Genomic DNA, 57357 nt, shown 5'->3' with positions numbered 1-57357 from the left:
GTCGGGTGAGTCCGCGGCTCCGACCATCGCGGCGCGGTCCATCGATCGACCGACGCCGCCTATGGCCGCGTCGCCGACCGCGGCACAGATCCTTCCGCCCGAGACACGTCGGCCGGGCCTGGGCGCGCCGCTCGCACCCTCCTCGGTGCAGCGCCTCGCCGAATCGAGCTCCGCGGCCGTCGCGCACGAGGCCGGCGTCGACCTGGGCGGAACAGGGGGACCGGCGGTTGCCCTCGAGCGATCGGCCGAGGCGGCGCATCCGCACGATCCGGGTGATGCCTTCGGGGACGGCTCCGGCTCCGAGCCCGCCGCACTCCCATCCGACGATGCGGGGGCCGAAGGGGCGCCACCCGCGCGCGACGGCGTGAGCGCGGAGGCGCCGATCCTCGCCGATCGAGACGTCGTCACGGAGGGCCCGGCACCAACGGCGTCGGCCGACTCGCCCGGCCCGGCTCCGGGTGAGGACCTGACGATCGCCACGGGTCCGCGGGCGGCCGACCCGGTCGCTCCGACGCTCGGCGCGCCATCGGAGGCGCCGGCCTTCGCCCGGACCACCGGGATTCCGGGATCCGCGGCGGCAGGCAGCTCGGGCGCGGACCGCGGCGGCGCTGCGTTCGTGCAGCGCCGGACGCCGCTCGATGCGGCCGCCGTCGAAGCGCCGTCGACGACCCTCGCGATGACCTCGCTCACTCCGGCCCGGCGCATCGTGCCGTCGCTGGCCGCCTCGACGCCCTCTGCGGGTGGAGGCGTCGGCTCGACGCCCCGCGTCGTCGCGGCGCGCGTGATCGCGCCGGACGCCGGACCGTCGGCGCCGGTGCAGCGCGACCCGGCGACCGGAACTGCACCGGGCGCTGCTCGGGCGAATCGCATGCCGGGCGGACCCGATGGCCTCGGCTCGACCCATCACCTGGATTCGGGTGGATCCGCCCATGCGGGCTCGTCCGTGCCGCTCCCGGCGACCGGGGCGATCGGACCCGCTCACGCCGAGGCATCCGCCGCCTGGACATCGGCAGCCGAGGCCACGGTTCAGCGATCCGCCGCAGGCGCCGGCCGCCGTTCCACGGACTCCGCACCCGCATCGTCAGCGCCTCGCGGGCCGCTCGCGGTGCAGCGCTTCGGCCTGCCCTCGATGCCCTCGATGCCGTCAGTGCCGTCGATGCCGAGCGCGGGAGACCTGCCCGATCTCTCGACGCTGCGCCGCCGCCTCCCCGGAATGCCCGACATGCCCGACCTCGCCGATGCCGCGGGTGACGCGAGGTCGCGCGCGGAGGAGGCCGCGTCCGGCGCGATCGCCTCGGCCCGCGAGGCGGTCCCGAGCGCCTCCGAACTCCGCGAGCGCGCAGAGCAGGCGGCCGGCGAGGCCGGCGGCGCCGCCGCGGCCGCGCTCGGCGGTGCAGCAACGGCAGCCGGCGCCGCACTCGGCGGAGGAGCGACGGGGCCGGGCGAGGTGGAACAGCTCGTGCGGCGGCTGTACGGCCCGCTGGTCCGGCGCATCAAGGCCGAGCTCCTGCTCGATCGCGAGCGGCGGGGCATCCGCATCGATGGGATCTGAACGCCGACGCGGCCGAACCGCCGACGCGACCTGAACGAAGGAGGCGACATGCTCACCGACACCGAGATCGCCGTCGGCGTGCACTACCTCGTGCACCTCGACGAGCACGACCTGGGCGAATTCTCGACCTGCGACGGCCTGGGCGTCGAGGTCGTGCTCGAGACGCGCGAGGAGGGCGGCGCCAACGGCTTCGTTTGGCAGTTCCCCACGCGCCTGAAGTACCCGAACATCAAGCTCTCGCGGCCCGTCAGCAAGGACACGGCCGACGACGTCGTGAACTGGGTCGTCTCGGCGGTGAGCGCGCCGTCGCGCGGCACGGGGCGCATCGAGATCCGCAGCGCCGACAACAAGCCGGTCGCCGCCTACGACCTGCACGACGTGATCCCCGTGCGGTGGACGGGACCGGCGCTGAACCCCGACCAGCCGAAGGTGCTCACCGAGACCCTCGAGATCGCCCACAACGGCTTCGTCCGAACGGGCACCACCTACTGAAGGCGCCGACATGCCGATCACGACGACCGCATCCGACACGACGAACCTCGTGCACGCCGCCATCGACGTGCACGAGCCGGGCCAGAAGCCCGGCAAGCTCGGCGCGAAGATCACGACCATCGACTTCCAGCTCAACCCGAAGGAGCTGACGGTCACGAAGTCGGCGAAGTGGGAGAGCAAGAGCCAGAAGAAGTCGGCATCGGCCCCGCCGACGACGTACCAGGGGCCCGACCCCCAGAAGATGAGCGTCGAGATGTACTTCGACGAGACCCGCCAGCGCGACGGCAGCGTGGTCAAGCGGGTGGAGGCACTGTTCGAGGCGTGCACGCCCACGAGTGCGTCGGTCGACGGCAACCGTCCCTCGGCGCCGTGGGTGAAGTTCCGTTGGGGCGTGCTCACGGGCTTCGTCGGGTACATCAAGAGCGTCGCGGCCAAGTACACGCTCTTCTCGCCCGACGGCACGCCGCTCCGCGCCGTGTGCACGGTCGCGCTGGAGGAGCTCGCGAACGAGCCGTCGAAGCAGAATCCGACCTCCGGAGGCCTTCGACCGCGGCACGCGCACGTCGTCCGCGAGGGGGACTCGCTCGCGGCGATCGCCTACGGCGAGTACGGCGATCCGGCCCGTTGGCGCGACCTCGCCGAGGTCAACGGGATCGACGATCCGCTCCGGCTCCGACCGGGCACCACCGTGCTGATCCCGACGCTCGAGGAGCTCTCCCGCGCCGACGGCCGGGTGATCGCGAGGAAGGAGATCGCACGTGCCCTCGTCCGTTGACGCCTACACGAGCCTCATCCTCGTCTCGGTCGCCGGGTCCTCGCTGCCGCCCGAGGTCTCGGCGGTGCTCGAGCGCAGTCGCGTGACGGATGCCGCGAACCTGCCCGACTCGTTCGAACTGGAGTTCGTCGACTCCGCCGGGACCGTGCTGTCGCAGGCCGGCTTCGAGATCGGCGCGAAGGTCGTGATCGACGTCTCGCAGAACGGCGCCGACGGCCAGCGGAAGCTCCTCGAGGGCGAGGTCACCGCGCTCGACCGCGAGGACGTCGGCGGCGAGCTCCGCACGAGGGTCCGCGGGCTCGACGCGTCGCACCGGCTGTTCCGGGGGCGTCGGATCGCCGCGTACGTCGACATGTCGACGGCCGACATCGTGCGCAAGGTCGCCGAGCGGGCCGGCCTGAAGGCCGGAACGATCTCGGGCCCGCCGACGGTGCGGGCGCACACCACGCAGGACAACGTGAGCGACTGGGTGTTCCTGAAGCGACTGGCGGATGACACAGGCTGCGTGTTCGCCGTCACCGAGGGGCGTCTCGACTTCGGGCCCCCGACGATCGCGTCGTCCGCGTCGGGCGGATCGGCGACGGCGGTCGACGACCCGATCGTCATCGAGCACGGGCGCAACACCGTCTACCTGCATTCCACGATCACGAGCGCCGAGCAGGTGCCCGAGGTCGAGGTCCGCGGCTGGGACGTCGCGGCGAAGGAGAAGGTCGTCTCGACCGCGCCGGCGAAGACGGATTCGGCCGAGCTGCCCACGGTCGACCCGGTGAAGGTCGCCCAGGTGTTCGCGAGCCCCCGCTACGTGAGCGGCGCGGGCACCGGGTCGCAGCAGCCGCAGGACCGGCTCGCGAAGTCGCTCTCCGCGCGCATCGCCGGCGGGTTCGCGGAGATCGAGGCGCAGATCCTCGGCAACCCCGGCATCCGCTCCGGCACGGCGGTGCGGCTGCAGGGCTTCGGCGCCCCGTTCGACGGACGGTACGTCGTCACCGAGTCGCGCCACGAGTTCACCGCGGAACACGGGTACACGACCTCGTTCACCGTCAGCGACGCGTCGGATCGATCGCTCCTCGGATCGGGCACCCGGCCCGATCGTGGCCCGGCGGCCGCGATGCCGGGCGTGGTCAGCGCGCTCGTCAGCGATGTCCAGGGCGGGGGCGGCGCGGAGGAGGAGGGCCGGGTCAAGTTGACCTTCCCGATCCTGTCGGACGACTACGTGAGCGGATGGGCCCGGGTCGTCCAGTTCGGCGCCGGCGGCGAGCGGGGCTCGATGGTGCTGCCGGAGGTCGGCGACGAGGTGCTCGTCGCCTTCGAGGCGGGCTCGTTCGACCGGCCCGTGGTGCTCGGGGGACTGTACAACGGCCTCGACCAGCCGCACGGCGGCTGGGGGCCCGCCGTCGAGTCGGGTTCGGTGGTGCGGCGCAGCTTCACGTCGCGCACGGGGATGGCGCTGGAGTTCGTCGAGCGCGCGGGCGAGGAGTTCGTCCGGGTGTCGACGAACGAGGGCAGCCAGCACGTCACGCTCACGCAGACGGCCGAGAAGGGCATCCGCATCATCGCGGCCGGCCCCGTCGAGGTCACGGCCGAACGCGACGCCACCGTCACCGCGACCGGCGACGTGTCGGTCTCGGGCACGACGGTCGAGGTGGCGGCGAAATCGGAACTGAAGCTGTCGGGGCCGAAGGTCACGATCGAGGGCGCGACCTCGCTCGCCCTGAGCGGGGCGAAGGTCTCGCTCACGGGCACGGCGTCGGCCGAGCTGTCCTCCTCCGGGGCGACGGTCGTGTCGGGCAGCCTCGTGAAGATCAACTGAAGTCGAGTCGGAGGTCGGGATGTCGCAGGAGTTCGTCGGACGGGGATGGTCGTACCCCGTCCACGCCGACACGGGCGGCCGCATCGCGCTCTCCTCCGGTGATCGCGAGATCGAGGAGAGCATCCGGCTGATCCTCGCGACCTCGCCGGGGGAGCGGCCCATGCGGCCGGACTTCGGGTGCGCCGTGCACGACTACGTCTTCGCACCCGCGGATGCCGCGACGGCCGGCGCGGTGGGCGATGCCGTTCGCACCGCGCTGCGCCAGTGGGAGCCCCGGATCGACGTCACGCGCGTGGCGGTCTCGTTCGGCCGAGCCGACGAGGGCCTGCTCCTGATCGACATCGGCTACGCGATCCGCGGCTCGAACGACCCGCGCAACCTCGTCTTCCCGTTCTACGTGATTCCCGAACGCGCATCGGAGGCGACGTCATGAGCCTGTCCGCACCCAACCTCGACGACCGTCGGTTCCAGGATCTCGTCGACGACGCGAAGCGGCTCGTCGCGCTCCGCTGCCCGGACTGGTCGGACCACAACGTCTCCGATCCCGGCGTCACCCTGATCGAGGCCTTCGCCTACATGACCGACGAGCTCTTCTACCGCCTGAACCGCGTGCCCGACAAGCTCTACATCGCCTTCCTCGACCTGATCGGGATCTCGCTCTACCCGCCGACGCCGGCTGCGGCGGATGTCGTCATGTGGCTCGCCGCGCCGCGCACGGACACCGTCGTGGTGCCGGCGCGCACGGAGGTCGGCACGCCGCGGAACGAGCAGTCGGAGTCGGTCGTGTTCCAGACCACCGACGAGCTGCAGATCCCGCCGCGGAGTCTCGCGCACGTGGGCACGCGATCGGGCTCGGCGACGACGATCCGCGGCGCGCGGCTGCGGTCCGACCCGATGGAGGTGTTCTCGACCCCGCCGAAGGTCGGCGACGAACTCCTCATCGGGCTCGACCAGCCGGCGCCGGGCCTGGCGATCGGCATCCGGCTCGACTGCGCCGTCCGCGGCGTCGGCGTCGACCCGCTCGACCCGCCGATCGTGTGGGAGTCCTGGAACGGGACCGGGTGGTCGGCCTGCGACCTCGTCGTGGATCGCACGGGCGGCCTCAACCAGGCCGGCGAGGTGCGGCTGATCGTCGGGCGCGACCACGTGGCATCCGTCATCGGCGACGAGCGCGCCGGGTGGATCCGGTGCCGCATCGTCGAACGCGAGGAGGGCGTGCCGACCTACAAGCGCCCGCCGCTCGTGCGCGAGGCGTCGGCCGACACGGTCGGCGGCGTCGCCCCCGCACTGCATTCGCGGACCGTCGACGACGAGATCCTCGGGCTCTCCGAGGGCGTGCCCGGGCAGTCGTTCGCGCTCCGGGAGCGCCCGGTCGTCGACGACGGCGACGCGTTCGTCGTCGAGGTCGGCTCCGGCAGCGGATGGCAGGCGTGGGACGAGGTCGACTCGTTCGCCGGTTCGGTCGAGGACGACCGGCACGTCGTCGTCGACCGCACGACGGGCACGGTGTCGTTCCCGCCCGCGGTGCGGGAGCCCGACGGGAGCCTCCGCCGCTACGGCGCGGTCCCGCCGAAGGGCGCCCCGTTGCGGGTGCCGCGGTACCGGGTCGGCGGCGGACGGGACGGGAACGTGTCGGCGGGCAGCCTCTCGGTGCTCCGGTCGACCGTGCCGTTCGTGAAGGGCGCCGTGAACCGGAAGGCGGCCCACGACGGCACCGACGGCGAGACCGTCGAGGAGGCGAAGGTGCGCGGTCCGCTCGCACTGCGGACGCGCGATCGCGCGGTGACGCTCGGCGACTTCGAGCAGCTCGCCAAGCGCGCCGCACCGGGCGTCGGCCGGACGCAGGCGCTCCCGGTCGACGACGGCGGGGGCGCCGGGGTCCGGCTCCTGGTCGTGCCGACCGTCGCGGTCGGCGCGGACGGACGGATCGACTACGCCGACCTCAGACCGGGTCCGGAGGTGCTCGAGGCGATCTCGGACGACCTCGAGACGCGCCGCATCGCCGGCACGCGCCTCGTCATCGAGCCGCCCGACTACCGCGGCGTGATCGTGGCCGCGCAGATGGTCGCGCGCCCCCGGGTGGCCGTGAAGCGGCTGCAGGCCGACGCGCTCGCCACCCTGTACCGGCACTTCGACCCGATCCGGGGCGGCAACGACGGCAACGGATGGCCGTTCGGGCGCCCGGTGCTCGCCGGCGAGGTGTACGCCGTGCTGCAGTCCCTGCCCGGCGCCGAACTCGTCGAGGAGGTGCTGCTCTTCGAGGCCGATCCGGCCACGGGCGAGCGCGGCGAACCGGTGCAGCGGATCGCCCTCGGACCGACCTCGCTCGTCTACAGCTTCGGTCACAGCATCCGGGTGACCTCGGGGGTGTGACCATGCGCGGGATCGTGCACGATCGCATCAACCGGCAGCCGCTCGCGAACCCGGTGCCGCTCGGTTCGCGACTGCCCGGCATCCTGCAGGAGGACCAGTTCCTCATGCAGTGGATCCGCGCGTTCGACGACTCGATCGCGCCGGTCTACGCGGTGCTCGACAACCTGGACTCCTACGTCCGGCCGACCTCCGCCCCCGCCGACTTCCTCGACTGGCTCGCGGCCTGGGTCGACGTCGCGCTCGATGACGCCTGGTCGGAGGAGCAGCGGCGCTCGATCGTCGCCGGGGCCGCGGCGCTGCACCGGCGTGCGGGGACGCCGGGCGGCATCCGCGAGGCGTTGCGGCTGGCCGCCGGGCCCGACGCCGAGATCGAGCTCGAGGAGTCGGGGGCGACGGCGTGGTCGCCGACTCCCGGGGCGCCGCTGCCAGGCTCCGACGAGTTGCGCCTCGCGATCACGATCACGGTGCCGAAGGGCGACCGGGCCGAACTGCAGCGGCGATTCGAGCGCGTCGCGGCGGCCGTGGTCCCGGCGCACCTGCCGATGGTGCTGACCGTCGTGGTCGCAGGCTGACGCCATCGCGCCGCTGCGGCCCGCCGCCGGCCGGCTCAGTCGACGCCCAGCTCGACGCGCATGCGCCGGTACCCCTCGGCCGCGCGTTCGGCGGCCAGCACGTCGCCGGAGCGGCGCTGCACCTCGACGAGCGTGCGCCACGCCTCATCGAGCCACGGGTTGATCTCGACCGCCCTCGTGGCGGTCTCCACCGCCGCACGCGCGGAGCCGAGCCGGAGTTCGAGGTGCGCGAGCGAGGCCGCCGCCTCGGACGCGCGGAGGCGGTACCGCTCCCGGGCCCCGGTCACCCACTCGGCCGGGCCGTCTTCGGGAAGCACATCGCCGGTGTACCGGTCGAGCGCGGCGCGCAGGTCGTGCGCCGTCGACTCCGCGTCGCGTCGGCGCTTCGCCGCCGCGGCATCCGCGAGGTGGTCGTCGAAGTCGGCCAGGTCGCAGTCGCGACGATCGACGATGCCGAGCCGGTACGCCTCGCCGACCCGTTCGACGATCGAGCTGTCGTCGTCGGCGCGCGGCCGGGGGAGCGCGCGCCGCAGGCTCGACACGCTCACGTGCAGCGCGTGCACCGCCGAGTCGGTGCCGAGGTCGCCCCAGAGGATGTCGGCGATGAGCTCGCGGTGCACGGGGGCGCCCGAGTTGAGCGCGAGCATCCGGAGGAGCGCGCGGGCCTGCGGGCGCACGCGCCGGAGGTCGATCTCGGCGCCGTCGGCGCGCAGGTGGAACCCGCCGAAGCACTGCACGGTCAGTCGCGGCAACCGCGACGACGTGCTCGCGCCCCAGGCGCCGTCGGTGGCGTGCGGCTGACGTGCGACCGCGTCGGCGACGAGCGACGGAAGCCGGGGCAACCCGGTGTCTAGCGCGCGACGCCGCCACGCGGCACGCGTGCCCGTCGACGCGCCCGCTCGCTCGGGGGTCAGCGCCTGCGCGATCTCGAGCAGCGTGTGGGCGCCCTCGGCGCCCGACGCCCGCACGCACCCGTCCGCCTCGACGATGAGCTCGCGCGTGTGCGTCGAACCCGAGGCCGCCGCGGCCAGCGCGCCGCACGACCGCGCCCAGGCCGCGACGTCCGCGTAGCCGAGCCGGTCGAACCGGTCCGCGACGGCCGCGGTGTCGGCGCTCGTGGCCTGCCCCCGCCGGATCCGCACGACGACGTCGATTCCGGAGACCGCCGCCGCGGCCAGTGCGTCCCCGTCCGCGTCGGCCGACGCGACGATGGCCCGCACCGCGGCGTGCGGCAGGCCGGCGATGGCCGCGATCGCCCCCTGGCACATGCGCGCCAGCCTCGGATCCGCCGATTCGACGCACTCGCGCTCGAGCGCGCCCAACGTGTCGAGCGTCTGGTGACGCGGCGCGATCGGCTCGCGGATCACGAGCAGCGCGAGGCGCGCCGCCCGCGCCTGCGACGGGATGCCGCCGTCGACGATGCGGCGGAGGAACGGGATCGCCCCGACGACGTCGCCACGGCGCAGCCGGGCGAGTGCCGCCTCGAACGGGTCGCCGCCGGGCGTCGGCCGCCCGCCCGGCGCTGGTGCCGTGTCGGCGGCCGCCGCGCCGATCGCCGGGTCGACGGACCGGGCGATCGCGATCGCCGCTCCGGGCCCGCCGCCGACGTCGGCGCCGTCGGCCGCGAGCGCGCAGCAGGCCGCCAGGTGCCGCCGGAGCACCGGGGGCAGCACGCGACGGCCGAGGACGACCTCGTGCATGACCGCCCCCGCGTCCACCGTGGCGAGCAGTCGGCCGGCGGCGGATGCCCCGAGCACCCGCGCGCACGCGGAGAACTCGAGCCTCGGCAGCGCGCCGACCGCCTCGAGGGACCGCTGCACGTCGAGGGGCAGCGCCTCGATCGCGGCCTCGAGCGTTGCGGCGGCGAAGTCCGTGGCCAGGTCCGACTCGACCATCGCCTCGACGGCGTCGGCGTCGACCCGTCGGGCCCGCTGCACGAGCGACTCGACGAGCGCGGGCCAGCCGGCGGTCTCGCGCACGACGCGCGACGCGCAACCGAGTCCGAGCGGCCGGCCGACGACCTCGGCGAACCGCAGCGCGACCTCGTCGATGCGCAGCGCGAGCTCGGGCGCGGTGATCGTCACGGCACGGTCGGCCGCCGCATGCACGATCACGGGGGGCATCGGCACCCGCGAGGCGAGCACGAGTCGCGGCATCCGCTCTCGACGGCCGACCAGGCTCGCGAGCTCGGGCTCGGCGGGCGTGTCGAGCACGGACTGGACGTCGTCGAGCGCGATGGTCGCCGCGCCGGCGGCCGTGGCATCCGCGATCGCCGATCGCAGTCGCGAGGCGTCTCGATGACCCGCGTCGAGCGAGATCACCGCGGTGCCGCCGAGCTCGGAGCCGAGCCGCGCGAGGAGCGTCGACTTGCCGGCGCCGACGGGCGCGACGACGAACAGGCGTGCGGCGTGCAGACGGCTTGCCAACCGGCCCGGGATCGTTCCCCCGGGCGGCCGCGCGTCGTGTCCCGTGCTCACCATGGTGCACCGCCGGTTCCCTCGCCATGCTCCCGCAACCCAACCTCGGTCCGCAATCGCCGCATGGTCGATGTTCCGATTCCTGCGTACCGGGAAGCCGGATCTGTCGCATCCGTGCGGTCCCTGAAGTCGGGTCGCCGGCCCACGAGTGCGCTCCGAGTCGATACGGCGGATGCCTCGATCCGCCGTGACCGCGGGCGATAGCATGGCGGCCGGACCCCCTTCCCCGCACCCGAACCGGAGCCGCCCCGCCATGAGCGCCCAGACGCCCCCGCCCCTCCCGCCCGCCCCTCCGGTCCCGCCCGTGGCGCCGGTCGCACCCGTGGCGGCGCCCGACGCCCCGACGCTCCCGTACGGCACGGCCCCGCTCGTGGCGCCTGCGGCGCCGGCCCTGCCGGGATCCGGCGCGGCGGTCTCCCCGTACGGCGCCCCGGCCGTCGCCGGATACGGCGCGACCGCGGCCGCACACGGGTACGGCTCGGCCCCGGCGCCCTGGGTGCCGCCCGTCACGGCCCCGCAGAACGTGCTGGCGTGGGTCGCGTTCGGGCTCGGCCTGGGCGCATTGCTCCTCGGCCCGCTCAGCTCGGTCGCCGCGATCGTGTGCGGCCACATCGCCCGCTCGCAGATCCGACGCACCGGCGAGCAGGGCGCCGGCGCCGCCCTCACCGGCCTCATCTTCGGGTACGTCCTGAGCATCGGAATGCTCATCGGGATCGTGCTCTACGTGCTCTTCTTCGTGGCGGTCTTCGCGGGCGCCGCGTACTCGTCCGGGGTGCCGTCGAGCCTCTGATCGGGGCTCCGGCCGCCGATTTAACGCACGCGCTGCGAGGTGATATTCTCGTGTGGTTGCCGCGACAGCGGCACCTGCCCCGATAGCTCAGTGGTAGAGCACTTCCATGGTAAGGAAGGGGTCGTCAGTTCAATCCTGACTCGGGGCTCTGGTTCCTCCGGTTTCCGGAGAAGCCTCGCGGCGGGGTAGCTCAGGTGGTTAGAGCACACGGCTCATAATCGTGGTGTCGCGGGTTCGAGTCCCGCCCTCGCTACCGCAGAACCCCCGGTCATCCGGGGGTTTTCGTGTTTCTCGACGCCCGGCGTACCAACGGCCTCGGCGAAGGCGCTTCGCGGCGGACGCGACGCGAAATCGACCGCATCGACCGCGCAGCGACAGCACGATCGCGGGGGCCGCGCCGATCGGCACGACCCCCGAGATCTCATCACGCGATGCGTCAGACGCGCGCGGTGCGCCGCACCACGTCGCCGAGCGCGTCGGCGTCGAGCGCGAACAGGTCGCGCGACCCGGCGGTCGCGGGTCCGACGAGGCCGGACACCGCCGGGAGCAGCTGCTCGGCGTAGAAGCGGGCCAGCGGCAGCTGCGTCGCGGCGATGGCGTCGCCGTCGAGTTCGCGCGCCGCGAGTGCGGACTTCGCCAGGAGCCATCCGCCGATGACGAGACCCCAGATGCGCAGGTATGGGCTGGAGCCCGCGAGCACCGAGGTCGGGTCGGAGGTGCCGGTGTTGAGCATCCAGGCGGTCGTCTGCTCGAGCACGTCGAGCGACGTGTTCAGCTGCGCGCGGATGGAGGCGAAGTCGTCGCCCGCGGTGGCCAGCTCGCCGTCGAGCTCGCGCATGGTCGCGATGAACTCGAGGAACGACGCCCCGCCCCGGACGCCGAGCTTGCGGCCCACGAGGTCGGCGGCCTGGATGCCGTTCGTGCCCTCGTAGATCGCGGCGATGCGCACGTCGCGGTAGTGCTGCGCGGCGCCGGTCTCCTCGATGAAGCCCATGCCGCCGTGGATCTGCAGCGCGAGCGACGTGAGCTCGTTGCCGAGGTCGCTTCCGAACGACTTGCAGATAGGGGTCAGCAGGCCCACGATCTCGTCCGCGCGGGCGCGGGTCGCGGCATCCGGGTGGTGCGTCGAGATGTCGACCTGCACGGCGTTCAGGAGCATCATGCGGCGGAGTGCGGCGATGTACGACTTCTGTGTCATGAGCATGCGGCGCACGTCGGGGTAGTCGATGATCGGCGAGTCCTGCGTCGCGCCGATCGCGCGGCCCTGGAGGCGCTCCTTCGCGTAGTCGAGTGACTGCTGGTACGCGCGCTCGGCGACGGCGAGCCCCTGCGTGCCCACCGAAACGCGCGCGCTGTTCATCATCACGAACATGATGCGCATGCCGAGGTTCTCGTCGCCGATGAGGTACCCCGTGGCGTCCTCGTACGACAGCACGCAGGTGGGGGAGCCGTGGATGCCCATCTTGTGCTCGACGCCGACCGTGTGCACCCCATTGCGCTCGCCGATCGAGCCGTCGTCGTTCATGAGGAACTTCGGCACGATGAAGCACGAGATGCCCTTGGTGCCGGCGGGCGCGTCGGGCGTGCGGGCGAGCACCAGGTGCACGATCTGCTCGCTCAGGTCGTGGTCGCCGAACGTGATGAAGATCTTCTGGCCGGTGATGCCGTAGGTGCCGTCGGGACGCTTGACCGCCTTGGTGGTCAGGGCGCCGACGTCCGAACCGGCGTGCGGCTCGGTCAGGTTCATCGTGCCGGCCCACTCGCCGCTGACCATCTTGGGCAGCCAGGCCTGCTTCTGCTCCTCGCTGCCGTAGTGCAGGAGGGCCTCGATGGCGCCCTGCGTGAGCAGGGGTGCGAGCGAGAAGGCCATGTTGGCCTCCATCGTCAGCTCCTGGATGGCGAGCCCGATCGTGCGCGGGAAGTCGCCGCCGCCGAACGCCTCGGGGAGGGGGACCGAGCCCCAGCCGGCCTCGACGTAGGCGGAGTACGCCTCCTTGAACCCGGTCGGCGTGGTCACCGTCCCGTCGTCGTTCAGCCGGGCGCCCTCGACGTCGCCGGCGCGGTTGGTGGGTGCGACGACCTCGGCCATGAAGCCGCCGACCTCCTCGAGGATCTCGGTGGCCGTGTCGAGGTCTGCGTGCTCGAAGCCCGGAAGCTCGGCGACCCGGTCGTAGCCCACGACGTGCGCGAGCGTGTACGCCAGGTCGGCGACGGGCGGACGGAATTCAGTCATCTTCGGACTGTAGGCGCGGGCACGCGGCTGCGGGCCGAATCTGTCGCTATCGACGAAGCGTGTCGGCCGAAGCGGGGCGGCGGTTGTGCCTCCCGGCAGTCGGGGAGGGCGGGGCACCGATGCCTGCCTGTTGGGGCATGGGACTGGCCGTGCGTGCTCGCGGTTCCCTAACATCGGTGTCACGGCATCGTCTGCGATGCGGCGTCGCGGTGCCGTGAGCGGGGGGACCGGATGGCCGATCGCAGCTGCTGGAACTGCGGTGCGATGAACGCGCCCGACGCGCGATGGTGCACGAACTGCAACTCGTACCTCGGATGGGACACGGAGGCGCCCGCGTCCGGCGGAAGCGGGTCGGGCGGCGCGACGCCGTCGCCCCCGACCGGAGCCGGCGGCGGCACCGAGCCGCCCGAGCCTGCGCCCACGCCCGACGGGGGAGGCGAGTCACCCGGACCGGCGGACGGGGACGGCGAGGCCGGCCCGTCGGATGCCGCGGCCGCCACGGATGACGCGGCGCCGGCGCCCGGCTCTCCGATCGTCACCGTCGCGACGCCGGAGGTCACCGTCGCGCGCGACGAACCCGCCACGGTCGAGCTCGCGATCGAGAACCCGACGAAGGTCGTCGACGGGTACGACGTCCGGATCCTCGACCGTCCGGACTGGGTCGACCTGGTGAGCCCCGAGGTCCACCTGATGCCGGGCGCCTCCGACGACGTCGCGCTGTCCCTCGCGATGCGGCCAGGGCCGATGGTCGTCGCCCAGCGACTCGAGCTGTCGCTGCGGATCAGCTCGCAGGAGGATGCCAGGCGCTACGCCGTCGTCGGGCTCGTCGTGCACGTGCCGCCGTACGGCCCGCGGGTCGGCGTCACCGCCAGCCCGGCGATGATCCGGCTGGACGACGTCGGCGAGGGGGCGTTCACCCTGCACTTCGACAATCGGTCCGCGAACCACCCGCAGAGGCTCGCGCTCGCCGGCAACGATCCCGAGGACGTGGTCGACTTCCGGTTCTCCGCATCGACCGTCGAGGTGCAGGCGGGATCCACCGCCGACGTCCACGTCGAGTTCACCGCCCCGCAGCCCCCGCCCGGGCAGCAGCGGAACCGGCAGCTCGCCGTCGCGGCCACCGACGACGAGGGCCCGATCGCTGCGACGATCACGCTCGTCCAGAGCACGACGGCGGCTCCGGTCGACGAGCCGATCACCGTGCAGGTCACGCCGAGCACCATCCGCCTGGAGGACGCGCACGACGCCGAGTTCGACGTGCTCATCGACAATCGCGGCGGGCACTCGGGCGTCATCGTCGGCCTCACCGGAGTCGATCCCGAGCAGCGGCTCTCGTTCGCGTTCATCCCCGCACGCTTCGTCGCGGCGCCCGGGAAGATCACGCAGGCCAGGGGCCTGGTCCGCGCCGACCCGCCGCCGCCGGGCTCGCAGGCGACGCACCCCTTCACGGTGGTCGCGAGCGACGGCACGACGGATGCCTCGGGGCAGGCCCAGCTCGAGATGACGAGCTCGGCCGCGGCGATCGCGACCGCCGAACTCCACGCGAACCCGGAGCGGCTCGACCTGGGCCACCACCGGCAGGGCCAGTTCACGGTGGAGGTCGACAACCGGCGCGGCGTGCGCCCCCTCAACGTGGCGATCTCGGGTCGATCCGACGACGGCGCGGTGCGCGCGACCTTCGCCCCGGCCGTCGTCGTCGTCGCGCCCGGCGCGATCGGGTACTCGCGGGTGTCGTTCACGAGCCCCCACCCGCCCGCCGGCCAGCAGGGCACGCGCCGGTTCCACGTCACCGCCTCCGACGGGAGCCAGGACCTCGACGCGAGCGTGGAGATCGCGCAGACGAGGCCCAATCACCGCCCCGCCGTCGGCCGATGGCTGATCGTCCTCGGAGCGCTCCTCGTCATCATCGGGGCCCTGCCGTTGCCGTGGTTCGTGTCGATCCCCGTCCCGACCTTGAACCCCTTCGACATCGCCTCCAACATCTCGCAGGCGAGCAGCCTGCAGGCGGAGTTCGTCGAAGGCCCCCTGCGGATCCTGCTCGTAGCCCTCGGAGTGATGATGCTGCTCGGCATCGCGGGCAAGGAAGGCGGGCTGACCCGCAAGACGGCCGTGCTCGTCGTGCTCTTCTCGGCCGGCTACCTCGTCTTCCTGTTCGTCACGCCGGGGTTGGCCGCGTCCGACCTCGACATCGGGCTGCCCCTCATCTGGATCGGCGCCGCGATCGGCTACGCCGGCGGCATCCTCGTCCGCATGCGGGACTGACGCTCCCGCACCGTCGCTTCGGTCACCGCACCTCGGAGTCGTCGGCGTGGCCCGACGCCGATGCCTCGCTCCGGGGCATCCGCCCGGCAGCGCCCAGCAACCGGGTCAGCGGACCGTCCAGCAGGAACAGGAGGAACGCCGCCGACCCGACCCACGGCGCGATGACGACGACGGCCGCGGAGATGACGACGGCGCTCAGCGAACCGCGCCCGAACCGGTCGACCTCGTCGTCGTCGAGGTCGGGCAGCATGACGCTCCGATGGCGCACGGCCCAGAGCCATTGCAGCCAACCGCAGAGGATCGCGAGGAAGAACGTGACCGGCATCGCGAGACGGCCGGCGAGGTAGTCGGAGTACTCGGCCGTGAGGTTGGTGGCGAAGGGGACCAGCACGATGAAGAGGAGCCGCACGTTGTTGAGCCACAGCATGGTCGCGTCGACGCGCGCGATGACCTCGAACTGCTGGACGTGCACGATCCAGAGCAGGCAGAGCAGCAGGAAGCTCACCGCGAACGTGACCAATCGGCCGCCCATGCCCGCGAGCGCCTCCCACAGGTCGGCGTCGGAATCGATCGCGCCGAGCGAGTGCGTGGTGAGGTCGAGCACGAGCAGCGTCGCCACGATCGCGAAGACGCCGTCGGTGAAGGCCTAGAGCCGCAGCGTCCGCTGCGTCGCGGCGGAGTGCCGTCGTCGCCGGATCATGTGCTCAGGGTAGCCACGGCGCTCGGCCCGGACGGTGCTGCCGGTCCGCGCCCGGGAATGCACGGCGCCCGATCGCGTTGGCCCTCAGTGGGCCGTGTCGCACCCTCGATCGACCCGGTGAGGAGAACCACGTGACCGAACAGACCGCCGTGGGATTGCGATCCGAGCGCGGACCGGTGCTCGCCGCATTGATGCTGTGCACCGGCCTCGTGGCCATCGAGGCGACGATCCTCGCGACGGCCGTGCCGTCGATCGTGGAAGACATCGGCGGGTTCGCGCAGTTCCCGTGGCTGTTCTCCATCTACCTGCTCGCGCAGGCCGTCTCGGTTCCCGTCTACTCCAAGCTCGCCGACACCATCGGCCGCAAGCCGATCATGCTCGTCGGCATCGGCGCGTTCCTCGTCGGCTCGATCCTCGCCGGCTTCGCGTGGGACATGACCTCCCTCATCGTCTTCCGCGCGATCCAGGGCCTCGGCGCGGGCGCGGTGCTGCCGGTCTCGATCACCATCACCGGCGACATCTACACCGTGCGGGAACGCGCGCGCGTCCAGGGGTACATCGCGAGCGTGTGGGCCGCGTCATCCGTCATCGGACCCACCCTCGGCGGGCTCTTCGCCGAGTTCCTGTCGTGGCGGTGGATCTTCTTCGTGAACATCCCCCTCAGCCTGATCGCCGCGTGGATGCTGATCCGCAGCTACCACGAGACGGTCGAGCGCAAGAGGCACCGCATCGACCTCGCGGGCGCGAGCGTGCTCACGGTCGGGCTCACGCTCCTGATCCTCGCGGTGCTCGAGGGCGGCCAGGCCTGGGCGTGGAACTCGTGGCAGAGCATCGGGGCGTTCGCCCTCGCCGCCCTCCTCCTCGTGGCATTCGTGCTCATCGAGCGGCGCGCGGCCGAGCCCGTGCTGCCGCTGTGGGTCTTCTCGCGGCGGCTCATCGTCACGACGTCGCTCATCTCGCTCGGCGTCGGCGCCGTGCTCATCGGGCTGACCTCGTACGTGCCGACGTTCCTCGAGGTGTCGGCCGGCGCCACGCCCCTCATCTCCGGGCTCGCGGTCGCCGCGCTCACCCTGGGGTGGCCGATCTCGGCGTCGCAGTCGGGCCGGCTGTACCTGCGGATCGGGTTCCGGAACACCGCGTTCCTCGGGCTCGGCATCGCGGTGCTCGGCGCCCTGGGCCTGGTCGCGGCGACCCTCGTCCCCAACCCCGTGACGACCGCACTCGCGTGCTTCGTCGTCGGCCTCGGTCTCGGGCTGGTCGCCTCGCCGACCCTCATCGCGGCGCAGTCGTCGGTGCCGTGGTCCGAGCGGGGCGTCGTGACCGGCGCGAACATGTTCCTCCGGTCGATGGGCAGCGCCGTCGGCGTCGCGATCTTCGGGGCGGTCGCCAACGGCGTGATCGGCGAGTCCGGACTGGGGGCGCATTCCGGTGCGGCGATCCAGGCGGCATCCGCTGCAGTGTTCATCGGCGTCGTCATCGCCGCGGTCGCCACGATCGCGGGCGCGGTCGCGATGCCTCGTGCGCACGTCGACGACATCGAGCACCGTCCGGCCGAGCAGGAGGCGCCGGCGCCGGCGAACTGAGACGCGTCCGATCCGCCTCGTGGGTCGGAGGTCCCGCCGGCCGCGACGGCGTTCATGGTCTGATGGGCCCGACGAGGGGGTGCGTCGATGGCCAAGACGAGCGCGGCGGCCGCCGATCGGTGGCGCGAACGGCGTACTCCGAGGCGGGCGGCCTCGCGCCTCGTCGACCGATGGACCGTCGTGGACGGCGTCGACGTGTTCTACCGGGAGTCGCCGAACCCGCCGGAGGACGCGCGCGTGATGATGCACGTCCACGGGTTCGGCATGTCCGGCCGCTACCTCCTCCCGACGGCCGAACTCCTCGCCGACGAGTTCCACACGTTCGTGCCCGACCTCCCCGGGTTCGGCCGCAGCGGCCGACATCCGCAGGGACTCGACATCCCCGACCTCGCGGAGGCCGCGGCCCGGTTCCTCGACGACCGCGGCGTCGAGCGGGCGACCCTCGTCGGCAACTCGATGGGATGCCCCGTGATCCTCGAGTTCGCCGACCGCTTCCCGGACCGCATCGAGCGCGCCGTGCTCGTCTCGCCCGCCGGTGGCGTCTACAACCGGCCCCTGTCCCGGGCGATCCGACAGCTCGCACAGGACGGGACGCGCGAGCCGCCCCGGATGGCACGCGTCGCCGTGCCCGACTACGCGCGGTTCGGGGTGCCGAGCACGCTGAAGCTGTTCCGGGCGCTCACGCAGTACCCGTCGCTCGAGCACCTCCTCGCCCTCCAGCTGCCCACCCTCGTCGTCCTCGGCGACCGCGACCCGCTGATGCCCGGAACCGCACGCGTCCAGGAGGTCGCCGGGGAGGTCGACAACCACGTGCTCGCGGTGACGATCGAGGGCGCGGCGCACGCGATCAACTTCAGCCACGCCCGCGCGCTCGCGCACATCATCCGGCGGTTCATGGACGACCTGTCGATCCTCGACGACCCGACGTGGACCGGAGGCGCCCGGGTGGTCGAGATCCACCGCGGCGTGCACCATCCGTCGGCGAAGGACGAGTGAGCGGGCTCATGGCCGACGCCAGCGCGACCGAGCGGCTCGACCGGAGCGCCATCCTCACCCTCGTCGCCCTGTCGCTCGGCATCCTCGTCGTCGCGAACGACTTCACCGCGCTGTCCGTCGCGGTGCCGAGCATCGAGCACGACCTCGACACCACCCTGAACCGCGCCCAATGGGTCATCAACGGGTACACCGTCGTGTTCGGGGTGCTCATCGTCACGGGCGGCCGGCTCGCCGACCTCTTCGGGCGACGTCGCATCTTCGTCATCGGCGCGCTCATCTTCGCCGCGTTCTCGCTGCTCGGCGGGCTCGCCCCGAACATCGGGCTGCTCATCGCGGCGCGGGCGCTCATGGGCATCGGCGGCGCGATGATGTGGCCGTCGGTGCTCGGCATGGTCTACGACATCATCCCGAAGTCGCGCAGCGGCCTCGCCGGCGGCCTGATCATCGGCGTCGCCGGGCTCGGCAATTCGATCGGGCCCCTGCTCGGCGGCATCCTCACCGACACTCTCGGCTGGCGATGGATCTTCTTCGTCAACGTGCCGGTGGCGCTCCTCGCGGTGCTCGTCGTGCTCCGCAACGTGCCCGAGTCGACACGTGGCGGCGGCGTGCGCGTCGACTTCGCCGGCATCGCGAGCCTGTCGGCCGCGGTGGTGCTGGTGCTCGTCGCGCTCGACGTCGGCAGCGCGAACTCGTTCGCCTCGCCGTGGGTGCTCGGGATGATCGCCGTGGGCGTGCTGCTGCTGCCCGTGTTCGTGCTCGTGCAGCGCCGACAGGGCGACGATGCGCTCGTGCCGCCCCGCGTCGTCGCCAGCCGGCAGTTCAGCGGCGCCCTGATCTCGATCGTGCTGCTCGGCTCGGTCTTCTTCGGCGTGCTCGTCTACGTTCCGCAGTACCTCGAGAAGGAGCTCGAGTGGAGCGCGTTGGCGGCCGGGGCCGGCCTGCTCCCGATGATGCTCACCTTCGCCGCGGTCTCGTTCGCGGCGGGACCGCTCTACCACCGCATCGGGAGCCGGCTCGTCGTCGGGATCGGCGCGGCCTGCCTCACCGTCGGCGTGCTGGTGATCGCCCTCGTCATCGGCACCGGGTACCTCCCGCTCGTGCCTGGGCTCGTGCTCTGCGGCATCGGGGTCGGGCTGTACTTCTCGGCGGTCACCACCGCGGCCGTCACCGCGGTGCGCCCGGAGGACTCGAGCCTCGCCGGCGGCATCGTCTACATGGGCAACGTCGCGGGCGGCTCGCTCGGGCTGGGCGTGAACACCGCGATCGTGCTCGCCGCGGCCGCCTTCACGGCGGGCATCCGCAACGCCCTCCTGGTCGATGCGACGCTCGGCGTCATCGGCACGATCGTCGCCGTCGCCCTCATCCGCTCGGAGGGGTCGCGCACGCGCACCCCGACGTAGTCACCGCGACGATAGAGCGCCGACGGTGGGCATCCACACCCGAGTGCAGGGTGACGGCGGATGCCTCGCGCAGCGGAAACGGGTCGGCCCGCCGAACCGGAGTCCGGCGGGCCGACCCGTCGTCAGCGCCGCACGCGGCGCGTCAGCCGCCTCAGAGCGCCTGCGGCAGGATGTCGAAGGACACGCGTCCGTCGTCCGCGACGCTGGCGTCGAGCGTCTTGTCGTCGAGCGCGATGGTCGCGCGCTCGCCGAGGTACACGCGGGCACCCGACTGCTCGACCACGGCATCGCCCGATTCCGGGGCGGGCGTGATCGAGACGCCGAACTGGGTGGCGTCCTGGTCCTCGGCCTCGATGCGCAGCCCCGATCCCTCGGGGGCGCCGTTGCCGGCGACGATCTCCTTCACGACGGTCGCCGCGGTGTCGGTCAGTGTGAGCATGTCGTCCTCCTCTGATCGCGAGTCGGCCACGATTCCAGATCGGGCGGAGGACCGCCACCCCGCTGCGGCCGTTTCGCTCGTCGCGTACCCTCACGCCCCCCGCGCGTCGTGCTCAGTCGGACGGCAGCGGCTCGCTGGTGCCACGGAGCAGCACGGGCAGCGTGCGCGTCGCGTACGGGGACGCGTCGAAGTCCTCCTCGCGGTTGCCCATGAGCAGCCAGCTCTCGAACGACCGCTCGTACGTGTCGACGACGACGCGCACGGCGAGCGTCGGCGACCACGTGAAGTGCCGGTCGAGCTTGGCCATGAGGTCCTCGAACACGGGCACGAGCCGTTCGACGAACGACCGCTCGGCCGCCGCCGCGGCGTCACCGCCGCCGGCCTGCGAGGTCAGCGCGTGCAGCCGGCGCTGGGCCCGGATGATGAGGCCGCCGCGATCCAGCGGCCACGAGTCGGCGAGCATGCGTGCCGCGATCTCGATGGGGTCGAGCGGCTCGGCGGCCGCGTCGACCTCGGGCTCGTCCGCTTCCACCCCCACGGCCGGGTCGCCGACGAGGTCGATCGCGTCGAAGGCGTCGACCGCCGAACGGAGCCGGCTCACGCAGTCGTGCACGAGCTGCTCGTTCACCGCGTCGAGCAGCGCGTCGTCGGTGGCGAAGAACCGGCGGAACGCCTTCGGGTCCACGCCGTTCTGCTCGCAGATGTCGGCGATCAGCCGGTCATCGAGCGCACGACCCGAGCCGAGCGCGACGCGCGCCGCGCGCGTCAGCCGGTCGATGGTCACCTGACGCTGCTCGCTTCCTCGGCTCACGCCCGGCCTCCGCTTCCGTCTCGTCCCGATCCTCGACGAGCGTACTCCGCCGGTGCACCCGTCGCCGGTGGCGCGTAGGCTCACGCATCGTGCAGGAATCGCCGGAATCCGGGACGCCCCGGCTCGCCCCGATCGGCCTGGGCCTCGCCGCCCTCGGCCGCCCCGCGTACATCACCGCGGGTCGCGACGCGTCCCTCGGCGACGACCGCAGCGTCGCCGCGATGCGGAACCGCGCCCACGCGATGCTCGATGCGGCGTGGGCCCGAGGCATCCGCTTCATCGACGCCGCCAGGTCGTACGGGCGTGCCGAGGAGTTCCTCGGGTCGTGGCTCGCCGCCCACCCCGAGCGTCGCGCCGACCTCGCGATCGAGTCGAAGTGGGGCTACGCCTACGTCGGCGACTGGCGCATGGACGCCGACGTGCACGAGCGCAAGGAGCACTCGCTCGCCATGCTCGAGCGCCAATGGCCCGAGACCCTCGCCGCACTCGGCGGCGCGCCCGACCGGTACCTCGTGCACTCGCTGACCCCCGAGAGCCCCGCGCTCGCCGACGAGGCGCTGCTCGACCGGCTGCGCGAGCTCGCGGCGTCCGGCATCGCCATCGGCATCTCGACGAGCGGGCCGCACCAGGCCGACGCGCTCGACGCGGCGCGAACCCTGCCCGACTCGCCCTTCGGCACCGTGCAGGCGACGTGGAACCTGCTCGAGCCCTCGGCCGGCGCCGCGCTCGCGCGGGCGCACGATGCCGGCTGGTTCGTCGTCGTGAAGGAGGCGGTCGCCAACGGTCGCCTGACGCCGGCGGGCGACGAGCCGGATGCCGCCGAGCTCGCCTCCGCCGAAGGGCAGGGCCTCGACGCGCTCGCGATCGGCGCCGCGCGCGCCCGGCCGTGGGCCGACGTCGTGCTCTCCGGGGCGATGACGCCCGAGCAGCTCGACGCGAACCTCGCCGCGCGAGCGCCGGCATCCGATGCCGGGACGCGGGCGGCGCTCGCAGCGCTCGCCGAGCAGCCCGAGGCGTACTGGGCGGCGCGGAGCGCACGCGCCTGGGGGTAGGTCGCGCGGCGGCGCGCCTGGGGCCCCGTCGACTCCCGCGAGAATGCAGCGACGGTCGCCATGTCACGGGACCCGCGCGGTTCCGGGGACGAGCGACTGGGCGCGCGCGACGCGCGGGCGCAGCATCCGTCACCGCATGGGGCGGTTGCACAGGGCCGAGGTCTACTCTGAAATGTGACTTCCGACGACATCTCCACCGAGGCCGAGGCTCCCGAGGAGCCGAAGACGCCCACCTTCGCCGATCTCGGACTCGAGGGGGCGGTGCTCAAGGCGCTCGACGACGTCGGCTACGAGACGCCCTCCGCGATCCAGGCCGCGACGATCCCGACCCTCCTCGAGGGGCGCGACGTGGTCGGCCTCGCGCAGACCGGAACGGGCAAGACCGCCGCGTTCGCGCTGCCGATCCTCGCACGCCTCGACACCTCCGACCGCAGCCCGCAGGCGCTCGTGCTCGCCCCCACGCGCGAGCTCGCGCTGCAGGTCTGCGAGGCGTTCGAGAAGTACGCCGCGCACCTGCCCGACCTGCACGTCCTGCCGGTCTACGGCGGCCAGGGGTACGGCGTGCAGCTGTCCGCCCTCCGCCGCGGCGTGCACATCGTCGTCGGCACGCCGGGCCGCGTGATCGACCACCTCGACAAGGGCACGCTCGACCTCTCGGGCCTGAAGTACCTCGTGCTCGACGAGGCCGACGAGATGCTCAAGATGGGCTTCGCCGAGGACGTCGAGACGATCCTCGCCGACACCCCCGACGAGAAGCAGGTCGCGCTGTTCTCCGCGACGATGCCCGCGGCGATCCGTCGGATGTCGGAGCAGTACCTGAACGACCCCGAGCAGATCACGGTCAAGACCAAGACCCAGACCTCGGCGAACATCACCCAGCGCGTCCTCGTCGTCGCGCACGCCCGAAAGGTCGACGCGCTCACCCGGATCCTCGAGGTCGAGGACTTCGGCGGCGTCATCATCTTCGTCCGCACCAAGAACGCGACCGAGGAACTCGCCGAGAAGCTCCGCGCGCGCGGCTACGAGGCGGCGGCGATCAACGGCGACATCGCGCAGGTGCAGCGCGAGCGGACGGTCGAGCAGCTCAAGAGCGGCAGGCTCGACATCCTGGTGGCGACGGATGTCGCGGCCCGCGGCCTCGACGTCGAGCGCATCACGCACGTGATCAACTACGACATCCCCACCGACCCCGAGCCGTATGTGCACCGCATCGGCCGCACCGGTCGCGCGGGTCGCACCGGCGACGCGATCAGCTTCGTCACCCCGCGCGAGCGCGGGCTGCTGGGCCGCATCGAGCGGACCACCAAGCAGCAGATGACGCCCATGCAGCTGCCGAGCGTCGACGAGATCAACGAGTCGCGGCTCTCGCGGTTCGACGACCGCATCTCGGCCGCGCTCGAGCAGACGGATCGCATCAGCGGGTTCCGCGACATCATCGCCCACTACGTGCGCCACCACGACGTGCCCGAGACGGATGTCGCCGCGGCCCTCGCCGTCGTCGCGCAGGGCGATTCGCCCCTGCTCATGGAGGCCGAGCCGGAGCCCGCGCCGCGCGAGCGCGGCCGCGACCGGTTCGACCGCGACGACCGCGGCGGGCGCGACGACCGCGACCGGGGCCCGCGCCAGCAGCGGGAGGGCATGGCGACCTACCGGCTCGACGTCGGCAAGCGCCACCGCGTGATGCCCGGGCAGATCGTGGGCGCGCTCGCCAACGAGGGCGGACTCGCTCGGGACGACTTCGGCGCCATCCGCATCCAGGCCGACTTCTCGCTCGTCGAGCTGCCCGCGAACCTGCCGAAGGACGTGTTCGACCGCCTCGCCGACACGCGCATCTCCGGCCGCCTCATCGACCTCCGCCTCGACACCGGCGGGCGGCCGCGCCGCCAGTACGACGACCGGCGAGGCGGCGGCGGTGGCCGCTACGATCGCGGGCACGGCGGCGGTGGCCGCGGGTACGACCGCGACCGCGGCTACGACCGGGATCGCGGGCAGGGCGGCGGCGGGCGCGGATACGACCGCGACCGCCGAGAGGGCGACCGCGACCGGGGCTACGACCGGGATCGCGGCCAGGGCGGCGGCGGGCGCGGCTACGACCGCGACCGTGGCGGGTACGACCGGGACCGTGGCGGCTACGACCGCGATCGCGCGCAGGGCGGCGACCCGGGCGAGGGCGAGCGCAAGCCGCGCAAGCCGCGGCACGGCAAGTCCGAGCGCTCCTGAGCATCAGTGCATGGGAATCCGGCGGATGCCCCGGTACGACCGGGTCTGAGCCGGATTCCGATGCACGAGAACTGCACGGTGCGGGCGTGCCCGGGATGCGGGTGCGCTCACCGTCGCCGGGCGAGTTCCTCGCTGCGCCATCGGTCGTAGCGGTCCCACGGGTCCTCGCCGCCGGCGGCGAGCTCGGCCACGTGCCGCACGATCGGCTCGTCGAACCGGAACCACTCGCCGCCGGGCCAGCGTGATGCGGCGAACTCGGCGTGGCGGCGTTGCTCGAGGGCACGGCCGCCGCGCTCGAACGCGAGCACCTCGTCGTGCGGGATCGCCGCGAGGCGCTGCCGAGGATTGGACGACGTGCCGATCTTGACGCGCTCGCGCCAGCGCACGTAGTACACGACGTCGACGCGCGGGGGCCCGAGCTCGCCATCCGGAACCTCGCCCACCCGCCACTCGCAGACCGCGCACACCCAGCCGGACGGGTACCGCACGCCGACGCGCGACCCGCACAGCCGGCACGCATCGGGCAGCACGTCGGTCACGCCGTGCTCGCGCGCGACCCAGTCGTGCGCAGCGAGCAGGTGTGCGGTGCACAGCGCGAGCGGGGCGCCGCGCTCGGCGGGCGCGCCGCACGACCCGAACTCGTCGACGGCCGTGCAGGCCGCGGCATCCGTCGCCATGCCCGCACGCTACGCCGCCCCACCGACGCGCCGCCGCCCCGCCGAGTGCGCTTTCTGCGGTGGAGTGCGTGTTCGAACCGGCCGCCACCGCAGAAACCGCACTCGAACGTGCGGGGGCGCGGCCGCGCACGCGCAGCCGCGCGGGTCAGCGTCGAGGGTCCGTGCCCGCGCGCACCACGAGCTCGGGCTGGAAGACCGTCTGCCGCCCGTCCGGCATGCTCGACGCTCAGCCGTCGCCGTGCGTGCGACGCTCCATCTGGTAGATCGCCGCCTGCGTGCGCCGCTCGAAGCCGAGCTTCGACAGCAGTCCGGAGACGTAGTTCTTCACGGTCTTCTCCGCCAGGCCCAGCTCATCGCCGATCTGCCGGTTCGTGAGGCCGTCGGCGATGAGCGCCAGCACCTGCCGTTCGCGGAGGTTCAACGCGCTGAAGCGCGGGTCGTCGTGCTCGTCGGCCTTGGCCTGCTGCGAGACCCGCGCGGCGATCGATCGGTCGATGAGCGAGCGGCCGGATGCCACCTTGCGCACGTCCTCGACGATGGTCGTGCCGCGCACGTTCTTCAGGACGTACCCGGCCGCGCCGGCGAGCACGGCCGACATCGCGGCCTGGTCGTCGTCGTAGGCGGTGAGGATCAGGCAGGCGAGCTCGGGATGCCGTGACCGCAGCTCGCGGCAGAGGTCGATGCCGTCGCCGTCGGGCAGTCGCATGTCGAGCACCGCGACATCCGGGCTGGTCGCCTCGATCCGGGCGAGCGCCTGCGCCACCGTGCCCGCCTCGCCCACGACCTCGAGGTCGTGCTCGCGGTCGAGGAGCTGTGCGACGCCGCGCCGGACGATCTCGTGGTCGTCGACGAGGAACACTCGGGTCATCTCTCGGGGTCTCCTTCCGGTGGGGCGATGGGCGCGGTCCACCGGGCTCGGGTCCCGGCGGGGCTGCTGTCGAGGTCGAAGGCGCCGCCGAGTCGCTCCGCCCGCACCCGCAGGTTCTCGAGTCCGCTGCGACGCGTGGCGTCGCCGAGCCCGCGGCCGTCGTCCGCGACCTCCGCGGTGACGAGCCCCCCTGCGGCGACGATGCTGAGCGAGACGGATGCCGCGGCCGAGTGCTTCACGGCGTTCGAGAGCAGTTCGCGGACCGAGGCCGTGAGCTCGTCGGTGAGCGCGCCCTCGGAGAGCAGGTCGACCGGTCCGGCGAACGAGACGGCGACCGGCTGCGGGAGGTGGCGCGAGGCGGAGCCGGCGAGGTCGAGCACGCGGTGCCGGAGCGTCGGCGCTCCGCCGTCCTGCGGGGTGAGCGCGAAGACGATGGTGCGGACCTGCGCGATGGCCTCGTCGATCGCCTCCACGGCGGATCCGAGTCGCTCGGCCACCGCACCGGGGGAGTCCGCCGCCGCGGCCTCGAGGTCGAGCCCTGCGCCGTAGAGCTGCTGCACGACGTGGTCGTGCAGGTCGCGCGCGATGCGCGCCCGATCCTCGAGCAGGAGCCCGCGCTGCTGCGCCTCCCGTGCCGCGGCGAGCTCGCGCGCGAGGGAGACCCGGTCGGCGAGGTCCTCGGCGATGCGCATGTCGGCGGCGGTGAAATGGGGCGCTCCGGGCTGGCGCGCGGCGGCGATCACGGCGTGCGGCACGCCCCCCGATCGGAGCGCGGTGAAGAGGACCGGCCCGCACGAGCCGTCGTGGTGGAGGGCGAGCGCGTCGGGCGGGTCGACGCGTCCGCCCGGCGTCGCGCGCGTCTCGCCGCCCTCGAGCACGACCGCGGCGAGCGTGCGCTCCGCGTCGATGACGCTTCCCGCGAGACAGTCGGAGGCGTCCTCCCCGCGCACCTCGAGGACGCGGACCGACGTGCGGTCCTCGCCCACGAGGATCGCGACGCGGTCGGCGGCGCCGCGGCCCACGAGCTCGTCGGCGAGCAGCGCCGCCGACCCGTCGGCCGAGGAGGTCAGCAGTGCCGAGACGACCTGGGCGGACGCCGCCGCCCACGCCTCGCGCGTGCGCGCTTCCGCGTAGCGCCGGGCGTTGTCGATCGCGAGGCCCGCCGCCGTCGCGAGGGCGGAGATGAGCTCGACGTCCTCGTCGCTGAAGGTGCCGCCGCGTCGGTTCGTCAGGTAGAGGTTGCCGAAGACCTCGTCTCTCACGCGCACGGGCACCCCGAGGAAGGACTCCATCGGCGGGTGTCCGGTGGGGAACCCGACCGATCGCGAATCGTCGGAGATGGTGTCGAGCCGAATCGCATCGGGGTGGTCGATGAGCGCGCCGAGCAGGCCGCGGCCCTCGGGCAGGTGCCCGATCCGCTGGACCGCGTCGTCGGGCATGCCGACGTGGACGAACTCCTCCAGGCCGCCCTGCGGGGCGAGCACGCCGAGCGCGCCGTACTCCGCGTCGACGAGTTCGACGGCCGATGCGACGATGCTCCGCAGCACCTCGTCGAGCTCGATCTCGCCGATGACCGAGCGCGTCGCGTTGAGCAGGGCGCGCAGTCGGCCCTGCGTGCGCATGACCTCGCCGGCGCGCTCGACGAGCTCGCTCAGGGCGCGGTCCAACTCGGCTCGCGGACCCTCTGGGAACGACAGCGGCGCGGGGTGCTGCATGCCACCTCCATCCGGGCGGATGGTGCGAATCTACCACTCGGCGTGTCGCGATCGGGCGAAGGACCAAAGGCCCCGGACGGGGGGTCCTCGACGCGGATGCTGGACGCATGACGATCGTGGTCGGTGCCGACGGAAGCGTCGCGAGCCGCGCCGCCGTCGAGTGGGCGGCGACCCGAGCGCAGCGCACCGGCGATGCGCTGGTGCTGGTCACGGTCGTCGACGACGGGTGGGGCAGCCTCGGCGGATCGGCACTCGTCGAACTCCGCGCGACCGCCGAGGAGCGGGCGGAACGCGAGGTCGACGTCGCACGACGTTCGGCGCCCGAGGTCGACATCAGCGGCATCGTCGCGGTCGGCAGCCCGATCCTGACCCTCGCGGAGGCATCCCGCGACGCCGACCTCGTCGTGGTCGGCACGCACAAGGTCGGCTACTTCCACGGCCGCGCGATGGGATCGCGGAGCCTGCAGCTCGCCGCGGTCGCCGCCTCGCCGAGCGCCGTCGTGCCGGTGACCTCGTGGCGCGGCCGTTCCGGCGTCGCCGTCGGGGTCTCCGAGGGGCCCGACAGCGACGAGGCCGTCAGGTTCGCCGCCGAGGAGGCGGGACGCCTCGGCGAACCGCTCGTGCTCCTCCGCGCGGCCGACGGCGACGACGTCCACGAACGCGCCCTCGAACGGGCCACGTCGATCGTCGACGACCTCGCTCCCGACGTCCAGCTCGACGTCCGGAGCACGGGCGGCGACGCCGCCGACGCCCTCATCGCGGTGTCGCGCCGGGCCGTGCTCACGGTCACCGGGCGTCGCGTCGCCAGCCGCGGCTTCCTCCCCCTCGGTCGCACGAACTCCGACCTGCTGATGAACCTGGCCGGTCCCGTCGTGGTCGTGCCGCAGGTCGCCGTCGAGGCGTACCTCGTCGGCTGGGCGGTCGCCTGAGCCGTTCCGTCGGCGAGCGGATGCCGCATCCGCCTGCGTGCGTCAAGACCCCCCGTTCGGGAGGCACCGCCGCCGTTCCGCAGGTATGCTGCTGCACTGCGGCGGAACGACGGACGAGGCGATGGACGGCATGGAACACCCGGGGGCGGGCGCGGGCGAGGGCCGGCGAGGGCGTCACGCGGCCCCACCGGCCGCCGCGACCGGACCCCTGAGCCGGATCGTCGACGCAGTGGGCGCGGGCACGGCGATCGCCCTCGAGGCCGTCACGCGGTGGATCGCGCGGTTCCGCAGCGGTCCCGTCATTCCCTGGGTGGCCGCGCACCGCGTGCTCGTGCTCGTCGTGGGCGCCCTCGTCGTCTCCGGTGGGGCGTTCGCGGCGACGGCGGCGATGATCGCGCAGCCCCCGCTCGCCGGGGCGACCGAATCGGTGGATGACGCGACCCGGCCGCGGCCCGGCTCGGAGTTCGTGATGCCGAGCCCCGCGACCGGATCCCCGAGCGCGACGACGGTGCCGCCCACGACGACGTCGGCGCCCCAGCCGACCGCGCCGGCCGACGCGCCTGCGGTCGACGGTGCTCCGATCACCGACCCCGAGCCGACGACCGACCCCGTCCAGCCGACCGAGGAGCCGACCGGCAACGGCCGACCCGACCCGCCCGGCGCGACGAACCGCCCCGACAAGACCAAGGGCTGATCCCCCCAGGCCGCGCCCCGCTCGTCGGCCCCGTCGCCCGATCGATGGGCTGCGCGGCCGTTCAGCTCCGACACACTCCGTCTTCACCGATCGTTCGGACGCCTGTGCTGCGCTAGCGTCGTGTCCACCCGGACGCATCCCGCAACGATCGGAGCCCACGTGAGCACCCGGCAGGCCGAGCACCCTCGGCCGTCGCACTTCCTCCTGCACGTCAGCGACACGCACCTGCTCGCCGGGGGCGGCCGGCTCTACGACCGAGTCGCCGCCGACCGGCACCTGCAGGAGCTCTTCGAGCAGTTCGAGGCATCCGGCGGGCGCCCCGACGCCATCGTCTTCACGGGCGACCTCGCCGATCGCGGCGAGCCGGAGGCGTACGACCTCATCCGCCGCATCGTCGACCCGGTCGCCGCCCGACTCGGCACGCGGATCGTCTGGGTCATGGGCAACCACGACGAGCGCGACGCGTTCCGCCGCGGGCTGCTCTCGGACGGCATCGGCGGGCAGCGCCCGGTCGACCGCGTCGACGACGTGAACGGCCTCCGCGTGATCACGCTCGACTCGACCGTCCCCGGCCACCACCACGGCGAGGTCACCGGCGACCAGCTCGACTGGCTCGCCGAGGAGCTCGCGATCCCGGCCCCGCACGGCACGATCCTCGCGATGCACCACCCGCCCGTGCCGAGCGTGCTCGACCTCGCCGCCTCGGTCGAGCTGCGCGACCAGGCCGCGCTCGCCGAGGTCGTCGCGGGCAGCGACATCCGCTCGATCATCGCCGGGCACCTGCACTACTCCTCGACCGCGACGTTCGCGGGCATCCCGGTGTCGGTCGCGTCGGCGAGCTGCTACACGCAGGACCTCACCGTGCCCACGGGCGGCACGCGCGGGTGGGACGGTGCGCGAGCCTTCAACCTCGTGCACGTCTACCCGTCGACCGTGCTGCACTCGGTCGTGCCGCTCGGCGACCACGCGCCGCTCGACTTCATCGATGCCGAGGAGTCGGCTCGCCGCCTCGCGGCCGACGGCATCGCGATCCCGGATGCCGCGTCGAACGTGCCGGCGGCCGAGCTCGCTCCGACCGGATCCGCTCCCGCGTCGTTGCTCGTGTCGCCGACCGCGGTCTCGCTCCAGCCGTAGGCGGCACCGCGGGCGGCGCCCGCCGCACCGGACCGCCGCCGCGGATCAGGCCGTGAGGCTCGGCCGCTCGTCCGTCGCGTGCGCCCGCGCCGCGGCATCCGCCTCGGGCTTCTCCCACGGCGCCGCGAACGGGAAGTAGCGCTCGAGGAAGTCGATGACCGCCTCGGTGCGCTCCTCGACCGAGATCTCGGGGAAGCTGCCGTCGTTGAGGCAGAACATGTCCATGTCGCGGCGCTTCAGCAGGCGCTTCATCGCAGGCAGGGCGCGCTGCAGCGTGGTCTCGATGTACTTGACCTTCGCGTCGGTCTGCACGACCGCGCGTCCCGTGAGCAGCGCGAAGTAGTGGTACAGCGAGTTCGTGACCGAGATGTCGGTCGCCGAGCGGAAGCGGCTGGCCGCGGTTCGGCGGAACTCGTCGGGGAAGGTCGCCTCGAGCTCGGCCATGACGCTCCTGCGGAGCGGTGCGGCGCAGTGCTCCAGGTGGCGCGTGGTGACCTTGCCGAACCGCGCGTGCAGCAGGGCGCGGTTCACGCGCGCCGCGTTCTCGAAGCCCGAACGGCTCGGGTCGGAGTCGCCCAGGCCGATGCGCGTGCCCGCCTCGACGAACTTCGTCACGCCGCCCGGGGAGAAGAAGAGGTCGGGTGAGAGGGGGCGACCGAAGAACATGTCGTCGTTCGAGTAGAGGAAGTGCTCGGCGATGCCGGGGATGCGATGCAGCTGGCTCTCGATGGCGTGCGAGTTGTACGTCGGCAGCACCGTGGGGTCGGGGAACATGCCCTCGGCCCGCACGATCGTGACCTTCGGGTGCTTCGCGAGCCACGCCGGCGGGCGCGAGTCGGTGCAGATGAAGATGCGGCGCACCCACGGTGCGAACAGGTACACCGATCGCAGGGCGTACTTCAGCTCGTCGATCTGCCGGTAGCGCGCCTCGGAGTCGTCGCCCTCGCCCACGACGTAGGTCTGCATGCGGCGAGCGCGCTCGCGGAGGAACTCCACGTCGGAGCCGTCGACCCACGAGAACACCATGTCGATCTCGAAGTCGACGTCGCTCGCGAGCGGCTGCCACATGTGCTCGAGCGTGCGCCAGTCGCGGCCGTGCAGGTGGACCGTCTCCTCCACGGCCTCGCCGCGCGGGAGGGTGCGGCGCATGAGCGCGTTCTCGATCGGCGCCTCGATGACGTCGTCGCCGAAGCGCCAGAATTCGAGCTGGACCGCGGACTCCGCGCCGTAGCGCAGGCGACCGACCGGCTCGATCCGCGGGCGGTAGAGGCGCACGGCGAGCGGCTTGCGCTTGGTCGACAACTCGCCGTCGGCGACGAGCACGTCAGGAACGTCGGCCGCCGTCTCGGGTACGAACGTCGCCGAGTAGAACGGCTCGTTCGCGAACGCGGTCGCGAGCGCCCGGACCACCCGCTTGCGGTCCGCCCGATCGACGGCGATCACCGGGCGTCCGCCGTCGCGGCGCACGAGCAGGTAGTCGATGCGATCGTCGTCGAGGGCGGATGCCACGGCCAGCAGGTCCTCGACCATCGACTCGTGCGGCGTCGCGTGCCCGTTCCGCAGCGCGAACTGGCCACGGCGCACGACGAGGTCGTCGCGGTCGAACCGCGCGTGCTCGGCGTCGGGCTCCACGAGGACGAGCTCGGGAACCCCGCTGAGCTGCAGTCCGCGACCGTCGGGCACGCGCCGGTGGAAGGCGTCGCCCTCGATCGGTGTGCGGTCGTCGCGGGGCTGGTCGGGCTCGTTCGTCGTCACGTCGTGGGGTGCTCCGGTTCTGGGTGGGCGGATGGCGCGAGCGCGCCGGATGGGTCAATCGTACGACCGCGCGAGCGCACCCCCGGCGGCGGTCGACACCGCGCCCGTGTTGCGCCGCGTGTCGCGTCGTGACGCACGGTGACGGGCCGCCGTTGAGGCGCTGCGGCGGGCTTCCGTAGCCTCGACGCACCCGCCAGCCAGGAGGTGTCATGACCAGCACCGCGAGCACCGTGCCCGTCGCCGCACCGGTCGCGTCGAGCGCGCCCGCCGTGCCCGCCGCGGCCGACGCTGCGCACGTGCCGGGGATCGGCGCCGGCGCAGCTCCGGGGCCCGGCCCGCTCGTCGCGCTCGTCGACGCCGGTCTCGAGGTGCCGGTGCTCGGCGGCGGCCGCGTCCGCCACGTGAACCTCGACGTCGCGGCATCCGCCCCGGCACTCGCCTCGGTCGCGGCGCACGTCGCCGCCGTGCTGCCGTACTACGCGAGCGTGCACCGCGGCACCGGGTACGCGTCCCAGGCGTCGACCGCGCTCCTCGAGGACGCCCGCATCGCGGTCGCGCGGCACGTCGGCGCCCGCCTCGACGATCAGGTCGTGTTCACGCGCAACACGACCGACGCCCTGAACCTGCTCGCCGGCGCCGTGCCCGGCGAGACGGTCGTGCTCGACATCGAGCACCATGCCAACCTGCTGCCGTGGGAGCGCCGCGGGCGGCGCGTCGTCGTCGCGCGCCCCACCTTCGGGGCGACGCTCGACGCGCTCGCGGCGGAGCTCGCGCGCCGGCCCGCGGCGCTGCTGTCGGTGACCGGCGCGTCGAACCTCACCGGCGAGGTGCTGCCGCTCGACGTGCTCGCCGACCTCGCCCATTCGCATGGCGCGCGACTGGCGGTGGATGCCGCGCAACTCCTGCCGCACCGACGGCTCGACCTCGAGGCATCCGGCATCGACTTCCTCGCCTTCTCGGGGCACAAGGCGTACGCGCCGTTCGGCGCCGGTGCGCTCGTCGGGTGCGCCGACTGGCTCGACGCCGCCCCCGCCCACCTCGCCGGCGGAGGAGCGGTCGAGGCCGTCACCCTCGACGGCGCCGACTGGAAGTCCGGGCCCGAGCGGCACGAGGCGGGCACGCCGAACGTCGTCGGGGTGGCCGCCCTCGCTCGCGCCCTGATCGAGCTCGAGCGGCTCGGCGACGGCGCGCGTCGTGCGCACGAGGACGCGCTCGCCGCGCGCCTGCACGACGGCCTCGCCGCGGTGCCCGGCGTGCGGGTGCTGCGCGGCTTCGCCGACCTCGACGACCGGCTCGGGATCGCGACCGTCGAGCTCGCACGCGGATCGGTGGGGCTCGTCGCCGCCGCGCTCGCCGCGGAGCACGGGATCTCGGTGCGGGCCGGTCGGTTCTGCGCCCACCCGTTCTTCGACCGCCTCGCGACTCGGGCGAACGGGCTGCGGGTGAGCCTCGGCGCGGGGTCGTCGGCCGACGACGTCGACCGCTTCCTCGACGCACTCGTGCGCCTCGTCGCCGACGGCCCGGCCTTCGCGTACGACCGGACGCCCGCGGGATGGTGTCCGCGCACCGACGACCGGCCGCGTCCGCGCTTCGCCTGACACCCGGCGCCTCCGTCGACGCGCCTACACTGGTTCGGGTCGAAGGGGGGTCGGATGCGTCCGCTCAGCGAAGACGAACTCCGGTCGTCGTTCGTGAACGCGACCGATCGGGAACTCGAGGAACTCGAGTTGCCGCTGGAGTACCTGCTGGTCGACTGGGATCGCGTCGACGCGCTCGCGTGGCGCGACCGCAAGGCCGGCCGTCGCGGCTACCTCGTCACCCTCATCGACGACGAGCCCGTCGGGATCGTGCTCCGCGCGGCCGATCCGCCCGCCTCGCGCTTCCGGGCCGGCATGTGCAACCTCTGCCACACGCAGCAGCCCGCGAACCAGGTCACGATGTTCTCGGCGCGCCGTGCGGGCGAAGCCGGCCGGAACGGGAGCACCGTCGGCACGTACGTGTGCAGCGACCTGTCGTGCCAGGAGAACGTGCGCCTGCACGCACCGCTCGCTCCCGCCGAGGTGCGGAGCGGCTCGCACGCGTGGGCCCGCATCGACGGGCTCGCGCGACGCACGCGCGCGTTCGTGCAGGGCGTGCTCGCCGACTGATCGCGGCGCCCGCAGTCGGGCGCCCACGCCACCCCTGCATGAGCATCCGGGGTCGCCGCCCGACGGCGCACCGTCGGACGGATGCTCACGCGCGAGGACTCGGCGTGGCCGGTCAGGCGTCGAGTGCGACGGGCTCGAGCGTCGGCCGCTTCGCCGTGCGCCCGTCGCCCGACGAGCGGCCGGTGAGGCGCCGGCCGATCCACGGCAGCACGTACTCGCGGTAGTAGGTCGCGGTGTTGCGGCTCTTCCTCCCGGCCGGGGCGGCGGCGACCTCGGCCACGCCCCACTCCTCGGGCACGGGCACGCCGAGCGCGGTGAGCACGTTCGAGGCGACCTTCGCGTGCCCGAGCGAGTTGAGGTGGAGCTTGTCGGCCGACCAGTAGCGGATGTCGCGGAGCGACCGGTCGCTGAAGTTGTCGACGAACGTCACCCCCTCGAGCTGCGCCAGGTCCTGCAGCGCGGCCGTGAGGCGGGAGCCCCGCGCGTCGAACACGCGGCCGAGCGGCAGGTGGTCGGTGGGGTTCGCGCCGCTCAGCATGAGCACGTGGATATCGGCGTCGCGGATGCGGTGGATCGCCAGCCGGAACCGGTCGGCGACGACCTCCTCGGGCATGCGCGGGCGCAGCATGTCGTTGCCGCCCCCGTTGAAGCTGATCACCTCGGGCCCGAGCGCGATCGCCGCGTCGAGCTGCTCGTCGATGATCGGGCCGAGCTTGCGACCCCGGATCGCGAGGTTGGCGTAGCGCACGGGCTCGGGCGCGGCGGCCTTCGCGAGCCCGAGCGCCACGAAGTCGGCCCAGCCGCGGGAGACGCCGTCGGGCAGTTCGTCGCCGACGCCCTCGGTGAAGCTGTCGCCGATCGCCGCGTACGAGTGGAACATGCCCTCCACGCTATCGCGTGGCATCCGTCGCCCGGACCTCGCGCTGACGTCGCCATCGCGCCGGCGGCGGAGTGTCAGTGGGCGTGCTCGAGCTCGCAGTCGGCGCCCGGGTAGAGGAGGGCCTCGTGCCCGTCGTCGAAGCGCACGAGATACGGCGGGCCGCCGTCGGAGCCGCGCACCTCGAGCACCTCGCCGTGCTTCTCGGCGCTGCCCACCTGCTTGCCGTGGATGACCAGCCGGTCACCGACCGTCGCCTGCATCGCGAACCTCCTCGTCCTCCCGTCAGGGTACGCCGCCGCCTGCGCGGCCGGTAGGGCCTCCGGCCCGCAGCCGACCGCTTCCGGGCCGAGCCCCCGGCGTCACTCCGTCGCGAGGAGCGCGGCCCACAGATCGGCCCGCGCGTGGAACCCGGAGAGGTCGCGGCCGAGGAGCTTCTCGGCGAGGGCGATCCGGCTGCGCACGGTGTGGCGGTGCACGCCGAGCTCCTGCGCGGTCGCGTCGAACTGGCCGCCGTGCTCGAGCCAGGTGCGTGTGGTCTCGAGGAGCGTCGTGCCCTGCTCGCGGTCGTATTCGATGAGCGGTTCGAGGGTCGCGCGCGCGACCGCGCGCGCGTCGGTGCGCGCGAGGAACGCGAGCACGCCCTGCCGGCTGATGTCGTCGAACCAGACGACGCCGGGCGAGGTCTCGCGGGCGCGCTCGACGGCGCGCAGCGCCTGCTCGTGCAGCCGTGCGAGGTCGGTGACCGATGCCGCGTCGGAGACGCCGACGGGCACGTCGAACTCACCGGCGAGCTCGTCGGCGACGTCGCGGTCGTCGTCCTCGCAGACGACGACGACCGATTCGCCGTCGCGGCCGAAGAAGAGGCGGCCTCCGCGTTCGTCGACCCGGAGCTCGAGGAACTCCGCGAGGCGGTCGGCGTGCTCGGGCGGCAGGTCGGCGACGGCGACGCGCACCGGGTCGGCGGGCAGCGGGCCCCACATCTCGGCGGAGACCCCGGCCGCGAGCTCGACGTCGCCGGCGAGCATCGAGCGCAGGAGGCCGGAACGGAGATGACCGCGCGCCCGGTCGAGGTCGCGGTTCTGCTCGAGCGCGAGCCCGGCGAGCGCGATCACCGCGGTCACGACCTCGCGACCCGCCTGGTCGAGCTCGGGGGAGTCGCCGATGGCGAGCACGCCGCGCAGCGCGCCGCCGGCGCCGAGCGTCTGGAGGGTCATCCGCTGGGTGCGGCCGACCGAGGCGCCGGCCTCGAGCGTGCGGCTCGCGCGCTGGCCGCGGCGGAGCATCGACCGCGCCTCGCCGACGACCTCGCCGAGCGCGGGCTGGCCGAGTCCGCCGACGGGCGCCTCGCGATCGAGCGCGCCGGCGGCGTCCACCAGCCCGACCCAGGTGCCCAACCGATTGCTGAGCTCGGAGAGCGTCGCGCCGAGGCCGTCGGGGCGGAGCGCGGCGAGGGAGATCGCGCGCTGCGCCTGGAGCGCCCAGGCCTGCCTCGCGTTCGCGTCGGCCGCGTTGAGCTCGGCGATCGTGCGCGCGACGCGGATGAACGGCGTGCGGTACGGGACCTCGAAGAGCGGGACGCCGTGCTTCGCGCACGCCTCCACCAGGAGGGCGGGGGTGCCGGCGCGGACCACCTCGGTGCCGAAGCCGAGTGCGGAGATCCCGGCGCCCGCGAGGCGGCCGACATACGCGTCGAAGCCCGCCGGGTCGTCGCTGCCGGAGTCGGAGCCGAACTGCGTGCCCGTGGTCAGGAGCACCTGGCCCGGCTCGATGAACGGCGCCGGGTCCTCCAGGTCGGAGCTGTGCACCCACGGCACGGGTGCGTCGAGCGCGGCGCCGGGGAGCGAGGCCTCGTCGGTGAGCAGGGTCAGTGCGAGGTCGTCGCGACCGAGGAGGGTGCGCACGGTCGGCTTCATCGGCTGCTCCTCGCATCAGGTTCGGAATGTACGACGAGTCGAACATCCAGCGCCGAGTGTACAACCCGGTGGGTCGTGACCGCTTCAGGTGACGGCGCCGCGGCGCGCGAAGCGAGGGTCGCGCCACACCTCGCTCGACAGCACGTCGTGGAGCACGTCGACGGCATCCCACACGTCGGCGTGCGACACGTACAGCGGCGTGAAGCCGAACCGCATGAGATCGGGCGCCCGGAAGTCGCCGATCACTCCGCGCTCGATGAGCGCCTGCATGACGGCATAGCCGTCGTCATGGCGGAGGGCCACCTGGCTTCCTCGGAGCGAGGAGCGGCGAGGGGTCACCACCTCGACGGCCCAGTCCGCGAGTCGCCGGTCGACGAGCGAGATGAACAGCTCGGTGAGCCGGAGGCTCTTCTCGCGAACCAGCGCCATGTCGACGTCGTCCCAGATGTCGAGGCTCGCCTCGAGCGCCGAGAGCGAGAGCAGCTGCGGCGTGCCGACCCGGAACCGGCCGATGCCCGGGACCGGCTCGTAGCCCACCTCGAAGTCGAACGGCCTGGCGTGCCCGTGCCAGCCCGTGAGCGCGGGCCGGGCGGCGTCGTGGTGACGTGACGCCGCCCACATGAACGACGGCGAACCCGGCCCGCCGTTCAGGTACTTGTAGGTGCACCCGACGGCGAAGTCCGCACCCGCTCCGCCGAGGTCGACGGGCACCGCCCCGACGCTGTGGCAGAGGTCCCAGACCATGATCGCGCCCGCGGCGTGCACGCGGGCCGTGACCTCGGCGAGGTCGTGCATCCGGCCGGTGCGGTAGTCGACGTGCGTCAGGACGACCACCGCGACGTCGTCGTCGAGCACGTCGTCGAGGGTCGGGCCGTTCTCGTGCACGAGCCTCCGATCCAGCGGCTCGGCACCGCCCACGGCCTCCTGGACGCTCTCGATCACGTACAGGTCGGTCGGGAAGCTGCTCCGCTCGGCGACGATCACGCGCCGGTCGGGGCGGAGCCGGGCGGCCGCGGCGACCACCTGGAAGAGGCTCGCCGAGGTCGAGTCGCCGAGCACGACCTCGCCCGGCGCCGCCCCGATCAGGGGGGCGATGCGGTCGCCGACCGCCTGCGGCTTCGCGAACCATCCGGCGTCGTTCCAGCTTCGGATGAGACCGACCCCCCATTCCTCGGCGATGACGCGATCCACGTGCGCCCGGGTCGCCCGGGGGAGCGCGCCGAGCGAGTTGCCGTCGAGGTAGACTACGCCGTCGGGCAGGTCGAAGCGGTCCCGGAAGGACGACAGGGGATCGGCGGCGTCGAGGCCCTCGCACGTCGCACGGTCGAGCGTCCGTCGGTCGGATGCGAGGTCGGATGCCGCATCGCTCAGCTGGATCATGGTCGGAACCACCTCTCGGGTCGTGGTCGGTCAGAGCGCCAGGAAGCGCCGGGCGTTCTCGTGGAGTATCGCGGCCCGCTGGGCGTCGTCGAGCCGGTCGGAACGCTCGACGACGCTGCCGACCGGCCGCTCGCCGAGCGGATACGGGTAGTCGCTGCCGAGCATCACCTGCGACGCGCCGAGCGTGTCGACGAGCAGGTGCAGGGCGGCCGGGTCGAAGACGACCGAGTCGACGCTGAAGCGATCCAGGTACGCGGAGGGCGGCAGGTCGCTGACGCCGACGAGGTCGGGACGCCGGTGCCACGCGTTCTCGAACCGGCCGAGCCAGAACGCGAACGAGCCGCCGCCGTGCGCGAAGGCGATCCGAAGGGACGCCGGCACGCGGTCGAACACCCCGCCGAGGATCATCGCGATGATCGACAGGTGGGTCTCGGCCGGCATGCCGGTGAGCCAGCGCGCCATCCATCGGTCGACTCTCGGCGAACCCGGCATGTCCCACGGGTGCACGAACACCGGGACCCCGGTCGCCGCGCAGTGCTGGAGGACGGTCACGATGCCATCGTCGTCGAGGTCGCGGTCGCCGACGTGGTTGCCGATCTCGATGCCGCGGTGCCCGGACGCGATCGCGCGGTCGATCTCGGCGCACGCGGCATCCGGATCCTGCAGGGGCACCTGGGCGAACGGGATGAACCGGTCGGGCGCGGGCGCGCAGACCTCGAGCGCGAGGTCGTTGAAGATGCGCGCGACGCGGGCCGCCCGGTCGCCGGGCTGGTCGTAGGAGAAGAAGACGGGGGTCGGCGAGACGACCTGGATGTCGACCCCGTCGCGATCCATGTCCTCGAGCCGGGCGCGGGCGTCCCAGCAGGTCTCCTCGATCCGGCGGAACTCGGCTCCGCCGACGAGGATCATCGCCTCGCGCTCGGAGTCCACCCGGAGCGACGGCCAGGCGCCCGGCCCGACCCGGTCGTTCAGGTCGGGCCAACTCCTCGGCACGAAGTGCGTGTGGACGTCGATCGAGCCCACCCGGTCAGCCCTTGCCGGGGTGGACGGCGCCGCACTTCGGGCACGTACGGCCCTCCTCGCTCTCGTAGAAGTCGCGGAACACCGGCGGGAGGTCCTCGACGATGTCGCGCACCTGGAGTTCGACCTCGTGCACCTTCGTGTCGCAGTTCGGGCAGAACCAGGCGAACTTCTCGAGGGTGCCCTCCTCGCGGATGCGTTCGATCACGATGCCGATCGATCCGGCCTCCGGGCGCTGCGGGGAGTGGTAGACGTTGCCGGGCAGCAGCCACATCTCGCCCTCGCGGATGTCGATCCGCTGGGGGCCGTCCTCGGTCATGACGTCGACGTGCATGTTGCCGCGGTACTGGTAGAACCACTCCTCGTAGGGGTCGAAGTGGTAGTCGGTCCGCTGGTTCGGGCCGCCGACGACCTGGACGATGAAGTCGCCGATCGGCTCCCAGGCCTGCTTGTTGTTCACCGGTGGCTTCAGCAGGTGCTCGTGCTCGCGGATCCAGGCGGCGAAGTCGATGACGGGCGGGATGGTGGTCACGGTTCCTCCTCGATGGTGGTGCTGGTTCTGGTGGTGGAGCTGATGGGGGTCCGGGCGAGGGCGACGGCCTGGATCTCGATCCTCAGGTGCGGGTGCGGCAGCGCGTGCACCGCGACCGTCGTGCGGGCCGGACCCGTCTCGTCGAAGTACTCCGCCCACACGGCGTTGTACCCGGCGAAGTCGTTCATGTCGACGAGGTAGGCCGTCGCCTGGACGAGGTCGTCGAGCGTGCAGCCGGCCTCGGCGAGGATGGTGCGGATGTTCTCGAGGACTTCCCGGGTCTGGACGGCGATGTCGAGGCGGGTCGCGCCGAACTCGTCGGCGTCGGCGCCCGCGATCGTGTTGTCGGGGCGACGGCTGCTCGTGCCCGATACGAACACGAGCTCGCCCGTTCGCCTGGCGTGCGGGAAGCGGCCGCGCGGCGTCGCTCCGCCGTGCACGGTGATCGCCTCGGCGGTCATCGCGAGTCCTCCTCGCCGACGTGGACGACGACGCGCCCGAGCCCGCTCACCTCGGCGGCGACCGTGCCGCGCGACGGCAGTGGCACGGCGGCGGTGGCCGCGCCCGCGAGGAGCACCATGCCCGCTCGCAGCTCGAGGCCGTGCTCGCGGGCGAGCCGCCTCGCGGCCGCGACGGCGCGCACCGGGTCGCCGAGGATCGCCGCCGTCGATCCGGTCGCCGCGGCGTGGCCGTCGAGCTCGAGGACGACCGCACGGTTGTCGAGCGGGCCGACCTCGTCGGCGGCACGCCACGCCCCGACGGCGAACGCCGAGGCCGAGGCGTCGTCGGCGACCACGTCGCCGAGGTCGAACCGGAAGTCGCGGTATCGAGAGTCGATGATCTCCAGCGCCGGGGCGACCGCCACGACGCCCGCGTCCGGGTCGGCGCCCGGGTCGGCGATCGATGGTCCGAGCAGGTACGCGACCTCGGGTTCGACGCGCGGATGGATGCCGCGGCCGTTCGGCACGCGGCATCCGTCGTCGATGCGCATCGCATCGGTGAGGCTGCCGATGATGACGTCGTCGACGCCCATCTGCCGCGCCTTCTCACGGCTCGTGAACCCGAGCTTCAGGCCGACGACGCGCTCGCCGCGTTCGGTCCGGCGGGCGATGAGCGCCCGCTGGACGGCGTAGGCGCCGTCGAGGTCGAGCGGCCGCTCGGCGGAGAGCTGCGCGATCGGGGCGCGGCCCTGCTCCGCGCGGTCGAGCGCGCGGGCGAGGCCCTCGATGCGGGCCGGGTCGACTCGGCGGTCGACGGACGGCGCCGTGGCGGCGTTCGCGCTCATGCGGCGCCCTCCTCGACTCGCGCGGCTCCGTCACGCGCCGCGACGAGGTCGAGCGCGACGTCGACGATCATGTCCTCCTGGCCGCCGATCATGCGACGCCGCCCGAGCTCGACGAGGATGTCGCGGGCATCGAGGCCATGGCGTTCGGCCGCGCGTTCGGCGTGCAGCAGGAAGCTCGAGTACACGCCCGCGTAGCCGAGCGCGAGCGTCTCGCGGTCCACGCGGACGGGGCGGCGCTGGAGCGGGCGGACCAGGTCCTCGGCGGCGTCCTGCAGCGCGAAGAGCTCACCGCCGTGCGACCAGCCGAGCAGGTCGGCGACCGCGACGAACGCCTCGATCGGGCAGTTGCCGGCACCCGCGCCCTGCCCGGCGAGCGAGGCGTCGACCCGGGTCGCGCCGTGCTCGACCGCGGTCACGCTGTTCGCCACGCTCAGGGAGAGGTTCTCGTGGGCGTGGATGCCGATCTCGGTCGCGGGGTCGAGCGCCTCGCGGTAGGCGTCGATGCGGTCGGCGACGTCTCGCATCGTGAGCCGTCCGCCCGAGTCCGTGACGTACACGCAGTCCGCGCCGAACGACTCCATGAGCCGCGCCTGCTCGGCGAGCCCGCGCGGGTCGTTCAGGTGGCTCATCATCAGGAAGCCCGAGACGTCCATGCCCTGGTCCTTCGCCCAGCCGATGTGCTGCGCGGCGACATCGGCCTCGGTGCAGTGGGTCGCCACGCGCACGCTGGTCACGCCGAGGTCGCGCGCCCGCGCGAGGTCGTCGATCGTGCCGATGCCGGGGAGGATCAGCGTCGTCAGCCGCGCTCGCCGCAGCACCGACGCCGCGGCCTCGATCCACTGCTCGTCGGTGCGGGCACCGTGCCCGTAGGCGACGCTCGAGCCGCCGAGCCCGTCGCCGTGCGCGACCTCGATCGCGTCGACGCCGGCCGCCTCCAGCGCCGACGCGATCGCGCGGACCTCGTCGACCGTGTAGCGGTGTGCGATGGCGTGCATGCCGTCCCGGAGGGTGACGTCCTGGAGGTACACCCTCTGCGTCGTCGCGGTCATGCCGGCACCCCAGTCCGCTCGGCGATGAGGTTCTCGGCGGTGCGCAGGGCCGCCGAGGTCATGATGTCGAGGTTCCCCGCGTACTCGGGGAGGTAGTGGCCCGCGCCCGCCACCTCGAGCATGATCGTGATCCGGGTTCCCCGGAACGGTCGTCCGAGCGCGGGGACGTACGGCTCGTCGACGGGGTCGAACTGCACGTCCTGCTTCAGGCGGTAGCCGCCGACGTAGTCCTGCACGTCCGCGACCATCATGGCGACCGAGCGTCGCACCGCATCCTCGTCGACCTCGCCGGCGACGAGGCAGTAGACGGTGTCGCGCATGATGAGCGGCGGATCGGCGGGGTTCAGCACGATGATCGCCTTGCCGCGTTCTGCGCCCCCGATGGCCTCGATGGCCCGCGCGGTGGTCTGCGTGAACTCGTCGATGTTCGCCCGGGTGCCCGGGCCCGCCGACCTCGACGCGATCGAGGCGACGATCTCGGCGTAGGCGACGGGGGCGACCCGGGAGACGGCGGCGACCATCGGAACCGTGGCCTGGCCGCCGCAGGTGACCATGTTGACGTTCGTCGCGCGGAGGTGCTCGCCGAGGTTCACGACGGGGACGACGTAGGGGCCGATCGCCGCGGGGGTGAGGTCGACCACGAGGCGTCCGCGATCGCGGACCACGGCGTCGTTGCGGGCGTGCGCGGCGGCGGAGGTCGCGTCGAAGACGAGCTCGACGTCGGCGAACTCCGGCAGGCGCACGAGTCCGTCGACGCCCTCGTGGGTCGTGGCGAGGCCGAGGCGGCGGGCGCGGGCGAGCCCGTCGGAGTCCGGATCGATGCCCGCCATGGCGACCACGCGGAGGGTCTCCGAGAGGCGCTTCACCTTGATCATGAGGTCGGTGCCGATGTTGCCCGAGCCGATGATCGCGACGGCCGTCGTCATGCTGCTCCTCCTGTCGTGCCGGCGATGCTCGTCGCAGCGTGCCCGGTGAACTCCGTGCGGACCTCGCCCAGACCGTCGAGCCGGGCGTGGAAGACCCCGAGGGTCGCGTCGACCATCGGGCCGAGCGCGCCCGACAGGACGACCTCGCCCGCTCGGAGCGGACGGCCGTGCCGGGCGACCGCCCGTGCGAGCCAGGCCACGGCGATCACCGGGCTGCCGAGGCACGCGGAACCGGCCCCCGTCGAGACCGGTGCGCCGCGGTGGTCGAGGCGCATGCCGACCGCGGCGAGGTCGAGCCGGTCGAGGCGTCGCGGGCTCGTCCCGAGCACGACCGCGCCGCTCGAGGCGTTGTCGGCGATCGTGTCGGCGATGCGGATGTCCCAGCCGGCGATGCGCGAGTCCACGACCTCGATCGCGGGCAGGACGAACTCGGTCGCCCGGATGACATCGGCGACGTGCGTGGTCGGCGAGTCCAGGTCGCGCGCGAGCACGAAGGCGACCTCGGCCTCCACGCGCGGCTGGACGAAGGCGCCGAGGTCGAGGGGCTGCCGGTCGTCGGCGACCATGTCGTCGAGCAGCACACCGTAGTCGGGCGTGGCGACGCCGAACTGCGCCTGGACGGCCGGCGAGGTCAGGCCGATCTTGCGCCCGACGACCCGAGCCCCCTCGGCCACCCGGCGGGCGACGCCGAGGGACTGGACGGCGTACGCGGTCGCCTGGTCTGACTCGTCGATGAGGTCGCGGACGGGCGCGCACGCGATCCGGGCGCACGCGGCCGCGCGGAGCCGCGACTCGGCGGCGTGGACCGCATCGGCGGTCCCGACGGTGCGGCCGCCGGCGGGTCCGGTCCGGGTCGCGGCGATCACAGCTGCACGCACACGTTCGTCGGCTCGGTGTAGAACGCCAGCGAGTGCAGGCCGCCCTCGCGGCCGATGCCGGAGAGGCCGACCCCGCCGAACGGGCTCCGGAGGTCGCGCAGGTACCAGGTGTTCACCCACGACATGCCGACCCGCAGGCGCTGGGCGACCCGATGGCCGCGCGCGAGGTCGGTCGTCCAGGTGACCGCGGCGAGGCCGTACTCGGTGTCGTTGGCGAGCGCGATGGCCTCCTCCTCGGTGTCGAAGGGCATGACGACCGCCGCCGGTCCGAAGATCTCCTCGCGCACGGTGCGGTGCGAGTTGTCGAGGCCCGCCCAGAGCGTCGGCTCGATCCACGACCCCGAATCGAGGCCGTCGCCGAGCGTCGGGACGCCGCCTCCCGCCAGGAGTTCGGCGCCCTCGCGGATCGCGAGGTCGTAGTACGAGAGCACCTTGTCGCGGTGGGCGGACGAGATGAGCGGACCGGTCGTGGTCGCGGGATTCTCCGGGCGGCCGAGCCGCAGGCGTCGGGCGTGATCGGCGAGGCCGGCCGCGACCTCGGCGAACACGGCCCGCTCGACGTAGATGCGCTCGGTGCAGAGGCACACCTGGCCGGTGTTGAGGTAGGTCGATCGGGCGAGGCCGGCGATCGCCGCGTCGAGGTCGGCGTCGGCGAACACGATCGCGGCGTTCTTGCCGCCGAGCTCGAACGAGATGGGGCGGACGCGAGGGGCGACCGCACGCATGATGGCGGAACCGGTGCTCGACTCGCCCGTGAAGGTCACGCCGTCGATGCCGGGGTGGGTGGTGAGGTGCTCCCCGGCCGAGCCCGGGCCGAAGCCGTGCACGACGTTGACGACCCCGTCGGGGATGCCGGCCTCGGCGAGGATCTCGGCGAGCAGGGTGGCCGAGGACGGGGTCTCCTCCGACGGCTTCACCACGACGGTGTTGCCGGAGGCGAGCGCCGGCGCGAGCTTCCAGGTGAGCAGCAGCAGGGGGAGGTTCCACGGCACGATCACGGCGACGACGCCGAGCGGGGCGCGGACCGCGTAGTTGAGTGCTCGGCGACCGTCGTTCAGCTCGGTGAGGTAGGAGTCGAGGCCGGCCGCCGAGGCGGTGTCCGCGAACGAGCGGAAGTTCGCCGCTGCCCGTGCGACGTCGAGGTCGCGGGCGAGCGTCTCGGGCTTGCCGGTGTCGCCGACCTCGGCGGCCACGAGCTCCTCGCTGCGGCGTTCGACGACGTCGGCGACCCGGCGGAGCAGCCGCGCGCGCTCGGCGACCGGCATGCGACCCCACGGGCCCTGGAGCGCCGCGCGTGCGGCGGCGACCGCGCGGTCGACCTCCCGGGGCCCGGCTTCGTGCACGAGGGCGATGCGCGTGCCGTCGACCGGGTCGACCTTGTCGAAGGTGCCCACCCCGTCGACGTACTCGCCGCCGATCACGTTGCGGAGCTCGCGCGGGGTCGAGCTCTGCGTCGGGAGAGGGGCCGTGATCGGTGCCGGCGTCGTCGGGGAGGGCATGCGTTCAGGCTAGGAAGCGGGAACGATGCCGACAAATGCTCTTGTGATGCACTGCCATGCCCGTACGGCTATAGTCCCGGCATGGTCTCCGATCGACTCCTCGACGGCCGGCTCAAGCTCCGGCACCTCGTGCTCGTCACCGCCATCGCCGACGAGGGCACGCTCGTCCGCGCCGCCGAATCACTGCACATCACCCAGCCGGTCGTGACGCGCGGCCTCCGCGAGGTCGAGGACCTCCTCGGGGTGCAGCTGTTCGAGCGGATGCCGCGGGGCGTCGCTCCCACGCCGTACGGCGAGCCGTTCATCGAGCGCGCGCGGTCCGTGCTCGCCGAGCTCCGCGCGGCCGACGAGGAGGTCCGCCTCCTGCAGACGGGGCAGCTCGGCACGGTCACGGTCGGCACGCACCTCGCCGGCTCGAACCTGCTCCTGCCCCGTGCGATCGCCGCGCTGAAGTCGGAGCACCCGCGCCTCACCGTGGTCGTCCGCGAGGGCACGCCCGACATGCTGCAGCAGCTGCTGCTCTCGGGCGACCTCGACCTGACGGTCGGCCGGCTCTCGCCGACCGTGCCCGTGCGACTCGAGCAGGAGCGCCTCCACCAGGAGCCCATCCGGCTCGTGGCGCGGGCGGGACATCCGGTCCACACGGGCTCCAGGGGCACCTCGCTCGCCGAGCTGCTCGCCTACCCCTGGATCTTCCCGGTCGCGCAGACCGCGCTCCGCGCCGAGCTCGAGGCCGTGTTCTTCCACGAGGGGCTCCCGCTGCCGGCGGATCGCGTCGAGTGCACGTCGATGCTGACGCTGCGGAGCCTCCTGGTGTCGACCGACGTCATCGCCGCGCTGCCCATGTTCATCGCGGTCGACGACCGCGACGTCAAGATCCTCCCGACGCCGCTGAGCTCGATCCGCCGGTCGGTCGGGGTCACGCTGCCGAAGGACCGCACGCCGTCGCCAGCGGCCGCCGCCCTCCTCGCGCACCTTCGGGAGGAGGGGGCTCGGCTCGCCGCGCTCGAGCGCGAGTACGCGACGGCGGATGCCGCGACATCCGGCTGATATGCCCAAACGGTCATGGCAACGAGCCGTATAGATATTGGACAGCATCGATCCGGCCGATGACGCTGAAGGGGTCGACGCATGGAGGCGTCGAACCCGATTCTTCTCCCGACTCTGGAGGCGTCATGGCCGGATCCCCCTACGTACCCGATGCGAAGAAGTACCGCCCTGAGGACTTCGAGCGGGTCGTCGGCGAGCCGGCGGACCCCGAGCCCGGGACGTGGGGGATGCAGCCCGACGGGACCTTCCTCCCGCCCGCGCACACCCCGTCGGTGCCGCGCGACGTGTTCGTCGACTGGCCCGGCCAGCTCGACTACCGCGACCCCGAGACGTACGCGCTCAACGCGACGGCCGAGGCCTTCTACCCGATCGTCGTGAACACGAGCCATTCGTGGCAGTGCATCTACGACTGGGAGGGGACCCGGTACATGCTGCACTACGGGGGCGGCAACCACTGGAAGCTCTACGACATCACCGACCCGCGCGACCTGAAGATCGTCGACGAGGAGCAGTGGGGCTGGGGCGACCCGCGCCCCGAGTTCGGCGCGACGACCGTGCAGTGGAACGAGCGGCTCGGCACGCACATCGCCGTGCAGGCCAGCGAGACGCCGCGCTACTTCCTCAAGGGCCGCGTGGCCAACAAGTGGATCGACGACACCGTCGAGGGCCAGCTGAAGGAGTGGGAGGGCCTCCGCGGCTTCCGAACGTGGGAGATGAACGGGCCGAGCCCGCGCGACTGGACCCTGCTCACCGAGGTCTCGACCGACCCGAACCACGGGCCCGACGAGATCCAGGAGGGCAACGGCGTGCTCGACCTGCCCGTCTACTACGGCGACCGCTACCTCTTCGTCGCGACGGCGCCCGACAACACCTTCACCAACCAGCCCTACAAGACCACGCTGTGGGCCGCCGGCCACGCCGCCTACGACGTCTCCGACCCGGCGAAGCCCGAGCTGCTCTCGACCTGGTGGGTGCCCGGCACCCGCGCCGGCGAGGAGGACGACTCGCCCTACCTCGCCGACAACGACCGGTGGAACAACCGGACCTCGTGGTTCGGCTCGCGCATGGGCGTGTTCATGCCCCGCTCGGTCGAGTCGGGCTGCCGCTACGCCTACGCCGCCCAGGGCGGTCAGGGCTTCTTCGTGCTGGACGTCTCGGACCCCGCGAACATCCACCACGTCGGGTGGTGCGCGCTCCCCACGAGCGTCGCGGGCACCGAGGGCGACAACGTCGACACGACCCAGGTCGAGGAGACCGGCTACGTCTACGTGTCGGGCTACCCGATGAACACCGACTGCTACGAGCCGGCCAAGGAGATCTACCAGATCGACGTCAGCGACCCCACCGCCCCGCGCGTGGTGCGCACCCTGCCCCGCCCGCTGCCGCCGGCCGAGGCGGCGTTCACCGACTGGGCCCAGCGACGCGGCTCGTTCGGGCCCAAGCGCTCGGGCTACTTCACGAACACCGGCACCCCGCACGGCGCCGTGATCCCCTACGCCTTCTACGCCGCGGGCCTGCAGGTCTTCGACGTGCGCGACCCCGAGGACCCGAAGGTCGGCGCCTACTTCGTGCCGCCCATGGGGCTGAAGGACGACGACGACCTCGCCGCCCCCGTGCACGGCATCTTCGTCGAGTGGGACCGCAACCTCATCTGGCTGTTCGCGAACCACGGCATCTACGCGGTCTCGACGCCGTTGCTCGGCGAACCGGTCGTGGGCCTGCCGGGCGCCGACCGACCCGACGCGACCTGAGCCTCCGAGACATCCGCCTGCGAATGCCGACCATGAACCTCAGCACCAGACCCTGGCCCGCCCTCTGGGCGCTCGTCATCGGGTTCTTCATGATCCTCGTCGACACGACGATCGTGTCGATCGCGTATCCGGCGATCCTCGCCGACCTCGACACCGACCTCACGACGGTGATCTGGGTCACGAGCGCCTACCTGCTCGCGTACGCCGTGCCGTTGCTGATCACGGGCCGGCTCGGCGACCGCTTCGGGCCGAAGCAGGTCTACCTCGTGGGGCTCGTGGTGTTCACGCTCGCGTCGCTCTGGTGCGGACTCTCCGGCGAGATCACGATGCTCATCGCGGCGCGCGCCGCGCAGGGCCTCGGTGCCGCGCTGATGACCCCGCAGACGATGGCCGTGATCACGCGCGTGTTCCCGCCGAACCAGCGCGGCGCGGCGATGGGGCTGTGGGGCTCGGTCGCCGGGGTGGCGACGCTCGTCGGCCCCATACTCGGCGGCCTGCTCGTCGACTCGCTCGGATGGCAGTGGGTGTTCTTCGTCAACGTGCCGGTCGGGGTCGTCGCCTTCGTCGCCGCCTGGCGGCTCGTGCCGACCCTCGAGACGCGGGTGCACCGCTTCGACTGGATCGGCGTGCTCCTCAGCGCCGTCGGCATGTTCCTGATCGTCTTCGGCGTGCAGGAGGGGCCGACGTACGACTGGGGCACGATCCTCGGACCGGTCACGGTCTGGGGCGTCATCGCCGCCGGCGTGGTCGTCATGGCGGGCTTCGTCGCGTGGCAGGCGCTCACCCGCACGGAGCCGCTGCTGCCGCTCGCCCTGTTCCGCGACCGGAACTTCGCGCTCTCGAACGTCGCGATCTCGCTCGTCGGGATCGCCATGACCGCGATGCCGCTTCCGCTCGCGTTCTTCCTCCAGGTCGCCCGCGGGTTCACGCCGACCCAGGCGGCGCTGATGCTCGCGCCCATGGCGGTCGTGTCGGGAGTGCTCGCACCGTTCGTCGGGCGCGCCAGCGACCGCGTCGACCCGAAGTGGGTGGCCTTCGCCGGGCTGTCGACCTCGGCCCTCGCGCTGGGGTGGTACGCCGCGGTGATCCGTCCGGACTCCCCGCTGTGGCTGCTGCTCCTGCCGTCGGCGCTGCTCGGAGTCGGCATCTCGGGCGTCTTCGCTCCGCTCGCGTCGACCGCGACGAGGAACCTCGCACGCGAGCACGCCGGCGCCGGCTCCGGCGTCTACACGCTGACCAGGCAGGTCGGGTCGGTGCTCGGCTCCGCGGCGATCGCCGCACTCATGAGCGTGGTCCTGGCGGCGCAGCTGCCCGGCTTCGATGCCGACGGGGCGACCACGCGCACGGGCGGAGGCGGGCTTCCAGCCGCGCTGGTCGACGGCTTCTCGGTCGCCATGGGCCAGTCCCTCCTGCTCGCAGTCGCCGCCTTCGCGCTCTGCGCGCTCGTCGTCCTGTTCTTCGCGAAGCCGAAGGTCACGGTCGGGTGGGGGGAGGGGCGGGATGCCTCGACGGCCGCCCCGGGAGCACCGGCCGGCTCGGAGGCATCCGCTCGCACCGAGGCGGCAGCTCGCACCGGGGCATCCGCTCGCGCCGAAGTCTCGACGTCGGGGGCCGAACGCTGATGGCCGCCCCTCGTTCCATCGAGGCACTCGCCGTGGTTGCCTTGGATCCAGAATACAAAGATCGTCGAAGGAGGCCGGCCGTGACCACGACCGCCGACATGACCGCAGCGACCGGAGGCGGCCGACTCGTCGTCGACGGCCTCGAGAAGCACTACCGACTGGACGGGGCCGACGTCCCGGTGGTGAAGGGCGTGAGCTTCACCATCGAGCCCGGCACCTTCACCTCGCTCCTCGGCCCCTCCGGCTGCGGCAAGACCACCACGCTCCGATGCGTCGCGGGTCTCGAGACGAGCGAGGGCGGCGTGATCTCGCTCGACGGGCGGGTGCTCTCGACCGGGAGCGAGCACGTGTCGCCCGACAAGCGCGACGTCGGCATGGTGTTCCAGAACTACGCGATCTGGCCGCACATGAGCGTCTTCGCCAATGCGGTCTTCCCGCTGCAGGTCTCCGCGGGGAAGCTGCCGAAGAAGCAGGCGAGGCAGCGGGCGATGGAGGCCCTGGAGCTCGTCCAGCTCGATGCGTACGCGCACCGGCCGGCGACCGCGCTCTCCGGCGGCCAGCAGCAGCGACTCGCGCTCGCGCGAGCGCTCGCCCACCGACCGCGCCTGCTGCTCCTGGACGAACCGCTGAGCAACCTCGACGCGAAGCTGCGCGACACCATGCGCAACGAGCTCCGCAGCCTCCAGCAGCGCCTCGGCATCACGGCGCTCTACGTCACGCACGACCAGTCGGAGGCCCTGTCGATGTCGGACCGGGTCGCCGTGATGAACGGCGGGCGCATCGTGCAGGAGGCCGCCCCAAAGGAGCTCTACTTCGCGCCCGCCGACCGGTTCGTCGCCGACTTCGTCGGCCGGGTGAACCTCATCCCCGCGGTCGTGCGCGATCGCGACGCGAACGGCGACGCCCTGGTCGAGGCGTTCGGCACCCGGCTCGTCACGCCGTGCCCGGCCGGGAGCGGCACCGGGGCCGAGGTCACCGTGACCATCCGTCCCGAGAGCGTGCGCTGGCACGAGGCATCCGTCGACCGGCCCAACGTGCTCGCCGCCCGCGTCGCGCGGGTCGAGTTCCTCGGCGAGATCGTCGAGTACGAGGCCGAGATCGTGCGCGAGCAGACCACCGTCGGCCGCATCGTCGCCCGCGGCGCACCCATGGACTCGCCCGCCGAGGGCCGCTCGATCTTCCTCGAGCTCGCACCGAAGGCCTGTCGCGTGCTGGCGGCGTAGCGACCCCCGGTCCCGGGCCCGGGCTCGCGCCCCCGCTCCACCCCCTGCTTCCACCCCACCCACCCGCTCCACCGCTCCACCACCCGTTCCATCGACAGAGAGGCACCAGGGATCATGAACGTACGTACCTTCCGGGGCGGCACCGTCGCCCTCGCCGCAGCGGGCATGCTGCTGCTCAGCTCCTGCAGTTCGAGTCGGGAGGAGGCGCCGGAGGCCCTCGAACCGGCCGCCGACGCGACCGGCGCGACCTGCGACGCGGTCGAGATCGGCGCCTTCACCCGGTGCGAGAACTTCTACGACGACTTCTGGCCCGAGATCGACCGGCAGATGGACGCGCTCTACGAGCAGGCCAAGGAGACCGACGGCGGTCGCCTCGTGGTCTGGGACTGGTACGAACTCGCCCCCGAGGTCATCGCCGAGTTCAACGCGCGCTACCCCGACCTCGAGATCGAGACGCGCGGCCTGACCTACAACCTGCCCTCGGCGGTCATCTCCGCCGAGGCCACCGGCGGCCGGAACACCGACGTGCTGTCCGGCTCGCTGCTCTCCGCCGCCGCGATGACCGACGAGGGGTACTGGGACGAGGTCGACTGGACGCAGTTCGGCGTCCCGGAGGAGTTCCTCCAGCTCGGCGCCCCCGAGATGCTGCCCGACAGCATGAACGGCTCGCTCATGCAGGTCAACACCGACCGGATCGAGGCCCCGGGCTCGCTCGACGATCTGCTCGCGCCCGAGTTCGCGGGCAAGGTCTCGATCGCGAACTACAACCCGATCGTGTTCTCCGGGTACGGCATGGCCGAGGGCGAGGACGCCATGGTCGAGCTGATCGGCGAACTGAAGTCGTCCGGCACCCTCCAGGTGCTCGAGGACCAGAACTCGCCGCTCTCGAGCGGCGACGTGCCGATCGCCCTCAACCAGACCCTCTTCAACCCCAACCCGAGCCTCGCGGCCCAGCCGTTCGACCACTCCGGCGTGTTCGCCCAGTTCTCCGGCGTGAACGTCGACGCCGCCAACAAGCCGGGCGCCATGCTCTGGGCGCTCTGGAACGCCTACGACCCGACGTGGCTCGAGCTGCGCATGACCGACGAGCGGTTCGCCACGACGCAGGTGCCCTACCCCGGCCTGCCCTCGTCGCTGTTCGAGCAGGCCACCGGCCTCATGAAGACGAACGCCGATGCGCTGCTCCAGAGCATCGAGAACGGCGCCGAGACCGAGACCGAGGCGACCCGCGACGAGTGGATCGCCCTCACGAACGCTGCCGACGCGGCGCTGAACGGATAGCCATGTCCACGGTGGAACGGACCACGAAGGCCGGGCGGACCCGGCCGACCACGATGACGGTGGCGACGGTCGTCGCCGGAACGGTGATCTTCCTGCTGCTCGCCATCCCGTTGGCGGTGCAGGTCATCACGGCCTTCCGTGGCCCGTTCCTCCCGTTCGGCGTCTCGTCTGCACGTTGGTCGGTCGACAACTTCGCGACACTGTGGGGGCTGCGCGACGACTTCTGGGCCGTGCTCGGTTCGACCGCGGCGTTCGTGGGCGGGTCGACGGTGCTGTCGCTGCTCATGGCGTTCGGGCTGGCCTGGGTCACCGTGCGGACGGATGCGCCGTTCCGGCGCGTGATCTCGCTGCTGGTCATCGTGCCGTTCATCGTGCCGCCGATCGTCAAGGCGCAGGCCTACCTCCTCATGCTCTCGCCCGAGTCTGGCGTGCTGAACCAGCTGATCCACCTCGTGCCCGGAATGGCCGGGGTGACGATCGACCCGTACTCGTTCCCCACGATGATCGTCATCCAGTCGCTCACGAACGTCACCTTCCCGTACCTCATGATCGTGCCGATCCTCACGGGCATGGACGGCTCGCTCGAGGAGTCCGCGCGCGTCTCCGGCGCCGGCTGGGGGCAGACCCTCCGTCGGGTCACGCTGCCGATGCTCTGGCCGGGCCTGCTCGGCGTGACCGTGCTGACGTTCATCCTCGGCCTCGGCAGCCTCGAGGTGCCGCTGCTGTTCGGTCAGGAGTCCGGCAAGTCGATCTTCGCCCTGAAGCTCTGGACGCTCATCAGCGCGGGCGCCGGCGAACTGCCGCAGTACGGCCTCGCGGCCGCCTGGGGCTGCGTGTTCCTCGTGATCACGACCATCGCGTTCGTGATCTACCTGCGCGCCACGCGCGACGCCGAGCGACGGGCCTCCATCTCCGGCAAGGGCTTCCGGCCGACCACCATGAAGCTGGGCGGATGGCGCATCCCCGTGCTCCTGGCCATCCTCGTCTTCACCCTGCTGACGGCCGTGCTGCCCCTGTTCGCCCTCCTCTGGTCGGCGATCACGCCGTACCCGCTGGCGTTCTCGGTCGAGACGCTCCGCACCCAGGCGCAGTTCGGCGCGTTCGGCGAGGTGCTCGCCGACGGCGAGTTCTGGGCGTCGCTCGGTCGCACGCTCATCATCGCCGGCGGTAGCGCCACGATCGCGTGCGGCGCTGCGACCGTGCTGGCGTACGGGATCGCGCGGAGCCGCGCGACCGGGTGGACGAGGAGCATGGACCTGTTCGCGTCCTCGAGCGTCGCCATCCCCGCGGTCATCGCCGGCTTCGCGATGTTCCTGACGTTCATGGTGATCAATCCCGTGATCCCGCTCGCCGGGACGATCGCGGCACTCGTGATCGCCTACTCCTACCGCGTGTCGATCGCCTACCGCGCCGGGTACAGCGCGACCCTGCAGATCCGCACGGAGCTCGAGGAGGCGGCGCTGATCAGCGGCGCGAGCCGGCTCGAGGGGTTCCGGCGCATCGTCGCGCCGCTGCTCGCGCCCACGGTCTTCGCCGTCTGGATCCAGATGTTCATCCTCGGCACGAACGAGTTCACGCTGCCGGCGTTCCTCGCCACGCCCGAGTCCCGCCCGCTCTCGGTCTACATGTACGCGATGATCAACCCGCGCTCGGCGCAGCTCTACGCGCCCGACCAGGGGGCCGCGATGGCGCTGATCTTCACGCTCCTCGTCTTCGCGATCGGCTACGGACTGCAGTGGCTCGTCTCGCTCCGCGCGATCGGGCGCGCATCGCGCCGCGCGCGGGTCGTCGCGAGTGCGACCGATGCGCTGGGCGCCGCGGCCGCGGCGGTCGAGGCGACGGATGCCTCGGACACGCGTTCCGTCGCGACCGAGCAGGTTCGGGAGCTGTCGCGCCGCTGAGCTCCGGTCGCGCTCCGATTTGTACGGCGTGGCACGTCCACCCCCTCCCGATGTACATACGGGAGGGGGTGGCATCCGTTTCGGGCTGCCTACCATTGCCCGACATCGCCACCGTCGTCACCGCATCGGAGCACTCCATGACCATCGTCGAACCCACGGCCACCGCCGTCGGCGGCCCCGCCCTCCCGCAGGAGCGCCGCCTCGTCACCAGCATCCCGGGCCCGCGCTCGCAGGAGCTCATCGCCCGCAAGGCGCACGCCGTCGCGAAGGGCGTCGGGCACACCATCCCCGTCTCGGTCGTCGCGGCCGGCGGCGGCGTCATCGTCGACGCCGACGGCAACTCGATCATCGACCTCGGCTCGGGCATCGCCGTCACCGGCGTCGGCAACTCGAACCCGCGCGTCGTCGACGCCGTGAAGGCGCAGCTCGACGCGTTCACGCACACCTGCTTCACCGTCGCGCCGTACGAGGGCTACGTCGCCGTGGCCGAGAAGCTCAACGAGCTCACCCCCGGCGACCACGAGAAGCGCACGGCGCTCTTCAACTCCGGCGCCGAGGCCGTCGAGAACGCCATCAAGGTCGCGCGCCACCACACGAAGAAGATGGCCGTCGTCGCCTTCGACCACGCCTACCACGGCCGCACCAACCTCACCATGGGGCTCACGGCGAAGAACATCCCGTACAAGAACGGCTTCGGACCGTTCGCGCCCGAGGTGTACCGCGCACCCCTCAGCTACCCCTTCCGCGACGGCGGCCTGTCGGGCGCCGAGGCCGCGGCCCGCGCCATCACCCAGATCGAGAAGCAGATCGGCGCCGAGAACCTCGCCGCGATCATCATCGAGCCCATCCAGGGCGAGGGCGGCTTCATCGTGCCCGCCAGCGGCTTCCTCCCGGCGCTCGTCGAGTGGGCGAACGCCAACGACGTCGTCTTCATCGCCGACGAGGTGCAGACCGGCTTCGCCCGCACGGGCGCCTGGTTCGCCAGCGAGCACGAGGGCATCGTGCCCGACGTCATCGTCACCGCGAAGGGCATCGCGGGCGGCCTGCCGCTCTCGGCCGTCACCGGCCGCGCCGACATCATGGACTCCGCCATGGCCGGCGGCCTCGGCGGCACCTACGCGGGCAGCCCCCTCGCCTGCGCCGCGGCGCTCGCCGCGATCGAGTCCTACGAGGAGGACGGCCTCATCGAGCGCGCCAAGCAGATCGGCTCGGTGCTCATCGGCCGCCTGAACGCGCTCCGCACCGCCGACCCGCGCCTCGGCGACGTCCGCGGCCGCGGCGCCATGGTGGCCGTCGAGCTCGTCGACCCCGTCACCGGTGCGCCCGATGCGGCGCTCACCTCGAAGGTCGCCGCGCACGCCCACGCCAACGGCGTGCTCGTGCTCACGTGCGGCACCTACGGCAACGTGATCCGCTTCCTCCCGCCGCTCACCATCTCGGACGAGCTGCTCGTCGAGGGCCTCGAGGTCGTCGCGGAAGGGCTGCGCAGCGCATGAACCCCGTGACGGCGACGACGGCGTCGCCCGTGATCCTCGCGGACGCGGCATCCGTGCCCGCGATCGCCGACGCCGAGCCGACCCCGCTCGTCGACGCCCGCGCCCAGCTGGCCGAGGCGATCGAGCTGCTCGGCTACGGCGACGGCCTGCACCGCATGCTCGCGACCCCGCGCCGCGAGATGGCGGTCGCCGTGCCGCTGCGCCGCGACTCCGGTGAGACCGAGGTGTACCTCGGCTACCGCGTGCAGCACAACTTCTCGCGCGGCCCAGCCAAGGGCGGCCTCCGCTACGCGCCGAACGTGAACCTCGACGAGGTGCGCGCGCTCGCGATGTGGATGACCTGGAAGTGCGCCCTGCTCGACGTGCCGTACGGCGGCGCGAAGGGCGGCATCGCGATCGACCCGCGCGACCACTCGGTCGGCGAGCTCGAACGCGTCACCCGCCGCTACACGAGCGAGATCCTGCCGATCATCGGGCCGGAGCGCGACATCCCCGCGCCCGACATCGGCACCGACGAGCGCACCATGGCCTGGATGATGGACACCTACTCGGTGAACTCCGGGTACACCGTGCCCGGCATCGTGACGGGCAAGCCCATCGCGCTCGGCGGTTCGCTCGGCCGCGCGTCGGCGACCTCGCGGGGCGTGACGCACATCGCACTCGCCGCGCTCCGCCACGCCGGCATCGAGCCCGGCCGCGCCACCGCGGCCGTGCAGGGCTTCGGCAAGGTCGGTGCGGATGCCGCGCGGTTCCTCGCCGAGGGCGGCGTGCGCGTCACCGCGGTGAGCGACCAGTACGGTGCCATCCGAAACGACGCCGGGCTCGACATCGAGGCGCTCAGCGACCACGTGCGCGCGACCGGCTCGGTCGTCGGCTTCGCCGGCGGCGACGCGCTCGACCGGGACGCCGTGCTGACGCAGGACGTCGACCTGCTCGTCCCGGCCGCGGTCGAGGGCGTGCTCCACGGCGGCAACGCCGCGGACGTGCTCGCGAAGGTCGTCGTCGAGGGCGCGAACGGCCCCACCACGCCGGCCGCCGACGCGATCCTCCGTGAGCGCGGCGTGCTGGTCGTCCCCGACATCCTCGCCAACGCGGGCGGTGTCATCGTCTCGTACTTCGAATGGGTCCAGGCCAACCAGGCGTACTGGTGGCGGGTCGACGAAGTCGAGAGCAGACTGGAGGAGCGGATGCTGAACGCCTGGCGTCATGTCCTCG

General features: G+C 72.7%; 47 protein-coding genes, 2 tRNA genes and 1 pseudogene (2 of these 50 cut by a window edge). 29 read left to right on the top strand and 21 right to left on the bottom strand.

Annotated features, from left to right (window positions below; translation table 11 throughout):
* The 7 genes in view from ACSJD1_RS07755 to ACSJD1_RS07725 are tightly spaced (at most 48 nt apart) and all read left to right on the top strand, a layout consistent with a single transcriptional unit that may run on beyond the window.
* Positions 1-1552 carry the 3' portion of a hypothetical protein gene (locus tag ACSJD1_RS07755; RefSeq protein ID WP_438854743.1) on the top strand. The gene continues 944 nt to the left of window position 1, outside the view, so the window shows 1552 of its 2496 coding nt (coding positions 945-2496); the start codon falls outside the window, past its left edge; its stop codon occupies positions 1550-1552.
* Between the two features lie 48 nt (positions 1553-1600).
* Positions 1601-2044, top strand: coding sequence for a phage tail protein (locus ACSJD1_RS07750; RefSeq protein WP_438854742.1), 444 nt, complete (start codon positions 1601-1603; stop codon positions 2042-2044).
* A gap of 10 nt (positions 2045-2054) precedes the next feature.
* The gene (locus ACSJD1_RS07745) at positions 2055-2819 is read left to right on the top strand and encodes a CIS tube protein (protein WP_438854741.1); all 765 of its coding nucleotides are present in this window, start codon (positions 2055-2057) and stop codon (positions 2817-2819) included.
* On the top strand, positions 2803-4629 hold the full coding sequence (locus tag ACSJD1_RS07740; protein ID WP_438854740.1) for a VgrG-related protein: 1827 nt from the start codon (positions 2803-2805) through the stop codon (positions 4627-4629). Before ACSJD1_RS07745 ends, ACSJD1_RS07740 begins: the two co-directional genes overlap by 17 nt.
* Before the next feature lie 19 nt (positions 4630-4648).
* Positions 4649-5062, top strand: a complete 414-nt coding sequence (locus ACSJD1_RS07735) for a GPW/gp25 family protein (protein ID WP_438854739.1) — start codon at positions 4649-4651, stop codon at positions 5060-5062.
* On the top strand, positions 5059-7002 hold the full coding sequence (locus ACSJD1_RS07730; RefSeq protein ID WP_438854738.1) for a putative baseplate assembly protein: 1944 nt from the start codon (positions 5059-5061) through the stop codon (positions 7000-7002). Before ACSJD1_RS07735 ends, ACSJD1_RS07730 begins: the two co-directional genes overlap by 4 nt.
* Before the next feature lie 2 nt (positions 7003-7004).
* On the top strand, positions 7005-7574 hold the full coding sequence (locus ACSJD1_RS07725) for a phage tail protein (protein WP_438854737.1): 570 nt from the start codon (positions 7005-7007) through the stop codon (positions 7572-7574).
* 35 nt (positions 7575-7609) lie between these two features.
* Here ACSJD1_RS07725 and ACSJD1_RS07720 read toward each other — a convergent pair whose 3' ends face one another.
* Positions 7610-10000, bottom strand: coding sequence for a BTAD domain-containing putative transcriptional regulator (locus ACSJD1_RS07720; protein ID WP_438854736.1), 2391 nt, complete (start codon positions 9998-10000; stop codon positions 7610-7612).
* Positions 10001-10304: 304 nt separating this feature from the next.
* Between ACSJD1_RS07720 and ACSJD1_RS07715 the strand changes: the two genes are divergently transcribed.
* The 3 genes from ACSJD1_RS07715 to ACSJD1_RS07705 all read left to right on the top strand — a co-directional run bounded on the left by ACSJD1_RS07715 (position 10305) and on the right by ACSJD1_RS07705 (position 11094).
* The gene (locus ACSJD1_RS07715; protein WP_438854735.1) at positions 10305-10841 is read left to right on the top strand and encodes a DUF4190 domain-containing protein; all 537 of its coding nucleotides are present in this window, start codon (positions 10305-10307) and stop codon (positions 10839-10841) included.
* A 76-nt stretch (positions 10842-10917) separates the two neighbouring features.
* A tRNA-Thr gene (locus ACSJD1_RS07710) sits at positions 10918-10989 on the top strand.
* A gap of 31 nt (positions 10990-11020) precedes the next feature.
* A tRNA-Met gene (locus ACSJD1_RS07705) sits at positions 11021-11094 on the top strand.
* Between the two features lie 183 nt (positions 11095-11277).
* On the opposite strand, the gene ACSJD1_RS07700 is transcribed toward ACSJD1_RS07705, so the two are convergent.
* Positions 11278-13074 (bottom strand): acyl-CoA dehydrogenase, encoded by a 1797-nt coding sequence (locus tag ACSJD1_RS07700; protein WP_438854734.1) that lies wholly within the window; start codon positions 13072-13074, stop codon positions 11278-11280.
* Between the two features lie 231 nt (positions 13075-13305).
* Here ACSJD1_RS07700 and ACSJD1_RS07695 point away from each other — a divergent pair, with 231 nt between their 5' ends.
* Complete coding sequence (locus tag ACSJD1_RS07695; protein WP_438854733.1) at positions 13306-15336, top strand: hypothetical protein; 2031 nt, start codon at positions 13306-13308, stop codon at positions 15334-15336.
* A gap of 22 nt (positions 15337-15358) precedes the next feature.
* Here the strand turns inward: ACSJD1_RS07695 and ACSJD1_RS07690 are convergent.
* Positions 15359-15970 (bottom strand): annotated as a pseudogene (locus ACSJD1_RS07690) (TMEM175 family protein); the annotation flags it as partial.
* Positions 15971-16227: 257 nt separating this feature from the next.
* Between ACSJD1_RS07690 and ACSJD1_RS07685 the strand changes: the two are divergent.
* The 3 genes from ACSJD1_RS07685 (at position 16228) to ACSJD1_RS07675 (ending at position 20015) form a co-directional block, all read left to right on the top strand.
* Positions 16228-17619: an MFS transporter gene (locus ACSJD1_RS07685; protein WP_438854795.1), complete on the top strand. Its 1392-nt coding sequence runs from the start codon at positions 16228-16230 to the stop codon at positions 17617-17619.
* An 87-nt stretch (positions 17620-17706) separates the two neighbouring features.
* Positions 17707-18615 carry an alpha/beta fold hydrolase gene (locus ACSJD1_RS07680; protein ID WP_438854732.1) on the top strand — a complete coding sequence of 303 codons (909 nt, stop codon included), beginning with the start codon at positions 17707-17709 and terminating at the stop codon, positions 18613-18615.
* Between the two features lie 8 nt (positions 18616-18623).
* Entirely contained in the window at positions 18624-20015 is a 1392-nt protein-coding gene (locus ACSJD1_RS07675) for an MFS transporter (protein ID WP_438854731.1), read from the top strand.
* Between the two features lie 151 nt (positions 20016-20166).
* Here ACSJD1_RS07675 and ACSJD1_RS07670 read toward each other — a convergent pair whose 3' ends face one another.
* Positions 20167-20454, bottom strand: a complete 288-nt coding sequence (locus tag ACSJD1_RS07670) for an iron-sulfur cluster assembly accessory protein (RefSeq protein WP_400995617.1) — start codon at positions 20452-20454, stop codon at positions 20167-20169.
* A 112-nt stretch (positions 20455-20566) separates the two neighbouring features.
* Positions 20567-21265: a hypothetical protein gene (locus ACSJD1_RS07665; protein ID WP_438854730.1), complete on the bottom strand. Its 699-nt coding sequence runs from the start codon at positions 21263-21265 to the stop codon at positions 20567-20569.
* Positions 21266-21354: 89 nt separating this feature from the next.
* Between ACSJD1_RS07665 and ACSJD1_RS07660 the strand changes: the two genes are divergently transcribed.
* Together ACSJD1_RS07660 and ACSJD1_RS07655 are read left to right on the top strand one after the other, a co-directional pair.
* On the top strand, positions 21355-22317 hold the full coding sequence (locus ACSJD1_RS07660; protein ID WP_438854729.1) for an aldo/keto reductase: 963 nt from the start codon (positions 21355-21357) through the stop codon (positions 22315-22317).
* 174 nt (positions 22318-22491) lie between these two features.
* Complete coding sequence (locus tag ACSJD1_RS07655; RefSeq protein ID WP_438854728.1) at positions 22492-24537, top strand: DEAD/DEAH box helicase; 2046 nt, start codon at positions 22492-22494, stop codon at positions 24535-24537.
* 107 nt (positions 24538-24644) lie between these two features.
* Here the strand turns inward: ACSJD1_RS07655 and ACSJD1_RS07650 are convergent, their stop codons facing one another.
* From ACSJD1_RS07650 to ACSJD1_RS07640, 3 genes are all read right to left on the bottom strand, one after another.
* Positions 24645-25214 carry a GIY-YIG nuclease family protein gene (locus ACSJD1_RS07650; RefSeq protein ID WP_438854727.1) on the bottom strand — a complete coding sequence of 190 codons (570 nt, stop codon included), beginning with the start codon at positions 25212-25214 and terminating at the stop codon, positions 24645-24647.
* Positions 25215-25440: 226 nt separating this feature from the next.
* Entirely contained in the window at positions 25441-26082 is a 642-nt protein-coding gene (locus ACSJD1_RS07645) for a response regulator transcription factor (protein WP_438854726.1), read from the bottom strand.
* A complete protein-coding gene (locus ACSJD1_RS07640; RefSeq protein WP_438854725.1) occupies positions 26079-27797 on the bottom strand; it encodes a GAF domain-containing sensor histidine kinase in 1719 nt (572 codons plus the stop codon). Before ACSJD1_RS07640 ends, ACSJD1_RS07645 begins: the two co-directional genes overlap by 4 nt.
* A gap of 107 nt (positions 27798-27904) precedes the next feature.
* Here ACSJD1_RS07640 and ACSJD1_RS07635 point away from each other — a divergent pair, with 107 nt between their 5' ends.
* The 3 genes from ACSJD1_RS07635 (at position 27905) to ACSJD1_RS07625 (ending at position 30554) form a co-directional block, all read left to right on the top strand.
* The gene (locus ACSJD1_RS07635; protein WP_438854724.1) at positions 27905-28726 is read left to right on the top strand and encodes a universal stress protein; all 822 of its coding nucleotides are present in this window, start codon (positions 27905-27907) and stop codon (positions 28724-28726) included.
* 229 nt (positions 28727-28955) lie between these two features.
* Complete coding sequence (locus tag ACSJD1_RS07630; RefSeq protein WP_438854723.1) at positions 28956-29420, top strand: hypothetical protein; 465 nt, start codon at positions 28956-28958, stop codon at positions 29418-29420.
* A gap of 159 nt (positions 29421-29579) precedes the next feature.
* Positions 29580-30554 carry a phosphodiesterase gene (locus ACSJD1_RS07625; RefSeq protein ID WP_438854722.1) on the top strand — a complete coding sequence of 325 codons (975 nt, stop codon included), beginning with the start codon at positions 29580-29582 and terminating at the stop codon, positions 30552-30554.
* Between the two features lie 45 nt (positions 30555-30599).
* Here the strand turns inward: ACSJD1_RS07625 and ACSJD1_RS07620 are convergent, their stop codons facing one another.
* Positions 30600-32186 carry a stealth family protein gene (locus tag ACSJD1_RS07620; protein WP_438854794.1) on the bottom strand — a complete coding sequence of 529 codons (1587 nt, stop codon included), beginning with the start codon at positions 32184-32186 and terminating at the stop codon, positions 30600-30602.
* A 332-nt stretch (positions 32187-32518) separates the two neighbouring features.
* On the opposite strand from ACSJD1_RS07620, the gene ACSJD1_RS07615 reads away from it, so the two are divergent.
* Positions 32519-33907: an aminotransferase class V-fold PLP-dependent enzyme gene (locus tag ACSJD1_RS07615; RefSeq protein WP_438854721.1), complete on the top strand. Its 1389-nt coding sequence runs from the start codon at positions 32519-32521 to the stop codon at positions 33905-33907.
* A 54-nt stretch (positions 33908-33961) separates the two neighbouring features.
* Entirely contained in the window at positions 33962-34456 is a 495-nt protein-coding gene (locus ACSJD1_RS07610; protein WP_438854720.1) for an FBP domain-containing protein, read from the top strand.
* A gap of 112 nt (positions 34457-34568) precedes the next feature.
* On the opposite strand, the gene ACSJD1_RS07605 is transcribed toward ACSJD1_RS07610, so the two are convergent.
* The 12 genes from ACSJD1_RS07605 to ACSJD1_RS07550 form a co-directional block, all read right to left on the bottom strand.
* Positions 34569-35336 (bottom strand): SGNH/GDSL hydrolase family protein, encoded by a 768-nt coding sequence (locus ACSJD1_RS07605; RefSeq protein WP_438854719.1) that lies wholly within the window; start codon positions 35334-35336, stop codon positions 34569-34571.
* A 74-nt stretch (positions 35337-35410) separates the two neighbouring features.
* Positions 35411-35596, bottom strand: coding sequence for a DUF1918 domain-containing protein (locus ACSJD1_RS07600; protein WP_155050358.1), 186 nt, complete (start codon positions 35594-35596; stop codon positions 35411-35413).
* 99 nt (positions 35597-35695) lie between these two features.
* Complete coding sequence (locus ACSJD1_RS07595) at positions 35696-37249, bottom strand: PucR family transcriptional regulator (RefSeq protein WP_438854718.1); 1554 nt, start codon at positions 37247-37249, stop codon at positions 35696-35698.
* A gap of 84 nt (positions 37250-37333) precedes the next feature.
* Positions 37334-38629 (bottom strand): kynureninase, encoded by a 1296-nt coding sequence (gene kynU / locus ACSJD1_RS07590; RefSeq protein ID WP_438854717.1) that lies wholly within the window; start codon positions 38627-38629, stop codon positions 37334-37336.
* A gap of 30 nt (positions 38630-38659) precedes the next feature.
* Positions 38660-39652 carry an amidohydrolase family protein gene (locus tag ACSJD1_RS07585; RefSeq protein WP_438854716.1) on the bottom strand — a complete coding sequence of 331 codons (993 nt, stop codon included), beginning with the start codon at positions 39650-39652 and terminating at the stop codon, positions 38660-38662.
* Positions 39653-39656: 4 nt separating this feature from the next.
* Entirely contained in the window at positions 39657-40181 is a 525-nt protein-coding gene (locus tag ACSJD1_RS07580) for a 3-hydroxyanthranilate 3,4-dioxygenase (protein ID WP_438854715.1), read from the bottom strand.
* Positions 40178-40642: a RidA family protein gene (locus ACSJD1_RS07575; protein WP_438854714.1), complete on the bottom strand. Its 465-nt coding sequence runs from the start codon at positions 40640-40642 to the stop codon at positions 40178-40180. The genes ACSJD1_RS07580 and ACSJD1_RS07575 overlap by 4 nt, the downstream gene beginning before the upstream one ends.
* Complete coding sequence (locus ACSJD1_RS07570) at positions 40639-41466, bottom strand: 2-keto-4-pentenoate hydratase (protein ID WP_438854713.1); 828 nt, start codon at positions 41464-41466, stop codon at positions 40639-40641. The genes ACSJD1_RS07575 and ACSJD1_RS07570 overlap by 4 nt, the downstream gene beginning before the upstream one ends.
* Positions 41463-42515 carry a 4-hydroxy-2-oxovalerate aldolase gene (dmpG, locus tag ACSJD1_RS07565; RefSeq protein WP_438854712.1) on the bottom strand — a complete coding sequence of 351 codons (1053 nt, stop codon included), beginning with the start codon at positions 42513-42515 and terminating at the stop codon, positions 41463-41465. Before dmpG ends, ACSJD1_RS07570 begins: the two co-directional genes overlap by 4 nt.
* The gene (locus tag ACSJD1_RS07560) at positions 42512-43441 is read right to left on the bottom strand and encodes an acetaldehyde dehydrogenase (acetylating) (RefSeq protein ID WP_438854711.1); all 930 of its coding nucleotides are present in this window, start codon (positions 43439-43441) and stop codon (positions 42512-42514) included. The genes dmpG and ACSJD1_RS07560 overlap by 4 nt, the downstream gene beginning before the upstream one ends.
* Positions 43438-44307 carry a 2-keto-4-pentenoate hydratase gene (locus tag ACSJD1_RS07555; RefSeq protein WP_438854710.1) on the bottom strand — a complete coding sequence of 290 codons (870 nt, stop codon included), beginning with the start codon at positions 44305-44307 and terminating at the stop codon, positions 43438-43440. The genes ACSJD1_RS07560 and ACSJD1_RS07555 overlap by 4 nt, the downstream gene beginning before the upstream one ends.
* On the bottom strand, positions 44304-45818 hold the full coding sequence (locus ACSJD1_RS07550) for a 2-hydroxymuconic semialdehyde dehydrogenase (protein ID WP_438854709.1): 1515 nt from the start codon (positions 45816-45818) through the stop codon (positions 44304-44306). Before ACSJD1_RS07550 ends, ACSJD1_RS07555 begins: the two co-directional genes overlap by 4 nt.
* Before the next feature lie 81 nt (positions 45819-45899).
* Between ACSJD1_RS07550 and ACSJD1_RS07545 the strand changes: the two genes are divergently transcribed.
* The 8 genes from ACSJD1_RS07545 to ACSJD1_RS07510 all read left to right on the top strand — a co-directional run.
* On the top strand, positions 45900-46868 hold the full coding sequence (locus ACSJD1_RS07545) for a LysR substrate-binding domain-containing protein (RefSeq protein WP_438854708.1): 969 nt from the start codon (positions 45900-45902) through the stop codon (positions 46866-46868).
* A 125-nt stretch (positions 46869-46993) separates the two neighbouring features.
* Positions 46994-48619, top strand: a complete 1626-nt coding sequence (locus ACSJD1_RS07540) for an LVIVD repeat-containing protein (protein ID WP_438854707.1) — start codon at positions 46994-46996, stop codon at positions 48617-48619.
* A gap of 32 nt (positions 48620-48651) precedes the next feature.
* Positions 48652-50241 carry a DHA2 family efflux MFS transporter permease subunit gene (locus ACSJD1_RS07535; RefSeq protein WP_438854706.1) on the top strand — a complete coding sequence of 530 codons (1590 nt, stop codon included), beginning with the start codon at positions 48652-48654 and terminating at the stop codon, positions 50239-50241.
* Between the two features lie 80 nt (positions 50242-50321).
* Entirely contained in the window at positions 50322-51464 is a 1143-nt protein-coding gene (locus tag ACSJD1_RS07530; RefSeq protein ID WP_438854705.1) for an ABC transporter ATP-binding protein, read from the top strand.
* A gap of 114 nt (positions 51465-51578) precedes the next feature.
* Complete coding sequence (locus ACSJD1_RS07525) at positions 51579-52745, top strand: hypothetical protein (protein ID WP_438854704.1); 1167 nt, start codon at positions 51579-51581, stop codon at positions 52743-52745.
* Positions 52746-52747: 2 nt separating this feature from the next.
* Entirely contained in the window at positions 52748-54646 is a 1899-nt protein-coding gene (locus ACSJD1_RS07520; protein ID WP_438854703.1) for an ABC transporter permease, read from the top strand.
* 137 nt (positions 54647-54783) lie between these two features.
* On the top strand, positions 54784-56142 hold the full coding sequence (gabT, locus tag ACSJD1_RS07515) for a 4-aminobutyrate--2-oxoglutarate transaminase (RefSeq protein ID WP_438854702.1): 1359 nt from the start codon (positions 54784-54786) through the stop codon (positions 56140-56142).
* A protein-coding gene (locus ACSJD1_RS07510) for a Glu/Leu/Phe/Val family dehydrogenase (RefSeq protein ID WP_438854701.1) crosses the window boundary here: on the top strand, positions 56139-57357 show its 5' portion. 101 nt of this gene lie beyond the right edge of the window; 1219 of the gene's 1320 nt are visible here — the first part of the coding sequence; its start codon is at positions 56139-56141; its stop codon lies beyond the right edge, outside the window. Before gabT ends, ACSJD1_RS07510 begins: the two co-directional genes overlap by 4 nt.

It is taken from the genome of Agromyces excoecariae, from assembly GCF_051715505.1.
Lineage (GTDB): Bacteria > Actinomycetota > Actinomycetes > Actinomycetales > Microbacteriaceae > Agromyces.
The sequence above is the reverse complement of the archived record's forward strand: the minus strand, read 5'-3'. Positions and strand labels throughout refer to the sequence as shown.

What these genes read in the sequence shown, in the direction of transcription:
- ACSJD1_RS07670 (WP_400995617.1), bottom strand. Translation starts at nt 20,454, where the DNA reads ATGCTCACACTGACCGACACCGCGGCGACCGTCGTGAAGGAGATCGTC.
- ACSJD1_RS07550 (WP_438854709.1), bottom strand. Translation starts at nt 45,818, where the DNA reads ATGCCCTCCCCGACGACGCCGGCACCGATCACGGCCCCTCTCCCGACG.
- ACSJD1_RS07615 (WP_438854721.1), top strand. Translation starts at nt 32,519, where the DNA reads ATGACCAGCACCGCGAGCACCGTGCCCGTCGCCGCACCGGTCGCGTCG.
- ACSJD1_RS07650 (WP_438854727.1), bottom strand. Translation starts at nt 25,214, where the DNA reads ATGGCGACGGATGCCGCGGCCTGCACGGCCGTCGACGAGTTCGGGTCG.
- ACSJD1_RS07725 (WP_438854737.1), top strand. Translation starts at nt 7,005, where the DNA reads ATGCGCGGGATCGTGCACGATCGCATCAACCGGCAGCCGCTCGCGAAC.
- ACSJD1_RS07570 (WP_438854713.1), bottom strand. Translation starts at nt 41,466, where the DNA reads ATGAGCGCGAACGCCGCCACGGCGCCGTCCGTCGACCGCCGAGTCGAC.
- ACSJD1_RS07745 (WP_438854741.1), top strand. Translation starts at nt 2,055, where the DNA reads ATGCCGATCACGACGACCGCATCCGACACGACGAACCTCGTGCACGCC.
- ACSJD1_RS07560 (WP_438854711.1), bottom strand. Translation starts at nt 43,441, where the DNA reads ATGACGACGGCCGTCGCGATCATCGGCTCGGGCAACATCGGCACCGAC.
- ACSJD1_RS07595 (WP_438854718.1), bottom strand. Translation starts at nt 37,249, where the DNA reads ATGAAGCCGACCGTGCGCACCCTCCTCGGTCGCGACGACCTCGCACTG.
- ACSJD1_RS07695 (WP_438854733.1), top strand. Translation starts at nt 13,306, where the DNA reads ATGGCCGATCGCAGCTGCTGGAACTGCGGTGCGATGAACGCGCCCGAC.
- ACSJD1_RS07685 (WP_438854795.1), top strand. Translation starts at nt 16,228, where the DNA reads ATGCTGTGCACCGGCCTCGTGGCCATCGAGGCGACGATCCTCGCGACG.
- kynU (WP_438854717.1), bottom strand. Translation starts at nt 38,629, where the DNA reads ATGATCCAGCTGAGCGATGCGGCATCCGACCTCGCATCCGACCGACGG.
- ACSJD1_RS07645 (WP_438854726.1), bottom strand. Translation starts at nt 26,082, where the DNA reads ATGACCCGAGTGTTCCTCGTCGACGACCACGAGATCGTCCGGCGCGGC.
- ACSJD1_RS07635 (WP_438854724.1), top strand. Translation starts at nt 27,905, where the DNA reads ATGACGATCGTGGTCGGTGCCGACGGAAGCGTCGCGAGCCGCGCCGCC.
- gabT (WP_438854702.1), top strand. Translation starts at nt 54,784, where the DNA reads ATGACCATCGTCGAACCCACGGCCACCGCCGTCGGCGGCCCCGCCCTC.
- ACSJD1_RS07715 (WP_438854735.1), top strand. Translation starts at nt 10,305, where the DNA reads ATGAGCGCCCAGACGCCCCCGCCCCTCCCGCCCGCCCCTCCGGTCCCG.
- ACSJD1_RS07535 (WP_438854706.1), top strand. Translation starts at nt 48,652, where the DNA reads ATGAACCTCAGCACCAGACCCTGGCCCGCCCTCTGGGCGCTCGTCATC.
- ACSJD1_RS07605 (WP_438854719.1), bottom strand. Translation starts at nt 35,336, where the DNA reads ATGTTCCACTCGTACGCGGCGATCGGCGACAGCTTCACCGAGGGCGTC.
- ACSJD1_RS07525 (WP_438854704.1), top strand. Translation starts at nt 51,579, where the DNA reads ATGAACGTACGTACCTTCCGGGGCGGCACCGTCGCCCTCGCCGCAGCG.
- ACSJD1_RS07730 (WP_438854738.1), top strand. Translation starts at nt 5,059, where the DNA reads ATGAGCCTGTCCGCACCCAACCTCGACGACCGTCGGTTCCAGGATCTC.
- ACSJD1_RS07750 (WP_438854742.1), top strand. Translation starts at nt 1,601, where the DNA reads ATGCTCACCGACACCGAGATCGCCGTCGGCGTGCACTACCTCGTGCAC.
- ACSJD1_RS07520 (WP_438854703.1), top strand. Translation starts at nt 52,748, where the DNA reads ATGTCCACGGTGGAACGGACCACGAAGGCCGGGCGGACCCGGCCGACC.
- dmpG (WP_438854712.1), bottom strand. Translation starts at nt 42,515, where the DNA reads ATGACCGCGACGACGCAGAGGGTGTACCTCCAGGACGTCACCCTCCGG.
- ACSJD1_RS07700 (WP_438854734.1), bottom strand. Translation starts at nt 13,074, where the DNA reads ATGACTGAATTCCGTCCGCCCGTCGCCGACCTGGCGTACACGCTCGCG.
- ACSJD1_RS07575 (WP_438854714.1), bottom strand. Translation starts at nt 40,642, where the DNA reads ATGACCGCCGAGGCGATCACCGTGCACGGCGGAGCGACGCCGCGCGGC.
- ACSJD1_RS07675 (WP_438854731.1), top strand. Translation starts at nt 18,624, where the DNA reads ATGGCCGACGCCAGCGCGACCGAGCGGCTCGACCGGAGCGCCATCCTC.
- ACSJD1_RS07540 (WP_438854707.1), top strand. Translation starts at nt 46,994, where the DNA reads ATGGCCGGATCCCCCTACGTACCCGATGCGAAGAAGTACCGCCCTGAG.
- ACSJD1_RS07545 (WP_438854708.1), top strand. Translation starts at nt 45,900, where the DNA reads ATGGTCTCCGATCGACTCCTCGACGGCCGGCTCAAGCTCCGGCACCTC.
- ACSJD1_RS07600 (WP_155050358.1), bottom strand. Translation starts at nt 35,596, where the DNA reads ATGCAGGCGACGGTCGGTGACCGGCTGGTCATCCACGGCAAGCAGGTG.
- ACSJD1_RS07735 (WP_438854739.1), top strand. Translation starts at nt 4,649, where the DNA reads ATGTCGCAGGAGTTCGTCGGACGGGGATGGTCGTACCCCGTCCACGCC.
- ACSJD1_RS07640 (WP_438854725.1), bottom strand. Translation starts at nt 27,797, where the DNA reads ATGCAGCACCCCGCGCCGCTGTCGTTCCCAGAGGGTCCGCGAGCCGAG.
- ACSJD1_RS07610 (WP_438854720.1), top strand. Translation starts at nt 33,962, where the DNA reads ATGCGTCCGCTCAGCGAAGACGAACTCCGGTCGTCGTTCGTGAACGCG.
- ACSJD1_RS07680 (WP_438854732.1), top strand. Translation starts at nt 17,707, where the DNA reads ATGGCCAAGACGAGCGCGGCGGCCGCCGATCGGTGGCGCGAACGGCGT.